Here is a 57,671-nt window from a genome sequence, read left to right as displayed (position 1 = left end):
CATTAGGAACAACACGAATTCCTTTTTCAGCATAGCCTCTTTTCAAAGGCATTTTGTCATGATATTCAAAAATTCCGGCTTCAAGAGTTTCCATTTTTTGAATAGGGAAGTACATTACGACAGCTTTCTTTACCCATTCGTTTACTTGCCATCCATCAGCAATTGGTTCAGCTACGCGTAATTTTCCACTGTCTAACAGTTCGATAACCTCACGAATTGCTGTTGTTGTTTTCTCTTCCTGAAGCAGTGCTCTATTTTCCCATGCCTGCTCTATAATTGTCTGCAAAGTGCTCATAAAATTTGATTTTCAGCAAAGATATGTTTTTTTAGTTTTCAACCCTGACAGAGTTTTAAACTCTGCCAGGGTTAAACGATTAACTTTTACGTAAATTTGTAAAACAGCTTATTTCATATGAAAGATAATTTTTCAAATCAGGCTTCAGGATATTCTAAGTTCAGGCCGTCCTATCCGCCGGAACTAATAGAACACATCGTTTCATTTACAGAATCGAGAGAAATGGCTTTGGATGTGGCAACAGGGAATGGACAGGTTGCCCAACTGCTATCCGAATATTTTGAAACGGTATATGCTACAGATATAAGTGAAAACCAATTGCTTCATGCCAAACGGCTGCTGAATGTGATTTACAAAAAACTTCCTGCGGAAAAAACCGATTTTCATGACAAACAATTTGACCTTATTACAGTGGCCCAGGCAATCCATTGGTTTGATTTCGACCAATTTTATGCCGAAGTATATCGCATACTAAAACCTGAGGGAATTATTGCAGTAATTGGTTATGGGCTTTTTCATACCAATCCCGAATCAGATAAGATACTTTCTGATTTTTATTATAATATTGTAGGCCCATTTTGGGATGCTGAACGAAAATATCTGGATGAAAATTACCAAACGATTCCTTTTCCATTTAAGGAATGGGAAACACTCCATTTCCAAAATAAATTTACCTGGACTTTTGAGCAGCTTGTAGGTTATCTGGAAACGTGGTCTGCAGTGGAACATTATAAAGCACATCATAATGAAAATCCAATCGATTTAATTCGTAAAGAATTGGAAATTTCCTGGATAATGGGAGATAAAACGGTTGTTTTTCCGATGCTTTTGAGATTAGGAAAATTAAAAATGTAATTTTGGCAATCTAATTTGATTTATGAAAATATTAGTTCCCTTGTTATTGGTGTTTTTGGCAATTTCTTGTAAGAAAGAAGAAAGTTCGTCTTATGGGTCTATGGAAGATATTAATAAAAAGATAACCCAAAATAAGCCTTTTTTTGATTTTGATGAAATTATACATTATCATATTCCAATTGACGAAAATGAATATTATGATTTGATTTTAGCAGATACAATTTCTGAAAAAGGTAAAATATTTGAATTTTTGCTAAGAGAGCCTTGTCCAGAAACTAAAGAAGAAAAAATAAAGTTCAAAGAAGCTATTAAATCAGTTGAGAAAGAAGAAAATACGATCAATTCTAAGTATTATGATGAGCTGAGAACACAGGTTTTTTCGGAAAAGAGGTGTGACCAATTTTCTATGGCCGCTTGTGAGCCTATTTACAGAGATATCTTTATATTTAAAAAGAATAAGGAAGAAACTGGAATGGCGAAGATTTGTTTTAAGTGTTGGTTATATAGTATTTCAAATAAAGAAGCCATTACAGACTGTTTTAATATGAATGGTGAGCTAACCAGGCTTAAAAAAATAATTTCAGAAAATAAGAAAAATTAAAATGCCAAGAATACTAGCCATAGACTACGGACTAAAACGAACCGGAATTGCCGTTACGGACGAAATGCAGATTATCGCTTCCGGACTGACAACAATTCCTTCAGAAACAGCTATTACTTTTCTTAAAGATTATTTTGCAAAAGAAAAAGTAGAAAGAGTTTTGATTGGAGAGCCCAAACAGATGGATTACACGCCATCTGAAAGTGCAAGACTAATTGAGGCTTTTGTGGAAAAATTTAAAAATAATTTTCCAGACCTCCCATTTGAGAGGGTCGATGAGCGATTTACTTCAAAAATGGCATTCCAGACCATGATTGATAGCGGGTTAAAAAAGAAACAACGTCAAAATAAAGCGCTGATTGATGAGATTTCGGCAACAATAATGCTTCAGGATTACTTATCCAGAAAAAATTTCTAAGTTTTATTTTTATTTTGTCAAAAAAACTTTTTGTAATTTAAAATTGATATAAATAACAAAGTTTTTAACTTCTTTCAAAGTATCTTTGCACGACAAAATTTTTTGTGATGGCAACTACAACTTTACACACTGAAACGGATGTGGTTCTAATTGGCGCCGGAATCATGAGTGCCACTTTAGGTCTTTTGCTTAAAGAGCTGAATCCCAGTATTAAAATTGAAATTTATGAAAGGCTCGATATGGCAGCAGCCGAAAGTTCTGACGCATGGAATAATGCCGGAACCGGACACTCTGCTTTTTGTGAGCTAAATTATACTCCGGAACTTCCAAATGGAGAAATTGACACTAAGAAAGCGGTAAAAATTGCCGAATCTTTTGAAGTTTCAAAACAATTTTGGGCATACCTGATTGAGAAAAAACTGATTTCCAAACCTGAAAATTTTATCAAGAGCATTCCACACATGAGTTTTGTTTGGGGCGAAGAAAATGTGGATTTCTTGAAAAAAAGATACGATGCACTTCAGCAATTTGGTCTTTTCAAAGGCATGGAGTATTCCGAAGACAAAGACAAAATACGCTCTTGGATGCCATTAGTGATGGAAGGCAGGAGCCCAAAATCTTTGATTGCTGCTACTTTTATGAAAATCGGAACGGATGTAAATTTTGGCGAACTTACACGAAACATCTTTAATTATCTTAAGACGTTGGATGGCGTAAGCATGAAATTCCACCATGAAGTGAAAAGCCTGAAAAAAGGAGAAGATGGAAGATGGCAGATAAAAGTCAAAGATTTAGAAACTGGAGACAAGTCTAAAAGTACTACACGATTTGTTTTTATTGGAGCAGGTGGCGGTTCTTTACCATTGCTTGAAAAAGCAGGTATTCCGGAAGGAGACGGCTTTGGCGGTTTTCCGGTTAGCGGACAATGGTTGAAATGCGTCAATGAAGAAATAATTGCAAAACATAATGCCAAAGTATACGGAAAGGCTTCTGTAGGCGCTCCGCCTATGTCTGTACCGCATATTGATTCACGAATGATTGATGGTAAAAAAGCCTTATTGTTTGGGCCTTATGCCGGATTTTCGACTAAATTCCTGAAAAACGGTTCCTATTTGGATTTGCCGCTTTCCATAAAATCAAATAACCTGATTCCGATGCTTTCGGCCGGATTTCACAACCTGCCTTTGACAAAATACCTGATTGATCAGGTGCGTCAATCCCCGGAAGATAGGCTTGAAGCGCTGAAAGAATATCTCCCGGATGCAAAGATGGAAGACTGGGTTTTAGAAACTGCCGGACAGCGAGTTCAAGTTATCAAAAAAGGCGAGAACGGAGGAGGAGTATTAGAATTTGGAACAGAAGTAGTAACAGCAGGAGACGGTTCGTTGGCTGTTTTATTAGGCGCATCGCCAGGAGCTTCAACAGCGGTTTCAATTATGCTGGATCTGATCCAAAGATGTTTTTCTGAACATGAAAAGTCAACAGCATGGCAGGAAAAATTAAAAGAAATGGTTCCTTCTTACGGAACTTCATTAAATGATAATAACACCTTACTTCAAGAAGTTAGGGAACATTCTGCGAAAGTCTTGAAATTAGACACGCTATAATAGAATAATAGGGAAAATTATAAAAGCCTGAAATCTTTGGATTTCGGGCTTTTTATTTGGTCTGATTCAGCAGTTTGGCCGCCTTTACAATACTTTCCGAAAGATTTGTCAGCCATACCAGCTGTTCAATAACCAGCTGGGCTTCCTGCATTTTGAGTTGGTATTCTTCATCTTCTGAAAGATGTGCTTCTTTCAATTCTTTAGCACGCATATTTTTTAATTCTGTGAAACGCATAGCCAGATCTTCATTTGGTTCGGCGTTGGCTAGAGTGCCTGAAAGTTCTAAATCAGCAAAAGTAATGGCATAATTCAGGTTTTTGGTTACAGTCTGAACCACCACATTAAAAGCCTCAGAAGCTTTGGTTGTTTTATGAGTTTGGATATACGTCCCTAAAGAAGCCAAAGAAGAAAGCAGTGTGTGGTTCAAAACGGCAAGTTTGTAAACCTGTTGTAATTGTTTCTGTTTGGATTTAGGTTCCTGACTCATACGCTGAAAAGAAGCCATCAGGTTTCCGACTTCAATAAAAGCATTTTTTCGTGCAATCCGGTATGATGTTGTTACTTCTCCTTTGTTGTTATAAAAGAGCGAAATCTCGTTAAGATAATCCCGATTGGCCTCTATGGATTTTTTGATATAAATCGGCTGGCTCATAAACTCCCATGATGGCCAAAAGAAATAATTAGCTAAAAAGGCAAGTCCGGCACCCACCACAGTATCCAAGATACGGTATTGGATTACATCATTAATATTAGGCGTGATAATTCCATAAACAAAAACGACATAAATGGTTACGAAAGTAGCACCTACTTTGTAATTTATAGAAGTAAAGGTAAACCCTAAAATCATTGATGAGATAGCAAGAGCACCAATAATGATATGGTTATGAACAACGAGTAATATAGCAAAAGCAATCAGTCCACCAGCTACAGTTCCTATAATTCTATGGAAAGAACGCTCTTTGGTTAATCCGTAACCAGGTCGCATGATAACTACTATCGTCAACAGAATCCAATATACATTTTGGAAAGGAAAAAGGCTTCCCAGCAAAAATGCAATCATAATTGTGGCTGTCAATCGCAATGAATGGCGGAATATGGTTGACGAAAAACTCAGGTTTTCTCTAAATGTGCTCCATGGATAATATTGAGGAGTCATTAATTTGTCCAGGTTTTTGTCTCTTCCTCTATAATCGTTGCTGTTGAAGTTAGGCATAAAGGCACGCTCAACAATTTTAATTTTTTCAATCTGCTTTTCTGCATAATGCAACATATTGGAAAGCATCCAAACGCCTTCAGACGCTTTTTCTTTTCCAAGTTCCTGTTCGTAGTCTGAAATTACATTCTCAAGCGCTTCAAGATCTTTCAGTAATGAATGTTTCGGAACGTATTTTTTGTGGTTTTCCAAACTCTTGAAAATAGCTTTCAATGTAGAAGCCAAATTATAAGCCAGGTTCTGATAAGTTGCCAGTACTTTTGGATGGTCGGCAAATTTTTGATGTAGCTTACTGTGGTCGAAAGAAGTCGACAACGCCAGTTCCAGAATTTCCAATAAGGAAATAAAAACCAGGGTCAGCTTTCTGGTCTGGTCTGAAGTACCATTGGAATGGGTTCGGTTCCGGATTAAAATTTCCCTAAGGTTTTCATGAATTGTATTCAGTTCTACCTGCAAATACAGCTGTTTTTCAATGATTTTCTCACGAGGAGAATCAATTTTCCATAAGTCTCCACGCAGTTTCATGTATTTTGAAGTCAGTCGCAAGCATTCTGCAACCTGTAGTTCAATATAACGGTGTGGTCGGATATAATTAAATGTCAGTGAGATAAGAAGATAAAACAGACCTCCAACAAGCATCAGTCCTGAATATTGGAGCATTTCCCAACCTTCGTGTATGTGACCAAAAGCCAGGCATATAGATAAGAGTGCGGAAAATGAAACCTGTGTTGCCCGTTGTCCATAAACCGAAATCATGGAAAAAAAGAAAATCATAGCAGCCATAGCCGGATACAATATCCAGGGCTGCGGATAGAGCAGATTAACGACCAGATTGTTTCCGGCTACAATCAGAGCAGCAACCAAAATACCATTTATACGGTGTTTTCTGTTACTTGGAATATCGCTCGGATAAGTCAAAAAAGCACCCAATGCGATGTTGAAACCAATCTGGAAATTGCCTGTGTAAGAGAACAAAAGAACCGGAATAGCAGATGCCAAAGTCACTTTCAGTGCATTGGAAAAATTGGTGCTGTCGGTAAAATTTCGGACTTTCTGAATCATCGTGAAGCGGTTACTAGCAAAGATAGGAATTGATAAACATTTTCGGAATTAAAAAAATAAAGATTTAACGCTTTCGATGTTATTAAAAGATTACTATCTGTGATCTTTTTTTACTATTTTTGCCCACTGATTTTGCAGAAGCTCTGCTAATTCTTTATAATTCAATACGAAAGAAATGATTTTACCAATTATAGGATACGGCGATCCGGTTTTAAGAAAAGTAGGTGAGGAAGTGCCGCAGGATTATCCGAACCTGAAGGAAACTATTGCGGATATGTATGAGACGATGTATAATGCCTATGGAGTAGGTCTTGCAGCGCCTCAAGTAGGACTTAGCATTCGTATGTTTATTATTGATACGGAACCGTTTAGTGACGATGAAGATCTGGAAGAAGAAGAACGCGAACAACTGAAAAACTTCAAGTGTACTTTTATCAACCCAAAAATGCTTAAAGAAGAAGGTGATGAATGGGGCTTTAATGAAGGTTGTTTAAGTATACCTGAGGTTCGTGAAGATGTTTATAGAAATGAAAGAATCACGATTGAATATTATGATGAAGATTTTAATAAGAAAACGGGAGAATTCGATGGATTAATTGCCAGAGTAATTCAACATGAATATGACCATATTGAAGGAATTTTATTCACAGATAAAATATCTTCATTGAAAAAACAGTTAATAAAGAAAAAACTTCAGAACATTATGGACGGAAAAACCCGCCCGGATTATAAGATGAAGTTTATTGCCAAAAAAGGCAGATAAGGAGAACACAAATTAATTTCAATTATAAAATATATTTAAAATGAATTTAGATAAAATATTAGCCATTTCTGGCAAGCCGGGACTTTACGCATTAAAACTTCAAACCCGTACTGGTTTTGTTGCCGAATCATTACTTGACGGAAAGAAAATTACTGTTGGTTTGAGAAGCAATGTCAGCCTACTTTCAGAAATTTCTATTTATACATATGATCAGGAAAAACCATTAGTTGAGGTAATGAGAGCTATTGCTGTAAAAGAAGACAACGGTCCTGCCTTATCGCATAAAGAAGATAACGCTAAATTGGCTGCTTATTTCTTGGAAATTTTACCAGATTACGATCAGGACAGAGTATATCCATCAGATATCAAAAAGGTTTTGAACTGGTACAATATGCTTCAGGCAAAAGGACTGGTTTCAAAAGAAGCTCCAGCTGCAAAAGTTAAAGAAGAAGTGACAGAAGAAAATTCAAACTAATTCTTCACAAAAAAATAAAAAACCCTCATTTAGTACTAAATGAGGGTTTTTTATTTTAACTCAATAAGAAGAGAAACAGTAGCGGAAACACAACGCCGGCTACGGCAAGTTTCCAGCCTCTTTTCTTAAAGGTAAATTTTCCATAAGGTATCATCAAGGCACCGGTAACGGCAATTACGATTAATGAAATACCAAAAATATCAGAATAATAAATCCACCATTCCGAAGTGTTTTTGTGCAACTTCATGGCATGGCTAATGATAGGTGTTTTTTTGAAAGCTACTACTTCTCCTTTTCCGGTTAGCATGTCAATTTCCACATCATGGTTTTCAAAAGAAATCTTGAACGTTCCTTTTTTTACGGAATGGCGTCTGATCTTGTCGTCAATTCCCAATTCTTTACCCAACGATTCTGCATATTTTTCACTAATCAATTCTTCAGCAGGAAGTTTTACAGTTACAGCTTTGGTTTCGACAGTATATTTTTCAGGATGCCAGCTGTCTCTGTGGTTCATCAATATTCCAGAAAAGGCAAAAGAGATAATCAATCCAATGTAGAAATAGCCTAAGTCACGGTGCAGGCCTCTTATTTTTTGTTGCTTCATGTTGTTTTTAAAATGATGCCACAAATATACTTTACTTTTTTCTAAGCAATAGGCAAAAAAAAGCCCCGCTTAGCGGGGCCTATGATTTTTTATTTCTGCTCATAATCGTAATTTACCATCCAGAGGATACCAAATTTGTCGATGAACATACCAAAGAATGCACCCCAAAAGGTTTTTTCTAAAGGCATGGTTACCTGTCCGCCATTAGAAAGGCCGTCGAAAAGCTTTTGTGCTTCGGCTTCACTGTCGGTATTGATGGAAACTGAAAAATTAGTTCCTTTTATAGCCGGCTGCTGTCCGAAAGCCTCGCTTGTATCGCTTCCCATAAGTATTGTTTCTTTGCTTATTGGCAACGAAACGTGCATAACCAAATCTTCTGTTCCTGCTGGTAGTGGCTGTTCAGAAGGCATGTCTTTGAATTTTCCGATATATGAAAATTCCCCGCCAAATACAGATTTGTAAAATAAGAAAGCTGCTTCGCAGTCTCCATTAAAAGTAAGATAAGGATTTACTTGTGCCATTTTTTTAGATTGTTTTATTGTTTTTGTTCTTCAACAAACTTACTGAACTTTTTTCATTGCAAATTGTTCCGATTTCGGTTTTCCGTCTTTCATTCCTGAAATTTCAGCAACAATGCTGTCTTTTGTAATCTGGTTGTACGTAATCTTGGTTGGGTAATCGTATTTCGGATTCTCAAAAATAAGCTGCTTGTCTGATGAGGATGTTAAGGCAAATTCTACAGGTTTTTCATCATTTTGTCCCTTTACTGATACTTCATAAACGAGCTGATTTTCTTTTTGCCCTAATTTTACGCTTTCAGAAAAAACGGTGTCTTTACCAATGACAAAATAAGTTTCCCCGTGAGAAGTAGAATCGTTTACTTTAGTCCATATTTCAGACAGATTGCCTTCTTTGGAATTGTTTTCCCAACGGCCTAAAAACCAATCGGCTTTTTTAATTTCGGCATACGTTTTTGGAGCTGCTTCAACAGGAGGAAGTTTGGAGTCATGTGCTTCTTTACAGGAAGTAACACCAATGGCTGCCAAAACGGCTAGTGCATAGATAGTTTTTTTCATAAGGATTGATTTAGTTTATAGAAAACAAATATGAGATAATAATGATTTATAAAAATTGTAAAAAAACGACTTAACTACTCCAGATTGAAATATTTTGCCATTTCAAGGTTTTCAGAAAAATATTTTTTCGGATTTAAGCCTGTAAAATATTTGAAATCTTTTATGAAATGTGCCTGGTCGTAGAAGCCAACATCATGTGCAACAGTAGTAAAACTTCTAAAATCTTTATTTTCAATAAGCTGCAACGCATTATTGAACCGTATGATTCTTGAAAATAATTTCAGACTTAATCCGACGTTTGAAAGGAATTTTCGCTCCAAATGGCGCTGTCCTATTTTTAGGTCGGATGTCAGTTTTTCTATAGAAATCATTCCGTCTGATTGGATGATTTCATCAACACAATGTTCTGTTACGGTATTGTCCGGAATATTTTTTAGCTTACCTTCAAGAAAGCTTTCGATAACTTCAACACGCTCTTCATTATTTTGGCAATGCTTCATTTTTTCTTCCAATGAATTGCTGTCTTTCCAAATAGTTGAAATTTCTACAAAAATACTAGTCAGGTCACTCACCGGAAAATCAATAAAAGGTTGCAATCCGGCAGGCTGAAAGCGAATGCTAAAAATGCCAACCTTGCCCATTCCTTGAACTTCAATAAACTTTTTTAACTGCCCGTGAATGAAGTTTTTTGGCTGTTCTTCGGCTCCGTTTTTAGTATAGGTAACAAATGAATCACCATGGTTGAAAATCAGCTCGATACAGCCATCGGGGAAAATGCGCTCCCTTGAATGCGGTTCTGAATCGTCCAGATTGTCTAAGCTCCAATAACAGCGAATGTATTTTGAGAGCTTTTCATTTGGTGAAAAAATGCGATAATCCATCCTAATTATTTATCATCGGGAATGTATTTTCATCCTTATTTCTTAAATCCAATCCGCCTTCATACACTGATTTCAGATTGACCATATAAAAACCCCATCCCGCATGGCAACCCAAACGAATATTCCTTTTCGAATTATCATCAGTCGGAATGTTTTTTTGTGTAAGCTCAACCAACACATAACCGTCTTCTTGTGTCAGTTTGATGTCTACAAGGCAGTTTCCGGCAAAAGTAAATTGAAGAAAATCAGTACCGTTAGCTTCCGTAATTTTTCCTGTTTCGGCATCGTCATATAAAAACCATTTCCAATCGTAAGAAAAATCTTTTTCTACAACCTGATCAGGATTGATTTTTTTGCCTTCTTTATTAAAAAAAGAAGCGTTGCTTAAAAACCATTTCTCAATTTCTGAAGAAGTGGTCCATGCGTTGTAAAGAGTTGAAAGACTAGTTTTTACTGCAATTTTTCTGGTGAATTTTGTCCAGTCGAAATTTTCCATAGCGAGATTTTTTATGGACTAAAGTAAGTAAAAAAACTCAACCCGAAGCCTCATGGAACATAAACAATTTTTTTGTAAATTTGCACTCCAATTAGATAAGGAAGAAAAGATGTTAGATAGATTGCAGATTGTAAAACAGCGTTTTGATGAGATTTCGGATTTGATCATCCAGCCAGATGTCATTGCCGACCAGAAGCGCTATATTCAATTGAACAAAGAATATAAAGACATGAAAGCGCTTGTAGAAAAGCGTGACGAGTATGTAAATATAATGGGCAATATCGATGAAGCAAATGAAATCATTGCTGACGGTAGCGACCCGGAAATGACTGAAATGGCAAAAATGCAGTTGGATGAAGCCAAGCAAAGATTGCCTGAATTAGAAGAAGAAATCAAGTTTTTGCTGATTCCTAAAGATCCGGAAGACGCGAAAAACGTAATGGTTGAGATCCGTGCCGGAACGGGTGGGGATGAAGCCAGTATTTTTGCAGGAGATTTGTTCAGAATGTATACAAAATATTGCGAGAGCAAAGGCTGGAGAACTTCAGTGGTAGACATGAACGAAGGAACTTCTGGAGGTTTCAAAGAAATTATTTTTGAAGTTACGGGCGATGATGTTTACGGAACTTTAAAATTTGAAGCTGGTGTACACCGTGTACAGCGTGTACCTCAGACTGAAACGCAAGGGCGTGTGCATACATCAGCGGCAACCGTAATGGTTTTGCCGGAAGCTGAAGAATTTGACGTACAGATTGACATGAATGACGTGCGTATCGACTTTTTCTGTTCATCAGGACCTGGAGGACAGTCGGTAAACACGACAAAATCTGCTGTCCGTTTGACGCACATCCCAACAGGATTGGTAGCACAATGTCAGGACGAAAAATCACAACATAAGAATAAGGATAAAGCATTTACCGTTTTGCGTTCCCGTTTGTATGAGCAGGAATTAGCTAAAAAACAGGAAGAAGATGCTCAAAAGCGTAGCTCTCAGGTAAGTTCTGGTGACCGTTCTGCAAAAATCCGTACCTATAACTATGCCCAAGGTCGTGTGACTGACCACAGAATTGGACTGACGTTATATGATTTAGGAAACATCATGAACGGAGACATCCATAAGATTGTTGACGAACTTCAATTAGTCAGCAATACTGAAAAACTAAAAGAAGCCAGCGAAGTATTCTAAAGATAAACAAGCCTCATTATTGGGGCTTTTTTTATAAGACTAACTACACAACACCATGACAACACAACAACTAACCGAACAAATCCACAAAAAACAATCTTTCCTTTGTATCGGATTGGATGTCGATTTGAATAAAATTCCATCGCATCTTCTCGATACAGAAGACCCGATTTTTGAATTCAACAAAGCCATAATTGATGCTACCCATGATCTTGCCGTGGCTTATAAACCCAATACGGCTTTTTATGAAGCCTATGGAATCAAAGGCTGGATTTCACTCGAAAAAACAATCCGTTATATCAACGAAAAGCATCCTGAAATTTTCACTATTGCGGATGCCAAACGTGGTGATATTGGAAATACTTCTTCCATGTATGCCAAGGCTTTTTTAGAAGACCTGGCTTTTGATTCGGTAACGGTTGCACCATACATGGGCAAAGATTCTGTTGAACCGTTTCTGGCTGTAAAAGATAAATTCACGATACTTTTGGCATTGACCTCCAATGAGGGCGCTTTCGATTTCCAGACAAAATCAGTTGATGGGAAAGAGCTTTACAAACAGGTTATTGAAACGTCAAAGGAGTGGAAAAATTCTGAAAATCTGATGTATGTTGTAGGAGCAACCAAAGCAGAATATTTTGCTGAAATACGAAAAATAATCCCAACGAGTTTCTTGCTGGTTCCGGGAGTGGGAGCCCAAGGTGGTAGTCTTTCGGAAGTTTGCAAATATGGAATGTCTGAAAATGTAGGATTGTTGGTCAATTCGTCAAGAGGAATTATTTATGCTTCACAACAGCAGGATTTTGCCGAAAAGGCAAGGGAAGAAGCAATCAAGATACAGCAGGAAATGAAAGAAATCTTAAAATAATTTTTATGGACAGGACTTTTATTCTTCGTTTTGCAGTTGCCATAATCCTTATCATGCATAGCGTGCCGGGAATGTTCAATAACGGGATTCATGAATTCGGAACCTTTTATCTGAATACGGTTGGATTTGCTCCGTATGGAGTTTTGCTAGCATGGCTGATTAAACTATCTCATGTAGTTGCTGCGGTATTGCTTTTGTTGAATAAATATGTCAGGATTGCATCAATCGTTACGATTTTCGTTTTGATTATGGGAATCATCATGGTTCATTATCCGGAAGGCTGGTTTGTTGTTGGTGGCGGAAGAAACGGCATGGAATTTAATTTCCTGCTTATTTTTGTGCTTTTGGCAATTCTATTTCCTGAGGGGATAAAGAGTAAACTATCAAAAAAATAACTATTGAAAACGTATATCGACCAATTAGGCAATTCGCATACTTTTGAATCTGCTCCCAAAAGAATTATTTCGCTGGTACCTTCGCAAACAGAATTGCTGTTTGATTTGGGACTGGAAGATTCTATTGTGGGAATTACCAAATTTTGTGTACATCCGTATCATCTCAAATCGACAAAAAAGATGATTGGAGGAACCAAAAAGGTACATTATGAAAAAATAAAGTTGCTGCAGCCGGATATTATTATTGCCAATAAAGAAGAAAATACACAGGAAATCGTTGAAGAGTTACAAAAAATCTGCCCGGTCTGGGTTACCAATATCCTTACTATTGATGACAGCTTGCAGATGATTTCAGACTTTGGACAATTGTTCAACAAGCGCACCGAAGCTCAAAAGTGGATTGATAAAATACAATTTGCCTTAGCCGATTTCAAAAATTTTATTAAAGATAAAGAAGAACGAAAAGCAGCTTATTTTATCTGGGCAAATCCATATATGGTGGCAGGCGGAGATAATTTTATCAATGAAATGTTGAAACTGAATAAGTTTATCAATATCTACGATAACAACCCAAAATATGAAGGCAGATATCCAGAAGTTGTGATTCAAAAAATGAAAATTCAGGGCGATCCTGATTTGGTTTTGCTGTCCTCAGAACCTTTTCCGTTTAAAGACGAGCATGCTTTTGAATTGGGACGTTTTACACATCATGCCAAGACCATTTTTGTTGATGGCGAGATGTTTTCATGGTACGGAAGCCGTATGGCAAAAGCCTTTGATTATTTTAAAAAGCTACATTCTAATCTATAAAAAAAGCTGTCCTTTGGGACAGCTTTTTGATTTAGTAACGCTATGTTTTATTGTCTTTGAAAGACGTAACGTTTTACTTTTGTAACTCCGTTAATGATTACGGTTTTCTCATAATAAAAACGATTATTGCTATCCGTAAAATGGATGATTAGGTTTTCTGAAGTTCCGTCAATAGTAAGGATGTAAGTAGTGTCCTGTGCTGTCCAGAAACCTATTTTCTGTTCAGATAGTAAGCATTCTCCCGTACCGTTGTCATCGTCATCATTGTCGTCACTGCCATTATCATCGCTATTGTCATCGGTAGCATGGTCATCATCGTCATCGTCGCTGTTGTCGTCACTATTATCGTCACCATTGTCATCACCGTTATCATCGTCATCATGTGAACCCATCCTTCTGGAAGAATTGGAATAGACCTCATGTGTGAACTGCTCCGCTCCGAAAATATAGGTTTCCTGAAGCGCACAACTGTTTAAGCTGACAGCGTTTCCATCAGTATATTCTTCAACCAGTTTCCAGGTTCCGACAATAGCGTTGCCCATATCTCTTGTATTGTCATCATCCTTATTACAATTGGAAAGGAGAAGTCCGGTGATAATCAATAAAATAATTGCTGTAATTTTTTTCATTGTTTTGATTTTTAGATTATTGTTATAATTGGTTTATTGGTTTACAAATTTGATTGCAATCGTAAAGATGTCGGCTTCCAGATTGTCGCTTCGCGTATAATGATTGTATCTGAAATCGACATTCTTCAGTCCGAATTTGAAAATGCTGAATGGCGAAAATACGGCTGCATAGCTCAGTCCAGCTCCAAACTGATGGCTGTCAAAAGAGGAAAGGTCGTAGTCTGAAGTATAAAACCTCTGGCTCGAAAAATGCTGCTCGAAAGGAGCAAAATAATCCATCGCCTTTTGGGTATAAAAACGGTACATCGGATAAGCAGTAAAACTTTGCGATATTTTTATGGGCAGCTCAACACTGGCCGTATGGGAATTCAAGCCCCAATCATCAGAATAAAAACGATAATAGGTTCTGAGCACCATCAGGTCATTGATATAATAATTCAATCTTGCGCCAATAGGCAATTTGAATCGGCTGCCCGGAAGTCTTTCCACATCATCTGCCAATCTGTAGACGCCCCTGTTTTTTGGAGTGTCATAAACAGGAATATAACGTTTCTGTCCAATATAATAATTGGCCTTGTCTGCAAAATAAATCCTATGATAAGGAGTAGACAATAAACCTTCCTGATAAAGCACATCCAGGAAAACAGAAACCTGTAGATTTTTTGTCAGTACTTGCGAATAGTTTAAAGACAGCGAATAAGAGTTTCTTTTTTCATTGTCAAATTCAGAAAAATAAAACGGAAGATAGTTGGTCGATTCAACGCCATACTGGTCATAGACGGTCACATCTTTAAAATAGCCTTTGTTTCGGAAACCTAAGCCATATTTGGCATATTCATGCAGTTCTGTCGGATAAATAGCTTTCCAACGATCCAGATAAGCGCTGGCTTTAATTGAGATTTCTGAATTTTTATCATCAGATAATTTTGCAATGCCTCCGCCAAATCCGAAAGATTGGTAATCATATTCCTTTGAAACAGAAAGATTCGTACTCCAAATTAAAGTCCTGTCGTCTGAGCTATGGCTGTAATTGGCAGATAACGCAGTCAGCACATCTTTTCTGGAAGCGCCTGTCGATTCAATCCACGGACTGCCATACGGAAGCGGACGCAAGGTGCCATTGCCATATTCATCATCGTCATTGTAACTATCCCGACTTTGTGTTTTTTTAGAATTGACGATACGTCGGGAAGCACCGGTATTTGTACCGTTATCCACATAACTTCCGTCTGTAAAAAACGGATTGATGTTGCTCGATGAAGCAGAAGTATAGGCAGAAAATCCAGCATCAATAGTAAGGACATCATCAGCATTCAGCGGAATTGTGAGTACTACATTAGCCGCAGCATCCGTGAGTTTTTCTGTACCAATACCGCCTGAAACCGCTGAATGGTTTCCATTTTGCTTATAGTAGCTGCTGATAAATTCAATTTCTGAAGTTTCAAGAACTCTTTTCTTATAATGTACTTCGGTCGAATCGTTTTCCTGTGCAAAACAGCTGATGCTTATTAAAAAAACGAAAATAGTTTGTTTTAGAGTAAACATTAATTACATCCACAGCCTCCCCCTGTTTTGCCGCCGTTTGCTCCGGAAGCACCTTCTCTATACACCTGAAAATTGGTTTCGTGACGTTCTGCCGTTCTTGCAGACAGTTTCATTTCAGTATCGTTAATATTTTGTTTCTCATATTCTTTCACCTTAACGCTCTTGCAGGATTGCAAAAACAGAAAGCAGAAGAAAATCAATAGTATATATCTCATTGTTGGTATTTTTTAATATCGATAGTATCTGAATAAGAAATATGGCCGTTCTCATCAACAATTACACAGCTCATTCCGGAAATCTGATTGATGAGGTTTAGTCCTGCTTCTTTGCCCATAACCATTATAGAAGTAGAAAAGCCGTTTGCCAGTTCGGCACTTGAAGCAAAAACCGTTACGCTCGAAATTCCTCTGGCCGGATATCCTGTACGCGGGTCAATGATATGGGAATATTTTTTTCCTTCCAGGACAACAAATTTTTCATAATCGCCCGAAGTAACCACTGCATTTCCGGATAATGGGAAAGTTGCAAAAACCTTATTCTGGTTCATCGGGTTGGTAATCCCGACAGTCCATTCTTTTCCATCGGGCTGTTTTCCCCATGTATTCATATCACCGGAAGCATTGATAATGCCAGCAGGAACACCTTTAGAAATCATCAGTTCTTTAGTCTTGTCGGCAGCATAGCCTTTTCCGATAGAACCAAAACCAATTTTCATTCCCGGCAGCTTTAAGAAAATAGTACTGTTCTTCTTGTCCAGTATAATGTTTTTATAACCTACTTTCTGTACGGATTTTTTAACGGCTTCTTCTGAAGGTACTGCGGTCATTGAACCATCGTATTTCCAGATTTTATCCATAGAAGCAAAGCTGATATCGAAAGCGCCATCGGTCATTTTTGAAAATTGCAAAGCCCTTTCCGTTAGCCCGTATAATTCCGCCGTCACTTTTACCGGTTTAATTCCGGCATTCCGATTGATTTCTGAAACCAATGTCTCTTCCCTCCATTCTGATATGACGTTTTCAATACGCTCGATTTCTATAATCGCACTATCAATATAGGTTTCCGCTTCTGTAACCGACTTGGCAGAAATCGTAATGTCAAACCGACTACCCATGAGCTTGACCGTTCTTTTTCGAACGACTTGAGCCTGCAGTGATAGGAAATTCAGGCATAAAAGTAAGAGGAACGCCTTTTTCATTATCGGGATATAAATGACTTGATTAGTGAAATGTATTCAGAAGCCTTTATGTTTTCATAACCTGTTTTTCCCAAGACTTTTCCGGTTTTATCCAATACAACAACAAGAGGAAAAAAACCTTCCTTGTTGTATTTTTCAGCCAGTGTTTTGTTCTGGTTTTTTTGTTCTTCTGACTGTTGGTTGTTTTTCTTTTTTGGAAAATCAGCCTTAACCAAAACCCAACCGGCATTGGCTTCTTTTTTGAATTCGTCTGATTGCCATACACTTTTTTCAAGTTTGATACACGGAGCGCACCAGTCTGAACCTGAAAAAACGAGCAATATTGGCTTGTTTTCTTTTGAAGCGATTGTTTTTGCTTCTGAAAGCGAAGTATTCCATTTTTGTGAAAATCCTGGAAGAGAAGTCGCAAGCAAAAGAAGGAGCAATAGTTTTTTCATTATTAGAAGGCGATTTTTTTGTTAACGATGGTATTGTCTGCTGTTTTAATCTGTACAATCAGGATTTGTTTTGCCAGATTCAGATCAAGCAAAGCGGTTTCCGAATTAGTTGCCATTTCAGCCAGTTTTCTGCCAGAAACGTCAAATACGGTCATGTTAGAGATAGCAACCTTTTTTGAAATAGCCTGCAATTGTCCGTTTTTAACCAATACCTGAATATCATTTTTGTCTATTGCTTTTTCTCCGATTGTAAGTAGTGGAGTAACTGTCAAAATCAGGTTTGGACGCTCCCAAACCGGCGACATTGACGAATCAGGCGTCCAGGAGTTATTACCTTCACAACCAATACTGCCATCTGTAAATCCGGCAGACATTTTGGAAGGCGTAGTCGTAAATCGGTATTGCGGTCTTCCGGATTCAATACAGGTAGAACCGATTACCAAAACCGATAGATTTCTTGAAAGATTTGAAAAAGCAAATGGAGTTTGCAATGTAATTTCCATAGCTCCGGAAGTCGAAGAATTTGGAAGATTGCCATCATAAACAAGCGTATAGTTGCTAAAATTCATACTTCCAATTGTATAGGCAACTGTACCTGCGGCGGCTGTCTCGGTTAACTTCATATAGACTTTTATGCTAGGTTCCGTTGTTGAAGAACCTGAGGCTTTCTGATAAGAAATTTTAGTAATAGTTCCGGTTGAACCAATTTCTGTTCCGGTATAGATACTTTCGTTGGCCGAAGAATTATACCATGAGGCAACTGGAGACGATGTACCTGATGAGGTGCCATTTCCAAGTGTGATTGTAATTTGTGCCTGCATGCCCGTCAAAGCGAACATACAAACACCAAAAAATAAAGATTTCATTATGGGGGAATTTGATAAGGTTAATTTTTTCTTCCGACAACGATGACTTTCCAAACGTTATAGTAGGAAGCAAAAACCAAAATGGCTGCCAAAAGTGGAATACCTGTTTCTACAAGCTCATGCGGACGGTTGTCAATCAGCAAGTGGAAAAGGAAGATGGTAATGATAACAGGAAGAAGGACAATACTTCCCAGCAATCTCGTTCTTGGAATAATGAGTAGTATTCCCGAAGCAATTTCTAAAAATCCTACTACTTTGGTAAATCCCGAAGTACATAGTGCTGTTATAAGATTTCTGTAGTTTAATGGAAGTGGACTGTCTGGTTCATAAACTTTACATTCCGAAAGGAAATGTTTGTTTAAGCCTTTGTATACAAAGAAAGCGCCAAGAATGATGGCAAGTCCTGCTACTGAATAATGTATTGCTTTTTTCATAAGGGTTGGTGTTAAATTAATTAAATGGTTAATGAATAATGTTTCCGTTTTTGTCGTAGAGCAAGATCCAGTCGTTATGCCAGAAATAATTCCATTTGGCCTTTCCCAGATCAATATCGGGATTGATTAATATTCTGGGCTCGCCATGATTAATAGCAACTTTTGAATCGGCATAAACGCTTACGTCTTTTCCCATTCGGGCATATCTCTCCCTGATTTTTTGGGCTGTCTGCCAAATCATGTCGGGTTTGGATTGCATGCCGCGTATTTGCTTTGGAGTAAGGATTTTTTTGAGCTTAAAAATTTTTGTTTTTTGAGTATTGTTATCCACTACTTTGAATTTTGTGGTTCCTTTTCTGGAGCGCAGCATCATTCTCCAGCTAAGCCTGTGACCTTCTTCGGTCCAAAGTACATCGCCTTTGATAGCATAATGCCGTAAGGGAAGTAAAATCTGAAGTAGGAGATAAGGCAGAAGTATCCATCGAACAAGCATTTTCCCTTCCTGTGATTGTGAAGGAGTTGGTATTTCAATAGGCTTTTTCCAAAAGAATAACTTGCGTATAGTTTCCGGCGGATAAAAGAAAACGATAAAACTTAAAGCCAGAAAAGGGAAAATACCAATTCCCAAATGCGCCTTGTTAAAAATATGGAAGATGACAGAAGCAATAAAAGCGAGATTTCGTGTTTTTTTCCAAAGCAGTAGTGGCACGACAAAAAAATCAAAAGCCAATCCGGCATAAGCAATAAAAAGATAGAACCATTCCTGGGCATAAAACTCTTTTAGAATATCTGGTGCATGTTTTGAAAGCATTCCTTTGGTGAAAGAACCATCAAGCCAACCGGAATACAATTTGGCAACCGATGCATAAAAATAAACAATCGCTATCTGGGCAATCATTATCCAGGTGCACCAGGCCGGCATAGTAAATCTTTTTATTTCCGGTTTTATTTTGGAATCAACAGAAGCATAAGCATTGGCAGGCAGCAAGCACATCAAAAAACAAAGTAGCACAATCAGATAGTGATGGTTGTTGTAGGTTGTTTTTTGCATGAAGTAAATTCCAGACCAAAGTATTGTAAACAGAACGATGCTAATCCGGTAACAAAAACCGATCATAACAAACAAAGCTGCGATTGCCATCAGCATAAAATAATAGTACATGCCGTTGCCGGGAAGTGGCTGAAGCCATTCCATACCGATATGTGAAAAAGTAAAAATTGGTTTTAATAAATTAATCCGAATCCATCCGGAAAGTAGATAATCGACCACTTGCCATAGTAAAAGAGCTCCAAAAAGTATTCGGAACATAACTAATTGACTATTATCGATTTGCTTATAAATAAATTGGCGTATCATTTACCAGATTGGATGGAATTTCTTAATAAATTTTTGGCAAATGTATCTAATATTTATTTAGACTGATTTAAAATAGTGTAATTTTTTTCAAAATTCCTACTAATGATTTCATAATCAGTTTCTTAAAATTACGTTAAAAAATATTTTATTTTTATTTAGACTGTATATAAATAATTTTTATAGCTTTGCCGAAATTTGATTCGATAATGAAAAAAGCACTACTCATTTTTTTCTTATTTCCATCGGCTATACTATTCGCTCAAAAAGCTGATTCGCTAAATATTGAAAAAATAAAATCCGAAATAAAACAAGAGCTCCGCGAAGAATTAAAAGCAGAAATCAAGAAAGATTTTGCAAAGGAAAACAAGACACTTTTTAACTGGAGCAACTTTACCCTAAGTGGTTATGGAGTTGTAAATTATTACAACTACACCAAATTTGACACCGACCCAAATATGAAAGACAAGTTCGATGCCGAACGTCTGAACCTGTATCTGGGATATAATTTCAATGATTGGATTAGTTTCAAATCTGAAATAGAATTTGAACATGGCGGAACAGGTTCAACTGTAGAACTCGATACCCAGGAAGAATTTGGAGAATATGAACAGGAAATAGAAGCCGGAGGTGAAGTAAAAATTGAGCAGATTCATATCAATTTTGCCATCCGTCCATATTTTAACATTAGGGCAGGTAGAATGAAAATCCATTTTGGATTGGCTCAGGATTTGGATCGTCCAATTTCTTATTTCACAACACACCGTCAGGAAATGGAAAACGAAATATTGCCATTGGGATGGTATGAAAACGGGATCCAGTTTCACGGAACTTTCTTGAAACGGTGGAAATATGAATTCTCAGTCACTAACGGACTTGATGCTTCCGGATTTAGCTCCAGAGGCTGGATAAAAGAAGGTTACCAGACTCGTTTTGAGATGGCAAATGGAAATTCATGGGCATTTACAGGACGTTTGGATTATAAATTCGGGAAAAATAAATATACCTATGTCGGGGCTTCTGCCTATATCAACGATGCAGCTGCCAACCGTCCTAAAAACGACATGAAAGAATCAGCTTATGTGATGATTTTTGAAGGACACGTCACTTATGATGAAGATTATCTCCGTTTCAATTCGGTTGTATTATGGGGAAATCTTGAAAATTCCAATATTGTTACTTCAAAAAATGCCTCACTTTCAAACAATCTTGGCGTAAAAAGAACGCCGGTTGGAAAAAATGCTTTCGGATTCTCTTTTGAAGGAGGTTATGAAGTTTTGCATTTCTTCAACCAGACCACAAAACAGAAAGTATATCCGTTTGTTCGCTACGACTATTACGACACCATGAACCAGGTGGAAGGAACTGTTGTCAAAAAGCCAAGATGGGAAAGAAGCGCGATCATGGGAGGATTTAACTGGTTTGTTCATCCGCAGATTGTATTAAAAGCACATTATCAGAACAGAAGACTGGGATCTGAAAACTTTAATCCGACAACTTTGGTGTACACAGGAAAAAAACAACAGGAAAATACTTTTTCGGCGGGAATAGGATTTTCATTCTAAAGAATTAATACTAACCAATATATTTTTAACATAATGAAAAAAAGAATTTTTAGTCTGAGTTTATTAGCAATGTCCGCTGTGTTTTTTGTGAATTGCAGTAGCAATGATGATTCGTCTGATGTTGATCCGAATGCGGGACTTTACAAAGAAGTGCTTACTGATCTTTCAAATGACGTTATTACAAAAACATATGAAGATTTGAACAACAAAGCAATCGCACTGAAAACAGCTGTAAATGCCTTGACTATCGGGAATGAGACGGCTCTTGCAGCTGTAAAAGATGCCTGGAAAGCGGCAAGATCTCCTTGGGAACAATCAGAAGGATTTTTGTACGGACCGGTTGATACGGGAGGAATTGACCCTGCAATGGATACCTGGCCGGTAGATGTTACCGCTATGAATGACATCCTAAACAGTTCAAACCCAATTACTACGGCTACTATTGAAGCTAACGTTGAAGCTCGTGGTTTTCACCTGATTGAATACCTGGTATGGGGAATCAACGGTAACAAGGCAGCTAGTGCTTTGACCGCGAGAGAATTGGAATATTTGAGAGCTGCAGCAGCTGATTTGCAAAACAACACGCAGATTTTGTATGACGGTTGGAAAGCATCAGGAGGAAATTTTGCAAGACATTTTATCAATGCCGGAACTACAGGCAACCAAGGATATACTTCACAAAAAGCAGCTTTAGAAGAAATCATCAACGGATTGATTACAATTGCTGATGAAGTTGCTACAGGAAAAATACAAACTCCTTTAGATGAAGGTGTTTCTCAGGAAGAATCACGTTTCAGCAACAATTCTAAAAGAGACTTTGCTGATAATATGAGAAGTATCAGAAATATCTATTGGGGAGATTATAATGGAAATTCCCGTGCCGGATTAACAAACATTGTTGCTCCAAAAAATAGTGCGTTGGATGCGAACATCAAAGCTAAAATTGATGCAGCTATTGCCGCTATTGAAGCAATTCCTGGAACATTTACAGATGCGGTAACCAACAATATTCCTGCTGTAAAAAATGCAAGAGATAAGGTAGCAGAATTGCAGCTATTGATCCAATCACAATTAAAGCCATTTATCGCTAATAATTAAGCCATTTACCAACCATAAATTAAACGCAAAAAGGGTATCCGGAATTCGGATATTCTTTTTGCATTTCTGTAAAAACCAAACAAAAAATGATTAGAAAAGGATTTTTATTGGCCAGTTTAGGACTTGTGTTGTTGTCTTGTGATAACAATGAAGATGGTTCCTATATTGATATTGATCTTTCCGAAAGAATGCATGCGGGAGGTGAAACTACTATTTTCTCTGCAACAAGTATAGCATTCCGAACGCCGGCTCCAAATTTGTCGGCCTCAGATTTGCAGATGCATCTTTTGGGAGATACCCAGTTTGAGGCTGTTTTTGTAACAGCACCAGCAGCCGTAAATTCAGGATTAGGCCCAATATTTAATAATTCTTCTTGTATTTCATGTCATCCAAACGATGGACGACCTAATTTTCCTGCAAATCTCGCCAACAGAAGCGGACTCTTGATGAGAGCCAGTATTTTTGGAGAAGATGAAAACGGCGGCCCCAATCCTGTACCGGGATTTGGATTGCAGATCCAGAACCAGGCTGTTTTTGGTTTTACTCCGGAAGCAAGGTATCAGGCAACATTTATAGAAAAAAGAGAAACTTTTGCAGACGGAACAGTTGTCGTTCTGCAAAAACCGGTAATTACTTTGGTCGATCCCTATACCAGTTTACCGTCCGGGCTTATGCTTTCACCTCGTATTGCTACTCCGGTTTTTGGACTGGGTCTACTCGAAGCCATACCGGAACAGAACATTCTGGCCAGACAAGATATAAATGATACGGATGGCGATGGAATTTCCGGCAAGGCGAATTATGTTTGGGACCCTGTTGAAAGACGTACAATTCTGGGCAGATTTGGATGGAAAGCAAATACAGGAACCTTATTAGTGCAATGTACAGCTGCTTATGTAGAAGACATGGGAATTACCAATTATATATTTTCGAGAGAAACCGGTCACGGTCAGTCTAACGGACACGATGGGCGCGATGACGATCCTGAAATACCAAAACCAATTGTAGATCAGGTTGTTTTGTATTGCCAGACACTAGCCGTGCCAGGCGCCAGAAATGTCAATAGCAAGAGCGTCAAAGAAGGAGCAAAACTGTTTGAAAGCCTGGAATGTTCCAAATGCCATACACCTAAACAGATGACAGGCCCGAGCCCGATTTCTGCTTTAGCTTTCCAGACAATCTATCCTTATACAGATATGCTTTTGCATGATATGGGAGAAGATTTAGCAGATGGAAGACCTGATTTTTTGGCTTCAGGCAGAGAATGGAAAACCCGTCCGTTGTGGGGCATAGGACTAACAGGATTGGTAAACGGACACACTACTTTCCTGCATGACGGAAGAGCCAAAAATCTTACGGAAGCCATTCTTTGGCATGGAGGTGAAGCTCAAAAAGCCAAAGAAAAATTCAAGCAATTGACTGAGGCGAAACGTAAAGCATTACTCGATTTTCTTAATTCTTTATAGTCATAAATAGCATCAAATAAAAAAGCCAGTGTTCCTTAAAACACTGGCATTTTTTTTCTAACTAACCCTAACCAAATGAGAAAACCATTAATCTCTTTGCAAATGTCCAACTTTTTTAGGAGCGTATGTGTTAAGGCAATGTTATTTATATGTTATTGATTACTAATTTTTTAAGAGCCTAATTTGCTGCTCTTAATCTTGCATGGCAAACACCTTTTTTAACAGTGGTGAAGTGCGTGCTCCGATGTCGGTACGGATTTTTTTCTCCTCAACAGAAATCATCTTAAAGACACCTTCCATAGCCTTGTCGGTTACATAATCATTAAGATCAGGATTCACTTTTGTTACTAAAGGAATGGTATTGTATTTTTTAATAATACCTTCCCATACCTTATCGGCACCTACATTACTAAGTGATGTTTTTACGACAGGATTAAATTTTGAGTAAAGCTCGGTAGAAGTGGAACCCTGGAGATATGTCGTTGCTGCATCTTCATTACCTAAAAGAATATTTTTTGCATCGGCAAACTTCATGTTTTTAATCGCATTCACGAAAATAGGAGTTGCTTCTTTTACAGCATCTTCAGCTGCACGATTCAATACTTTTATACCTTCGTCAGCCAAGCTTGACAATCCCATTGAACGTAATGTTTTGTCTACTTTTTGTAATTCTTCCGGAAAGAGAATTTTTACTGCTTCGTTTTTATAAAATCCGTCAACAGCTGTCAATTTGGTTACTTGTTCTGTAATACCTTTTTGTAGCGCTTCTTTAAGTCCGGCACTAATATCGGTAGCACCCAATAAGCTGCTTGTTTTTTTAGAAGTTGTTTTTGTTTGTGCTTTTTCTGTTTTCGATTGCACCTTTTCAGTTGCCTTTTTGATAAATCCATCCAATTGAGCAAAGCAGGTTGCCGGCACAAAAAACGCTAGAAGTAATAATCTTTTCATGAGAGTAAAGTTTTTTCGATTCAAAGATAATCAAACATCGTACCGTTTAATAGTATAGTTAAAAATTATAAAAATATAAAAACAATCGATTTTGTTTATCAAAAAGGATTGTTTAAATTTGAAGAAACAAACTGATAATAAAGGTACTAACAACAAATAATAAAAATTATGAAAGAACACAACAAACTGACAACAGCTTCAGGAAAGCCTTATGTTGAAAACGAAGATTCACAATCAGTAGGACCTAGGGGACCGCTTTTGCTTCAGGATTTTATTTTGCACGAAAAAATGGCACACTTTAATAGGGAACGTATTCCTGAAAGAGTAGTACACGCAAAAGGATCGGCAGCTTTCGGAACTTTTACGGTAACGCATGATATCACAAAATATACAAAAGCAAAAATTTTCTCGCATATAGGAAAAGAAACAAAAATGTTACTTCGTTTTTCTACTGTTGGAGGTGAAAAAGGTTCGGCAGATACGGAAAGAGACCCAAGAGGATTTGCTATGAAATTTTATACTGAAGACGGTAACTGGGATCTTGTAGGAAACAATACACCTGTGTTCTTTATTAAAGACCCGAAAAAATTTGGAGACTTTATACATACCCAGAAACGTGATCCGTATACCAATTTAAAATCGCCTACCATGATGTGGGATTTCTGGTCGCTGAATCCTGAAAGTTTGCATCAGGTTACTACATTAATGTCAGATAGAGGAACGCCATACGGTTACCGCCACATGCACGGATTTGGAAGCCATACGTTTTCTTTTATCAATAAAGATAATGAGCGATTCTATGTAAAATTCCATATGCTTACCAAACAAGGAATCAAGAATTTTACCGATGCTGAAGCTGCGGAAATGAAATCAAAAGACATGGATTTTGCGCAGAGAGATTTGGTTGAAAACATAGACAAAGGAAATTTTCCACGCTGGGACATGAAAATACAGATAATGACCGAAGCAGAATCAAGAACGTATCATATTAATCCATTCGACTTGACAAAAGTTTGGCCTCATGGTGATTATCCGCTGATTGACGTTGGTGTTATCGAGCTTAACAAAAATCCGGAAAACTATTTTCAGGATGTTGAACAGGCGGCTTTTGCTCCGGCACACGTAGTGGACGGAATTGGATATTCGCCTGATAAGATGTTACAAGGAAGATTGCTTTCTTATCCGGATGCCCATCGTTACAGATTGGGAGCCAATTACGAACAAATTCCGGTTAACAGATGTCCGTTTGCTACAAACAATTATCAGAGAGACGGACAGATGCGTATCGACGGAAACGGAGGCAGCGCGCCAAACTATTTCCCGAATAGTTTTGATAATATTGTTGTTGACCAATCGTATAAAGAACCTGCATGGGCATTAGAAAGCAATGTGGCAGGATGGTATGACAGAAATGCCGAAGGAGAAAATGATCATTATACACAACCGGGTAATCTTTTCCGCTTATTGGAACCGGAACAGCAGAAAAATCTAATCAGCAATGTTGTAGGCGCCATGTCCGGAATCGATGGGCCAAAAAGAATGGAAATCATTAACCGTCAGCTTTGCCACTGGTTCCGAGCTGATCCAAGATTGGGAATGGGAATTGCACAAGGACTTGGAGTAGAAGTTGATCCGGCTATGATGAAATAAGGATTCCGTAAACAAGATTTTATAGTAAAGTCAATATTTAGAGTTTTGACCCCCTAGGCCCTTTCGGTAGTATTTATACCGGAAGGGCTTTTTTAACTTCGCAAACACTTCAAAATTTTTAGGAATTTCGTAAATTGCCGACCTTAAAAAGACATATATTTCAAAATGGAACAAGCCAAACCTTATATTCCTAAAAATAAAGTAAGAATTGTAACTGCAGCAGCACTTTTCGACGGACACGATGCTGCCATTAACATTATGCGACGCATTATCCAGTCGACAGGAGTCGAGGTAATCCATTTAGGACACGATAGAAGCGTTGAAGAAGTAGTAAATACAGCTATCCAGGAAGATGCCAATGCTATTGCTATGACATCTTATCAGGGAGGACATAATGAATATTTCAAATACATGTACGACCTGCTTAACGAAAAAGGAGCAGGCCATATCCGAATCTTCGGTGGTGGTGGTGGAGTGATCTTGCCGGATGAAATAAAAGAATTGCAGGAGTACGGAATTACCAGAATCTATGCGCCAGATGACGGACGTGAATTAGGGCTGCAAGGAATGATTAATGACTTGGTTCAGAAATCCGACTATCCGATAGGCGACAAACTGAACGGAGAAGCCAAACATTTGGAAGATAAGAACCCGACGGCTATTGCCCGTCTTATCTCTTCAGCAGAAAATTTCCCGGAAATTGCAAAAGAAACTTTTGATACAATACACAAACAGAATGAAACCAGCAAAATTCCGGTACTGGGTATTACAGGAACGGGAGGAGCTGGAAAATCGTCTTTGGTTGATGAATTGGTTAGAAGATTTTTGATTGACTTCCCGGAAAAAACGATTGGTTTGATTTCGGTTGACCCTTCAAAACGTAAAACAGGTGGAGCGCTTTTAGGTGATAGGATTCGTATGAATGCTATCAATAATCCGCGTGTTTATATGCGTTCCCTGGCAACAAGACAATCGAATTTGGCGTTGTCTAAATATGTTGCAGAAGCCATTCAGGTACTTAAAGCGGCTAAATACGATATAATCATACTTGAAACTTCGGGAATCGGGCAGTCTGATACTGAAATCATGGATCATTCTGATGTTTCGCTATACGTAATGACTCCTGAATTTGGAGCAGCTACCCAGCTTGAAAAAATCGACATGCTTGATTTTGCTGACCTTGTTGCTATCAATAAATTTGATAAGAGAGGTTCGCTGGATGCATTGCGCGATGTAAAAAAACAATACCAGAGAAACCACAATCTTTGGGATGCCAATCCCGATGATCTTCCGGTATTTGGAACCATTGCTTCCCAATTTAACGACCCGGGCATGAACACGCTATACAAAGCGATCATGGACAAGATTGTTGAAAAGACAGAAGCAGATCTTAAATCTACTTTTGAGATTACACGTGAGATGAGCGAAAAAATCTTCGTCATCCCGCCACACAGAACCCGTTATTTATCTGAAATTGCAGAAAACAATAGAAAATACGATACGGTTGCTTTCACACAACAGCAAGTAGCCCAAAAATTATACGGTATTTTCAAGACTATTGAAACGGTTTCCGGAAAAACTCCTGAGCTTACTAAAACTGGAATCAATGACGATTCAGTATTGCCAAGCGCATTAGAAGAACACAACGAAACCAGAATCTTCCTAAACCTACTGCTTAATCAGTTTGATAAAGTAAAGATGGATTTAGACCCATACAACTGGGAAATTATCTTTACATGGGATGAAAAAGTAAACAAATACAAAAATCCGGTCTATACCTTTAAGGTACGTGACAAGGAAATAAAGATTGCAACACATACAGAATCGTTATCACATTCTCAGATACCAAAAGTAGCTTTGCCTAAATATGAAGCATGGGGCGATATCCTAAGATGGTGCTTGCAGGAAAATGTACCGGGAGAATTCCCGTTCACTTCCGGATTGTATCCGTTCAAACGTGAAGGTGAAGATCCGTCAAGGATGTTTGCTGGAGAAGGTGGACCTGAAAGAACCAACAAGCGCTTCCATTATGTAAGCGCAGGACTTCCGGCAAAAAGACTTTCTACTGCTTTTGATAGCGTAACGTTGTATGGAAATGACCCGCACTTAAGACCAGATATCTACGGAAAAATTGGTAATGCAGGAGTATCGATCTGCTGTTTGGATGATGCCAAAAAATTATACTCTGGTTTCAACCTGGCTCACCCGCTGACATCGGTAAGTATGACCATTAATGGGCCGGCTCCGATGTTGCTTGGTTTCTTTATGAATGCTGCTATCGACCAACAGTGTGAAATCTACATCAAAGAAAATAATCTGGAAGACGAAGTAGAAGCGATTATCACTGAAATCTACAAAAAGAAAAAAATAGAAAGACCACGCTATAACGGAACGCTTCCTGATGGGAATGATGGTTTGGGACTGATGCTTTTAGGAGTAACAGGCGATCAGGTATTGCCAAAAGACATCTATGACCAGATTAAAGTCAGAACCTTATCACAAGTGCGTGGAACCGTACAGGCCGATATCTTAAAAGAAGACCAGGCACAAAATACTTGTATCTTCTCGACAGAATTTGCACTAAGATTGATGGGTGACGTACAGGAATATTTTATTGCTAAAAACGTTCGTAACTTCTATTCCGTATCTATTTCAGGATACCATATTGCTGAAGCCGGAGCTAATCCAATCACACAGCTGGCGTTTACTCTTGCCAATGGATTTACTTATGTAGAATACTACTTAAGTCGTGGCATGGACATCAACGATTTTGGGCCGAACCTTTCCTTCTTTTTCTCGAATGGAATCGATCCGGAATATGCCGTAATCGGTCGTGTAGCCAGAAAGATTTGGGCTAAAGCTCTTAAAAATAAATATGGTGCGAACGAAAGAGCTCAGATGCTGAAATACCATATCCAGACATCCGGACGTTCATTGCACGCTCAGGAAATCGATTTCAACGATATCCGTACTACATTGCAGGCGTTGTATGCTATTTACGACAACTGTAACTCTTTGCATACAAATGCGTATGATGAAGCGATCACAACACCAACAGAAGAATCGGTACGTCGTGCAATGGCAATCCAGCTGATTATAAATAAAGAACTTGGATTGGCGAAAAACGAAAACCCAATACAAGGTTCTTTTATCATCGAAGAATTAACCGATTTGGTAGAAGAAGCCGTATTGCAGGAATTTGACAGGATTACTGAAAGAGGAGGCGTATTAGGAGCTATGGAAACCATGTACCAACGTTCTAAAATACAGGAAGAAAGTATGTATTATGAAACATTAAAACATACGGGTGAGTTTCCTATTATTGGAGTTAATACCTTTCTAAGCTCTAAAGGATCGCCTACTGTAATTCCTGCTGAGGTAATCCGTGCCAGCGAAGAAGAAAAGCAATTCCAGATCCATACTTTGGAAAACCTGCATAAAGCCTATGGAGAAAAAATGAAAGAACAGTTGGCTATTATTCAAGACGTAGCCATCAATAACCAGAACATCTTTGAACAGCTTATGGAAGCTACTAAAGTATGTTCTCTTGGAGAAATCACTGCTTCACTATTTGAGGTAGGCGGACAGTACAGAAGAAACATGTAAGAGCATACCGCATAATTGCAATAAAAAAAGACCTTCATCGAAGGTCTTTTTTTATTAACTAAAGACTATCCACTATCCACTATCCACTGTCCACTGTCCACTATCCACTTTTTTGACATTGGTAGATTAAAACTGTCATTCGTCTATTACTCCTTTTTTTGCCTTTACGAGATGCCTAGTTTCGTTTTATAATTTTTAAAATAAACCTAATATGAAACTAATCACAAAATTCAGTATTTTTTTACTAATGGTTTTAGGAACCACTATTACTTCCTGTTCAGATGACGGAAAAGATGGAAAAGATGGACTAAACGGAACGAATGGCGAACCCGGAACAGCTAATGTAATTTATAGCAATTGGCTTAACCGGCCAGATGGTGTAGAAGCTACTATTGATGGAACTACAGGGATGGTTTATAGTTACTCAGTACCACAGATTACAAATGAAATTTTGAATAGCGGTGCAATTCTGGTCTATCTTCAGTTTGGTTCGGGAGAGATTTTCCCTTTGGCATATACTTCAAGAGCAGGAGGTATTGTTAATACCGTAGAAGCGGTTCCGTCTGTAGGAAACTTGAAAATTTTAAGATACCGTCATGATGGAATGACACCAGCAATACAGCTTGGTTTTACTGTTAAAATCCGTTATATTATTATTCCGGGAGGCGCCCCCGTTCCTCTTGCAAGACAAATGAATTATAAAGAGAGAAGTTATGAAGATGTCTGCGAATCATTGGGAATTCCAAAATAAGAATAGCAGATAAGTAATTTAAACAAAAGGCCTTATATAAGGTCTTTTTGTTTTTCCTATACAGAGATCAATTAAAAAAGATAAGATTAATTTTGTCTTTTTAAAATATTAATCGTAATATTGCGATATAATAAAAGAATATGGGACTGACAAAAAAAGATTTTTTTACTGACGAACAAAACAGGCTTGCTGCAACATTAAAAGCATTGTCGCATCCGGCAAGGATAGCCATCTTGCAACATATCATCAATCAAGAGGCATGTATCTGTAATGATTTAGTAAATGAATTAGGATTGGCTCAGGCAACAATATCACAACATTTGAAAGAGCTAAAAAACATCGGGATCATAAAAGGGAATATTGAAGGAACAAGTGTCTGCTATTGTATTGATGAAAAAGTCTGGAAACAGATAAAAATTGAATTAAACCATTTTTTTACTGATATAAAAATTGAAAAGAGCTGTTAGCTTTTTTTTGCCTTAATATATCGCAATATTACGATTAATAATAAACTATAATCAATATGAAATTATCAGAAGTAAAACAGATTTTGCCAACATTAGAAAATGTTGAATTCCAATTAGAAAATGGCACTTTTGTCCCGGAACATTTCCACGTCACAGAAGTAGGGATAATCAAAAAGAGCTTTATTGACTGTGGAGGTTCCATACGGGATGAAAAGATTGTCAATTTTCAATTATGGAATGCGGATGATTTTGAACATCGCCTGAAACCTGGAAAATTGCTGAATATCATTAAACTTTCAGAAGAAAAATTAGGCATTGAAGATTCAGAAATAGAGGTAGAATACCAAAACGAAACGATTGGAAAATACGACCTGGAATTTAATGGAAAAACATTTGTCCTAAGAAACAAAGTAACGGCTTGTTTGGCTCAAGAGGCATGCGGAATTCCCTCTCAGAAACAAAAGTTGAATCTTTCAGAATTAAAAACAGGAAGTTCTGGCTGTTCGACCAATTCCGGCTGTTGCTAATGAAAGAGAAATTAATCCGATATAAAAAACCAATAATTATCACCACATCGGTTATTGTCTTGCAGGTTATTTTTGGCTTTGATCCGAAATTCTGCATCATTAACCTGATCTGGTTACTTGTTTAAAAACATGGAAATAAAAAAGATTTTAGTGCTTTGCACAGGTAATAGTTGCAGAAGCCAAATGGCAGAAGGCTATCTTAGGTTTTTTGCAGGAGATAGGGCGCGAATATATAGTGCGGGAGTTGAAACTCATGGAGTAAATCCGAAAGCTATTGCTATAATGAAAGAAGATGGTATTGACATCTCAAATCATACATCAAACCATTTGGAAGAATATCTGGATATAAGTTTTGATTTTGTCATAACCGTATGCGACAATGCAAAGGAAAATTGTCCATTTTTCCCTTCTAAAGCACTAAGATTTCATCAAAATTTTCCAGATCCTGCAAAAGCAACTGGTACCGAATTAGAAATTAAAAAACAGTTTGAAGATGTAAGAGCAATGATAAAAGAGTATAGCAAGAAATTTATAGCAGATCATTTACTATAAAGTATCTGAAATGTAAGAGAATAAAAATCAAGAAGTCTGAACACCAAAAATATAGCCGACCAATGCCGAAATCACCATCGCAACGGTTCCCCAGATACAGATTCGGGCTACTGATTTGATTTTGCTGGAACCGCCTGCTTTTGCAGCCAAAGTGCCCGACAATGCAAGAAAAATAATGGCAAAACCATATTGGAAAAACACCATGTAATCAAATGGAGCAAAAATAGCCACCAAAAGAGGTAATACGCCACCGGAAAGGAAAGCCAGTGCTGAAGCGAGTGCAGCCTGCATAGGTTTGGCGAGGGTTATTTCATTGATTCCAAGTTCATCCCGTGCATGGCTTTCAAGAGCATTGTGTGAAGTAAGCTGTAAGGCAACTTCCCTTGCAAGGTCGGGAGCAAGTCCGCGGGAAATATAAATTTGAGTGAGTTCTTCAAGTTCGGATTCGGGCATTTCTTTCAATTCCTTCATTTCCCGCTTTAGGTCGGATTTTTCTATATCGCTTTGGGAACTGACAGATACATATTCTCCTGCGGCCATAGAAAGTGCACCGGCTACCACTCCTGCGAGAGCAGCCAATATTATGGGTTCTCTTGTTTCAGATGCGGCAGCTATTCCAATGGCAAGACTTGTCGTGGAAAGAATTCCATCATTAGCTCCTAATACGGCCGCCCTAAGCCAGCCGCTCCGGGTTATATAATGTACTTCACTTTGCATATTTCTCTTTTAAGTATAAATATAGCAAGGTTTTCGTTAATTTTTACATCTCAGATTTAATTGTACAAACTTAGCCGACTTCAATTTCTTCAATTTTCTTACGTAATATACTCCACGGGTTAGCATTTTTTCCCAAGGATATAGAAAAGAATAATTCCTCATAATAATCAATTCCTGAAAGTAAATTCTTTTGGAATACTGCCCATTTTTTGAATTGGGTAGGTGTTGCTGTACTATGATGCATGGCTATTTCCTTTTTAAGATAATCAATATAAAGCTGGACTTCTTTTACAAACAAATTTGGACGATTAGCAAAATCCATTACAGAACCATATCCATAAATATGGCGTATCATATCATGCAATGAAACTTCCCGGTTAAAATACGCCATGTTTGGCCCGGGACAAATTACAACACCTTGGGCTTCACCTTTAACAGTGATGCCATGTTCAAGATAAGAAGCATTGGAGAGGGCAACACACAGACAGGCTTTTTCAGTAATATCAAATCTTGCCTGTTCATAAGCTGCTGCTGTAAGTTCCGGTTTTCTGTTTTCTAATAATTCCAGTTTCTGTTCCTGATATTTTAGTGAAGCCGTACAAAGCCCTTTTTTATCAAGCTCTTTGTTTAATGCCAGGTATTTTTTAGGACAAGAACTTCCAGGTCGGCCGGTGTTAATGCGATGCTGTTTTAGCTTTTCGTTACTGGTGCCCCATATCGTATTAAAAGGAATGCCCAAAGGAGAAATATGACTGAGATACAGGTCTTTCTCCTCAGCTTTTGCTAACAGTATCCGCGTTTCATCATCTACAGAAGTAGCCTCAGGAACCAGCAGAAAAGGAGAACCCCATCCTACAGAATCCATTCCGTAATGTTGCAAAAGAAAATCATGCTCTTCAGCTGTGCCAACGCCGCCTTGTACTGTGATTTTTAAAGGAAGCGGTTGGTGTGGTGCCGAAAGTTCTTTTTGTTCGAGTGCTTTTAGCAACAATTCATGCGAAGTTTCTGTGAGTTCTTTTCTTTTAGATCTGAATTCTTCCAATATCGGCCCTAAAAGAAATCCTTCGGTTGCAAAGGCATGTCCTCCACAGTTAAGCCCCGATTCGATGCGATATTCAGAAACCCATAATCCTTTTTTTGCCAGAAAATTGCCTTGTATCAATGCAGAACGGTAGTCGCTGACCTTTAACGTGATTTTCTTTTCGAGTTTTCCTTCAGTATCAGGAAAAAAGCAGCGAAAACTTTCGAGATAGCTGTAAAGCCTCGGATTCATACCTGCCGAAAATACTATTGAAGATTGGAGTCTGCTATTGGCAAATCCCCGTAATGCTGTGTGGGCATCATTAAACTCTGTAGATAGTGGCCCATTTTTGTCATGATTTTCTCTATCTACCTTTGTCATGATATTTACATCAATAGCTCCCGGAGCGAAATATTTTTCAAGGAAATTTTTAATGCTGTGTTTCAATTCCCAGCTGTTTTCCAAAAGCTCTTGTAAGCCTTTTTTTAAATCAGATTGGTTCGGAAGCATACCCAGAAAACGTTCCAAAGCCAGACGACTTTCAGAAAGTTCCTGTTTGAACGCCTCAAACTTTTCCTTTACAATATGATCCATTAAATCCAGATAACTTCTGATGCGTTCAGCTCTATAATCATGAAATTTTCGGGTGATTTCCTGATAGGGCAGGCAAAACTTTTTGCTGTAAAAAGCATTCATCTTTTCAATAAGCTCATCGTCTACGATAGAAACTACGGAAGAAATCCCATAATGAGCCACCCGGATAGGGCTGTCAATAGTAAATGAAAGTCCCATTACCGGAATATGAAAAGTATGTACAGAAGAATCAGGTGCCATAGTGCATAATAATTTAAGATAGCTGCAAATATGGATAAACAGATTGTCGCAAAAGATGATAAATGTCAGTTTTGGGAAAGCATACCAAAAGTGACAACAGTATAGGTACCATTTATTTTATTAATTTCGTATGATAATGTTGGTATGATTATTCTGGTTTAGAAAATGATACTTCAACTCTCTGGACTACATTAATAAATAAACTTCTAAAAAACAACATACAAAAATGGAAAGCAGTAAAGAAAACTTCCAACTAATAGGCATTCAGCTTGATAAAAAAACAACGAACAAAGACGGTCAGGCTGCTATAGACTGCGGCAGCTTATGGCAACAATTTGAAACGGAAAAGAGATACGGTCAGATAGAAAACAAGATTGGAAACGAAATCTATGCTGTATATTTTGATTATGATGGTGACCATACACAACCGTATTCTTATTTTATAGGCTGTAAAGTAGCAGAAGGAACGCTGGTTCCGGAAGGATTCAAAAGCCTGAAAATACCTGCACAAACCTATACTCAAAAAGTAGCCAAAGGTGTTATGCCGGCCTGTATAGGAGAGGCTTGGAGAGAAATCTGGAAAGAAGATGCCGAATTGAACAGGGCTTATCAATATGATTTTGAAGTCTATGACGAACGTTGTGCCGATTGGAACAATGCAGAAGTAGATATTTTTCTCTCAGTAAAGAAATAATCTCAGATAGTATTAAAAAATGGCCGGCCAGCTTGAATATAAGATAGTAAAACCCGATCCGTCAATTGCGAGCTATGTTGAGAGCTTTTGGAAATTAAAAACTCCTTCAGGAGAACCCAAAAATATCATCGTATTGCCAGATGGCAGAATTGATATTATTTTTTCATTTTCTGAAACCGAGCCATTCCGAGCCATTCTTTTAGGACTGGAAACAGAAGCATCACAAACCTTGATGGAATCGGGAAGGACTATGTTTGCGGTTAGCCTTCGGCTTTTGGCAGTTGAATATCTTTTAGAAAACAGTGTTTCGTCTTTGCTCAATGATGGACGTCTTTTGCCGGAAGGTTTTTGGGATATTACAGAAGATGATCTTTCTGATTTTGATTCTTTTTGTGATAATATAACCCGGAAAATTCAAAACCTAATTAAAACACCTCCAGACATTAGGAAACTTCGATTATTCGACCAGATATACGCTTCAAACGGCAGGCTTACTGTAAAAGAACTTTCTGAAACGTCGGGATGGAGCAGCCGACAGATCAATCGTTATTTTAGCCGGCAGTTTGGACTTCCATTAAAAACATATTGCAGCATACTGCGGTTTAGGGCTTCTTTTGAACATCTAAAAGAAGGCAAACTTTTTCCTGAACAGAATTTTGCAGATCAGGCACATTTCATCCGTGATGTAAAAAAGTTTTCGGGTGTACCTCCAAAAGAATTATCCCAAAACAAGAATGACCGATTTATACAATTTTCCACCATGAATAAGAAATAGTTTTGCCCTGATAAAACTAAATCTTTAAAATCATGGTAATTAAAAATAAAAAAATAGCAATTATTGGCGGTGGTCCCGGAGGATTGACACTTGCCAGGCTTTTGCAACAAAAAGAAGCTGATGTAACTGTATATGAAAGAGATGCGGGAAGATTTGTGAGAGTACAGGGAGCTACGCTTGACCTTCATGACGATTCCGGACTTAAAGCGCTTAAAGAGGCAGGATTGATAGAGGAATTTAAAAAATATTACAGACCAGGTGCTGACAAGACACGTATTACTGATAAAAACGGAAACATCCTTTACGATCAGCATGAAGGACATGAGGAAACTGTTGATTTTGGACATGAGCATTTCCGTCCTGAAATTGACCGTGGCCCTTTACGGGATTTGTTGCTTGATTCGCTGCAACCCGAGACAGTTGTATGGGATAGCCATATCACCTCATTAGAAAAAGAAAATGGAAAATGGCAGCTTGTTTTCCAAAATGGAAGAAAAGAAACAGCAGATTTGGTTGTTGGAGCGGATGGAGCCAATTCAAAAATACGACCTTATCTTACGCCCATTAAACTGTTCTATTCCGGAATAACGGTTGTAGAAGGTAGCCTTTATAACGCAGCAGAAAAGGCGCCCCGTATCTATGAATTAGTTAAAGGCGGAAAGGTTTTTGCTTTTGGCGACCAGAAATCACTTATCGTAAGTTCGAAAGGCGATGGCAGCCTGTCTTTTTATACAGGTTGTAGGACACAGGAATCGTGGATGCATGACAGCGGTATCGATTTCAAAGACAATAAGTCGGTTGCAGCCTGGTTCCGTACAGAATTTTCAGATTGGGACGATATCTGGCAGGAATTATTTGTAACAGAAGGTACTTCTTTTGTTCCGCGTCCTCAATACTGCATGCCACTTGACCAAATATGGGAAGCCCATGCGGATATGACTCTTTTAGGTGATGCAGCACACCTCATGCCTCCTTATGCCGGAGAAGGAGTAAATATGGCGATGCTCGATGCTCTTGAGCTCAGCAATTGCCTTACCGGAACAGATTTTTCTGATATTGAAGAAGCGATTGCTCATTATGAAAACCAAATGCGAACAAGAGCTTCCGAAACGGCAGGAATGACATTAGAACAAACCGAAATCTTACATTCTGAAAAGGCAATTTCCCATATGTTGGAATTGTTTACAGAATAAAAGAGAAACAATGATAGATCTGTATGAAATACCAAAATGATAATTTTTATATCCTTACAGGAGGCCCAGGTGTTGGCAAGACCTCTGTTTTGAATGAGCTGAAAAAAAACGGATATATCGTTATGCCTGAAACGGCACGGGCTATTATCAAAGAACAGATGGAAATAGGCGGAGAGGCGCTTCCTTGGAAAAATAAAGAATCTTATATGCGGCTCATGTTGGAAACTTCTGCCGAAAGTTATCGGGAAGCTATTTCTCAAAACAGCTCTCTTCCAATATTTTTTGATCGCGGTATTTTAGATGCAGTCTGTTATGCCCGAATGGTAGGGATGGAGGTATCAGATAAAATTCAGAAAATTGCTGAAAACTATCAGTACAATAGAAAAGTATTTATCTTTCCGCCCTGGCAAGATATATACGAAACGGATAACGAAAGGAAACAGGATTGGCAAGAAGCCGAAGCTACTTATGAAACCATGAAAAAGACCTATCAGGATTATGGGTACGAAATTATAGATGTGCCAAAAGATACTCTTGAAAACAGGAAAGACTTTATAATAAGAACCATAAAACAGGAAGAAATTAGATGAAAATTAAGTTAGAAGAGTACAATTTAAAATGGAAACATGACTTTAAACAGCTCCAAACAGAACTGGAGAATCTGATTGGATTTCTAAAACCAAAAATAGAACACATAGGCAGCACATCGGTCGAAGGATTATCTGCCAAGCCTATTATTGATATTTTAATAGGACTTCCTGACGAAAAAGATTTGGATAAGACAGTACTTCCATTGATAGGAAATGGATATATCTACTATGAAAAGTACAATCTGGATATGCCGTACCGAAGGTTTTTTGTGAAACATAAAGACGGAGCCAAACATTGTCCTGTTATCAATATTTTAAGAAGAGAAGAAGACATTCCATCAAGTACAGAAGAACATGATGAAAGGCGAGCCCATATCCACATAGTGCCTCTAAGTTCAGAACATTGGACAAGACACATTGCTTTCAGAGATTATCTCATCGCTCATCCCAAAATAAAAGAAGAGTACCAAAAACTCAAATCAAGCCTTATCCAGAGAGAATGGTCTGATGGCAATGACTATAATGGTGCTAAGGATACCTTTATAAAAACAGAAGAGAAAAAGGCTATAAACTGGTATGTTTTAAGGTAAGTTGTTGATAAGTAATATGTTAAATCAAATGTTATTTTTTATAACTTCGTTTTAATAGTCAGAAGAAAATGGAAAAAGTAACAATCGCCCAAAAACTTTCTTTATTCAACGATCATTGGAATCCAAGAATTGTTGGAGAATTGAACGGACAGCATGTTAAATTGGCAAAATTTCAAGGAGAATTTGTATGGCATAAACACGATAACGAAGACGAAATGTTTTTGGTTGTCAGCGGCCAATTCAATATGGAATTTCGTGACAGGACTGTTGTACTTAAAGAAAATGAATTTTTAATTGTACCTCGTGGAGTAGAGCATAGGCCGGTAGCTGAACATGAAGTATCTGTATTGCTTTTTGAGCCTGCATCGACTTTAAATACTGGTGATGCAGAAAAAAATGAACTGACAAGAGACACATTGGATACGATTTAGAAAGCAATGGAAAACCAGAGAGAAATCCAATTAATGGAAATTATGGATTGGGCAACATCAAATGACGAAATCAGAGCAGTGTTGCTAACCAGTTCGCTTGTAAATCCGTATGCTCCAGTTGACAAGTTCAGCGATCTGGATATTGAATTTGTAGTAAGTGACCTGCAACAATTCTTATCGGATGATACCTGGATTGAAAATTTTGGTAAAAAAATCGCTATGATTATCGAAAATGAAGATGCATTTGATGGCAAACATGCTATGCGTATGGTTTTTTATGAAGACTACACCAAAGTTGACTTTAAGCTCTATTCTGTGGCTAAGTTTCTCGAAGAAGTAAACAATGAAGAATTACAGGAAGACTGGGATGTAGGTTATAAAGTTTTACTGGACAAAGACGGTATTACAAAAAACATGAAACCGCCCACCTATAACGCGGTGATGATCAAAAAGCCTACGGAAAAGGAATTTGTAACCTTGTTTAATGACTTTTGGTGGGATATGACCTATGTGGCAAAATGCCTGTGGCGCGACGATCTTTTCTATGCCAAATTCATGCTTGAAGATAATATGAGAACACAGTACTTCCAAAAGATGATAGAATGGCATATTGGTCTGGAACACAATTGGAATGTTTCGACTAATAAAAAAGGCAGGTTGTTCAAAAAATACCTTTCATCAGAAATGTGGAAAAAGATAGAAGCTACATTTTCAGGAAGTGATAACGAAGACAATTGGAATGCCTTGTTTGCCTATGCCAATATCGGAACAGAAATGGGAGTTGCAATGGCACAAAAGCTAGATTATCCGTATCCGTTAGAACTTGAACAAAATATTCAAAAGTATCTGAAACACGTAAAATCAATGGAAAGATAAGGCTTAATCTCTCTTTTGAAAAATCTAAAATTGCTAATAGTTACGTTTTTCCTAATCTTAGTATGTCTTGTTTTTTCCAAAAAATATTTAAAACAAACACTGCAACGGCTCAATAATCCTTAATAATAAAAAAATAACAGTTTCTTAAAAAACAAAATAAAAAGATTTTTAGAGCGTTCTTTGTAGTATGCTATTAAAAACAAGCAGGCCCAATAATGAAATTTTTACAAGCACTATTTATTCTATTTACATTAAACGCAGCCGCACAGTCAGATTTAGGAATCGGTATCGTAACTATAAAATTTACAGGTAACACTGTTTTGAATTTATATACAGCTGCTTATGATAAAGAGCCAAAAGAGGTTATCGAGTTTTATCAGGACGAAGTAACAGGAAGTCCTGATATAAAAAATATTGAAACTGTTGAAAAATGGCTAAAGCCCGAAGGCTTTTTTCTGGACTACGACCAACTAATTTTCCGTTGCAAATCCGAAGAACGCTTTTGGATTGAAATAATAGTAAACAATGAAACGGGAGAATCCTACTGGATAAGAAAGACGAAATCAGTTGATTTGGATACATGGGATGGTTTTCTGAAAAATGCATTTATGGTTTCCCGAAATTCTTTTCCACAAGAGATCAAAACACAGCCTAGTGATGCAGCGAGAACAATTCCTTTTGAAGACGAAGATTGTTTTCAGGTAAAGTCTATGAAAGGCGACTGGATTCAGATTTTTACTGCACCTCATTGTGATGAAACGAGTAATCCTATAAAATCAGGATGGATTCGTTGGAAAGAAGGAAATGAAATATTGATTGATTATTTTTTGGCATTATAGTAGGAGGTACTAAGTTGCTAAGTTTTACGCTTTATATGTAAATCTGTGTAATCATTATAATCTGTGGCTAAAAGAAAATTCGAAATAAAAGTTAATCAGTCAAAGACTTGTTAAGGCACTAAGGTTCTGAGGTACTAAGTTTAGAAACCTTACATCGAAATATGCTATACCCTAACTTTGCGGCTCTGTGCCTTTGCGAGCAACTAAACAGAAAGACTTCCTAATAGAAGTCTTTTTTGTTAAAACATCCAAGAACCGAATGTTTCTACAGTTCAAATAACGTAATTTGCGGAAGAAGAAATCAGCACTATTTTATGATAAAGAAGCTAAAAGAAGAAATCCTGCTTAAGGACGCTTCAATAAAAAAAATACAGTTCGATAAATATTGGTTTTACGACCTGAAAGATGTTACCGACTATTTGAATGAAGACCTTTCGGAAGTAGAATACATTCACCTGCCTTTTATAGTTGATGAGGTAAAAGTCAATACCAAATGTGCCACACTGGAAGATATAGAACGTGCCAGGGCAGCTAAAAGAAAAGCAATTTAATTGATCCAAATATGAAAACAGTTTGCTGCTGGCTGGTTTTACTGAATCTTCTTTTTACGGTTGATATGGATATGGCAGCGCAAATTGTTGGCTGTACAGACCCATTATCTAAAAATTACAATCCGGAAGCAACAATAAACGACGGAAGCTGTCAATATAAAAGAGCAGCAATACAGCCAGAATTTTCAAAAAAGCTGGATCAAAAAGTACACGAGACATCAGGGCTTATTTTTTGGGAAGGAAAACTGTGGACACATAACGATGATAAAGACACGACTATCTATGGATTGGATACCATTTCAGGAAGTATACAGGAAACTTATATTTTAAAGAATGTCGTCAATAAAGATTGGGAAGAAATCTCTCAGGACAACAGCTATCTTTATATTGGCGATTTTGGAAATAATGTCGCCGGAAATAGGACAAACCTACATATTTTAAGAATCGATAAAAAATCATTGCCTTTAAATCCGGTCATCGACACGATTTCTTTCCGTTATTCTGACCAGATTAATTTTATTCCCTCAAAAGCCAACAAAACCGATTATGACGGTGAGGCAATGATCGTTTCAAAAGACAGCATTTACATTTTTACGAAACAATGGAAATCAAAAAAAACAGCTTTGTATTCGCTGCCAAAAACTCCCGGGAATTATGTCGCTCAACTAAAAACGGTGCATGACATTCGCGGATTAGTTACCGGAGCTGTTTTTCTTGAACCGGAAAATGCTATTGTTCTATGCGGCTATTCAAAACACCTTAAGCCTTTTTTATACCTGCTATATGATTTTCAGGGAACAGATTTTTTTACTGGAAATAAAAGAAAAATTAAATTGCGATTGCCTTTCCATCAGATTGAAGGAATTGCTACAACCGATGGACTTCATTATTATCTGACGAATGAAAATTTCTCAATTAAGCCATTTATCAATAAACCTCAAAAATTACATAGAGTAGATTTGAGTCGTTATTTGGGAATTTATATAAAGGCAAAAAGAAAAAAAACTTCAGATGAAAAATAATTTAGTATAAAATTATTTTTTAATAACTAATTTAATTTCAGTAAATTAGTAAGTGTTTGTCCAGGAGTAAGACACAAATAATAAGGAAAAAAGTATTAAAATTCTCTAAAAACTTTTTTTTGGCTTTATTTTTGGAATACATTTATAAACAAATAAAAAATAACATTATGAAAAGAATACTTTTACTTTTAGCCATTGTCGGAATGACGGCATTACAAGGTTGTAGCAATAGTGATGATCGTGTTGATAACGATACTGTCGCATTAGTTTTTGATATTAATAAAAGCTTTAATGCACAAGGAGAGATTATATTCCCTTTTAATACAGGTGAAGTTTTTTCAGGTGATGTAGTTTTAGTCTACTGGATGGAAAGTACTACAACTTCTGGAAATCCGATTTGGAGATTGATTCCGCAAAATATTTATTTCCCTAATAATGAATATCCAGGGATAACAGGGTATTTAACATACAACTATGACTTTACCACTACAGAAGCTACAATTTGGACAGAAACTGATGTTAATCTTGCTGCCATCCCAAATTATACTGTAGGTCAGTTTTTTAGAGTTGTGGTTGTTCCGGGAAGAAACCCAATATTTGCCAGATCATCTGAAAATACAGGTAAATCTGTAACTCAGGCAGTTGATTATAATAATTTTGAAGCTGTAGTAAAAGCATTTGGTATTAAAGAAGAGAATATCAAAACAAGAAAATAATTTAAAAAGAGACTTCGGTCTCTTTTTTTAATTGATTATCTGAAACTTTATACCAAAAACAAATTCCTTTTCCTTGCTTTGCGGCTCTGTGCCTTTGCGTGAAATAGATGCTCGCAAAGGCGCAGAGCCGCATAGTTTTTCTAATAATAGAAATAGTGAACGTTACCTCTCTCGTATAGATTTTTTAAATGGGCGTAATTATTTTAATCCGTGAGAATCTGCGACTAAAATAAAAAAACGCAATTGTGAAGTGGGCTTTGTCAAAATCAGCTTTCCCTTAGCTAGTATAAACTTTCCTTTTTATAAATAAAAATCCCGTTAATTATAGCGGGATTTTTGCGTGAATTAATAATTAACTCTTAAGAAGCAAAAGCTTGGTAGCCTTTAGTTTTTTGCGAAAATATATGGTATTTGGATTTCCAAAATAGCGTGCAATGGTCAGTCGGGCCATAAGATAACTTAAAGTGGATTCTGCTCCCTGGTTCAGGTTGACATTAGTTTCTTCAAGTCCATCAAAACAGCCGCCTGTACATGGATTGTAAATAATTTGTTTCAAGTGATTATTGCCTAAGAACCAATTGAAAGCAATTTCCATCTTGTTGAGGTATTCCTCATCTTTAAATATATCATGGAATTTTCGGAGTGCCAATATGGTATAAGCAACGTCAATGGGCTGCTCACCATAACTGTGTTTCTCTTGTCCTTTAAAATGCCAGGTTTTGTTTGAAATCACTTTGATATGGTCTTTTGAAAACGTATTCTCTAAAAGAAAATCAAATGAATCTTTAGCGATTTTTAGATATTCTTCTTTATCGGTTACGGCATAAGCGCAGAGCAAGGCTTCCGGAAGTACGCTATTGGCATAGGTTAGGTAACTTTCAAACCATTTCCAGTTTTCGGTGCTTTCGTGTTTGTACATCTGCATAAGCCTGTCGGCAAATATCTCGATATAAATCCTATGGTCAAGATCTTTGATTTTCCGGTTGAAATAATACAATCCTTTTATAATAAAAGCCATCGCCCTTGTAGAGTGCATTTTTTCTGTTTGCGGCATGGCCTTTCGGAATAAATCTTCAGCCTTTTTTGTGAAATTGGAAGGCAGGATAGGTGCCAAAGAAATCAGATAACCCAAAGCCCATATAGCACGCCCGGAACTGTCTTCCAGATTTACGCTGTTATTTTGAGGTGTAAAATTATGATCGATATCCACATAATTTTTAAATTTTCCATCATCGTCTAGACAATAGGAAATAAAATTCAGGTAGATGTTAATGTATTTTAAATCTTCAATGTCTCGTGTCAGCTTATAATCCTGGCAAAGAGCGATAAGTGCACGCGCATTATCATCCAGCGTATAGCCGGAATTAGGATCAGGACGATTGAGTTTTGAAAATTGCAGTATCCCAAACTCTGTTGTCATTTTTTTAATATGATCGAGATTCAGTTTCGGATTCCTATAATGCAGTTCTATTTTTCCTCCGGATACTTTTTGAAATAAGATTGCATGAGCCACAGCAGAATTTTCCCAGGCAGTATGCATAATGGTATGAAGTCCGTTTAATATGATATTTTTTCTAAGACCGATGTCATAAATTAATTGGTTGACAGCTTCGGCTAATTGTTTTGAGTTTCCAAAATCAAAGGTAAGCCCGGAACCATTATCAAGCATTTCTTTTGCATGAGGAATAGGAGTGGAAACGACAGCACATCCGCAACTCATAGCATAAGAAAAAGTACCGCTCACAGCCTGATTGGGATCTTTTGAAGTAAAAAGATAAATATCTGTCAATTGGAGATAATCTAACAGTTCATCTAGCGGGAGGTATTTATTTACAAACTGTACATGGTTTTCGAGCTTCAGTTCTTTTATTTTTTCTTTAAGCGAATCACGATAGACTTCACCTTCATTTAATACGACACCTGGATGTGTTTTTCCAATAATAAGGAAAAGGATATCAGGGCTTTTGTCAACAATATGTGGCAAGGCTTCTAATGTGGTCTCAATACTTTTTCCAGAGCTTAACAGTCCAAATGTCGAAAGTATTTTTCTGCCCTTTACACCATATTTGGCTTTTAGAGCATTTTTATCAGTATGCGGTACTAAGTGTGTTCCATGAGGAATCACTGAGATTTTTTCTGGAACTACGGTATAATCTTCTAAAAGAATGGCTTCAGAATTTTTAGTCATTACGATGATTGAATCCGCCCGGTCAAGAATATATTGTACCTTTTCCTTAAATGCTTCATCGGGTCTTGGCAATACCGTATGGAAAACGACGGCCAAAGGTTTTTTGATTTCGGTCAAAAACGAGTTAAAACTTTCATGGTCGCGAAAGAGCCCGAATTCATGCTGGATCACAACAACTTTGATGTTTGGGTCACTATTGATTGTTTCTGCCATTTCCTTAAAAGAAAAAGGATCGGAAGTATTTAGCGTGTATTTTACTTCTTCATCAGAATAGTGGTGTTTTTCATGATCGTTTTCTAAGGCACATACAGTCAGAGAAAATGAATTTACATATTGATTGTTCAGCGCTTTCATCAAATCTTGAGAATAAGTAGCAATGCCACATTCTCTTGGCGGATATGAAGTTATAAACAGGATTTCAGGCAATAGTTCCTCATCCGAAAATGCATTGGCTCGAGAGGGGAAGATAAGACTGTCTGAATTCAAATCAAGTGATGTTGGGCGGTGTGGTAGGTTTTTCATATGCTATTCAGTTTTGACAGTTTTACTGTTTTTGAGGTTCTGAAATATAGTAAGGTTTAGGAAGTAATCCGATTGGCCCATTCATTAGCTCTATCTTTAGCTCTATTGGCTAAATCTTCTCCGTCTTCTAAAGCATTGTTGAATTCTTTCTTTGCTTTACGCTGTAAATCATTTAGTTTGCTTTTGAAATTGTCTCTTGCCTCTCTTGCTTTTTCAGAGAATTTATCCTTTTTAGACTTCTTTTTTGCAACTATAAGTCCTACAATCGCTAGGGCAGCAACTCCGGCTGCTATGCCTATAACCAATTTTTTTGAGCTCATGATTAATTCTTTTTGAGTTACTATTATTTTTCTTTCTTCTAAAATTAGCTATAATGTATAAAAAGTGTAGTTGTATTATATAATGTTTAACATAATTAACAAATCATTGGTTTTTGTGTATTTATTTGTAGGATTTTTCATTTTTAATAAATATTATATAATTTTTAAATTAAGTTACATCATTCATCAGATGGGAATGTCAGAAATAAAACGATGTTTTTTTATTTTTTAATCACAAGTAGTTTTTTAGGGGATGAGTTCGGTGTATTTTAAAAATTTTAAATCTATACCCTAAAAAAAATAGGGTATAGATTATTTTTTTATTCAAAAATTATATCTTTGCATCAAATTAGTCAAACCTAAAATAATTCTTATGTCGACATTTCGTTTTCAAGCACTAGTACAGACAGCCGGAAGGAAGCCTGTCAAATTTGAAGAATTGGAGAGAAAATCTGCAATTTTTGGTAGCAATGTATTTAATGACAAGGCTATGCGCCAGTTTTTGACGCAGGATGCTTATCAGGGTGTTAAAGACGCAGTACAGCAGGGAAAGAAAATCGATAGAAAATTGGCAGACTATATTGCCCTTGGAATGAAAGAATGGGCATTGTCAAAAGGAGTAACACATTATACGCACTGGTTTCAGCCTTTGACAGGAACGACAGCAGAAAAGCACGATGCTTTTTTTGAAACGTCACCTGATGGTAGCGATCCGGTAGAAAAATTTGGCGGCGGACAGTTGGTTCAGCAAGAACCGGATGCTTCAAGCTTTCCTAACGGAGGAATCAGAAATACATTTGAAGCCAGAGGATATACCGCTTGGGATCCAACATCGCCTGCTTTTATTTTTGGAACAACTTTATGTATCCCTACCGTTTTTATCTCTTATACAGGTGAAGCGTTAGATTACAAAACTCCTTTATTAAGAGCATTGCACTCTATTGACGAAGCAGCTGCATCTGTTTGTCGCTATTTTGATAAAAATGTAAAAAAAGTAACCGCTACTTTAGGGTGGGAACAAGAATACTTCCTGATTGATTCGGCATTGGCCAATTCAAGACCGGACATATTAATGACGGGAAGAACATTATTAGGACACACTTCTGCAAAAGGGCAGCAGCTTGATGATCACTATTTCGGTTCCATCCCTACAAGAGTGCTTTCTTATATGAGAGAGTTGGAATACGAATGTATGCTTTTAGGAATTCCGGTAAAAACGCGTCACAATGAGGTGGCTCCAAATCAATTTGAATTGGCACCAATCTTTGAAGAGACAAATTTAGCGGTAGACCATAACTCTTTGTTGATGGATGTGATGCAGAAAGTAGCAGAACGCCATGATTTCAAAGTTCTGTTCCATGAAAAGCCATTTAAAGGAGTAAACGGTTCAGGAAAACATAATAACTGGTCGTTGGCAACAGACACCGGAGTGAATTTGCTCGGTCCTGGAAAAACGCCAATGAGCAACCTTCAATTTTTGACTTTCTTTATTAATACAATCAAGGCAGTACAGACTTATGAAGAATTAATGCGGGCTTCGATAGCAACAGCGAGTAATGACCACCGTTTAGGTGCGAATGAGGCTCCGCCGGCAATTATCTCAGTGTTTATCGGGCAGCAGCTAACCAAAGTTTTGGAAGAATTGGAAGGCGTATCAAACGGAAAATTATCTCCTGAAGAAAAAACCGACCTTAAATTAAATGTAGTAGGTAAAATTCCGGATGTATTATTGGACAATACAGATAGAAACAGAACTTCTCCGTTTGCATTTACAGGAAATAAATTCGAGTTCAGGGCTGTAGGTTCTACTGCAAACTGCGCTAACGCTATGACAACGCTAAACTCTATCGTAGCAAAACAATTAATTGATTTCAAAAAAGAAGTCGATGCGCTGATTGAAGGTAAAGACATGAAGAAAGACGATGCGATCTTCAATGTTTTGAGAGAATATATCAAAGAAACAAAAAACATCCTTTTTGAAGGCGACGGTTATAGCGATGCATGGCAGCAAGAAGCTGCAAAAAGAGGATTGAGTAACCATAAAACAACTCCTGAAGCCTTAAAAGCAAAAGTTTCTAAAAAAGCTATTGAATTATTCGGTGAATTAGGAGTAATGAATCATGTGGAGGTAGAGGCTCGCTATGAAATCGAAATGGAAGAATATACTAAGAAAATTCAGATTGAAGGAAGAGTTCTTGGAGATATTGCCAGAAATCACGTAGTGCCAACAGCAATCCGTTACCAAAACCTTTTGATTGAAAACGTAAGAGGTCTGAAAGACATCTTTGGAAAAGAATACGAGACAATCGCAAAAGAGCAGATTACATTAATCAAGGAAATTTCCGGTCATATCGAAGCAATCAATACCAAGGTAGAAGAAATGACTCAGGAACGTAAAAAAGCCAACAACCTTTCTGATACAGAAAAAATGGCTTTTGCATATTGCAACAAGGTGAAACCTTATTTTGAAGTTATCAGAAAGCACTGCGACAAGCTGGAGCTTTTAGTTGATGATGAAATCTGGACATTAACCAAATACAGAGAATTATTATTTACTAAATAATATACTACAAACAACAACAACACAACCCTAAAAAGTACCTGCCCAACAGCAGGTACTTTTTTTATATTTAAATAAATAAGATTGAATGAATTGAAAATCAGACGATATTTAATTCTAAGTAGAAGAAAAATTCTACATATTGTTTTTTTTGGAAAAATAGAAAAGTCAAAAAATGCACTCCAAATCTTACGAAAAAGTTAAGTGAATATGAATTTGATAATTAATTTTTATCTGTTAAATGAAAAATGGTGTATTTCGTCCGATTTTTTAAACAATTCATAGAAAAATAAGAATTAAAATGTAATTTTTACGGTTTCCCGTATTGCTTTTTAGAAAAAAGAAATAACTTTGAAAAGCATGATACCACAATTATATTCCAAAAATACTTCATTAAGATAAGCTGATAACAGCTTCCCTCTAAGACTTTTTTCGTCCCCAAATATTAAATTGTAATTATAACCAATTAAATATTTCTATTATGAAAAAAGTGATTTTGAGCATCTCAGTGATGCTGGTAAGTGCAGTTTCTTTTGCACAATTTAATGACAGCAATGTTTTGCAGTTGGGAGGTTCCAACAACTCGGCTGTTAATCAAAAAGGATCTTATCAAGATTCAGATGTAAGACAACAAGGAAACAGTAACGTTTCTAATGTTACGCAAGGAATTAATCCAAACCCTTCTTCTGCTTCCAACCATAACAAAGCAGATGTAAAACAAGTTGGAAACTCTAACAATGCTTTTGTTTCACAAAACAATCTTTACAATGAGGCTTATCAGGTTCAGACAGGAAACAGCAACCAGGCTACTATTTGGCAAGATCAGCTAAATCCTGTTGCAGGAAATGGACATGATTGGGCAAAACAGGTTCAGACAGGAAACAATAACAAGGCAACTATTGACCAGGGTACAAGTGGAAACGAAATGCCATCAGGCGCTCCATTTAGTGCTGAAGCTCTTGGATTTGTAAGTGCTGTTGCTGTTCCATTCATGCCTCACGGATACAATGATGCGTTACAAACTCAAAACGGAGATTTCAACATTGCCTACACTAGCCAGGGTGGTGAAATGAACGACTCTAAAATTACTCAAACAAGTACTGCTGTAGCTGCTTCTGGCGCCAATAAAGCTAGTCATTATCAATATGGCAAGGAAAATGACGCTCTGACTACTCAAAACGGGTTTGGCCATTTAGACAATACGCTTCAAATAGGAAACTATAACTATTCTAACGTAATGCAAAGCGGTAACAACCAAACTAGCATGAACGTTCAGAAAGGAAACTCTAACATCAACAACGTTACCCAATCTAACTAGTTGAACAATAAAAATGGGGCAGCCGGTTCAGGCAGCCCCATATTTTATAAAACAAAAAAATATGAAACCCTTATTTTTAAAGCTATTGCTCTTGGGATTTTTTTCTCAGGCCGCTTTGGCGCAGGAAGAAGAAAACCCGGGCTTCGATCAGTACAGTTCTTCTGTTTTTAATTCGAAGGAAGAAACCCTGTATGTGGTTTCAAGCATGAACCCGAAACAGTATGCCAATGCCTTGTTCCAAAAAGGAGACATTCTAGTTCAACAAATAGGAGATTACAATTTGTTCAATGCGAACTTAAAAGCCAATGAAGTCAATGTTTCTGTACTTCAAAACGGTAATGATAATGCCATTTCGCTGTCTAAACAGGCCAATACAATAACCCAAAATATTGTACAGTCTGGAAAAAACAACGGCATACAGGATTTTACATATTACACAAAATATGATGTGAATACGCATATGATCCAACAAGGCAATAACCAAAATATACAAAATTATGGAACCAATTCCCTTTCAAAAGATATGAAAGTCACTCAATCCGGAAATGGTTCTTCAGTAATTATATTAAATCAATAAGCCATGCAAAAATATCTTTCCTGTAGCTTTTTCATGCTGATGCTTTTTGCTCCCGCAGCCTATTCGCAACTAACGAATAGCCAGGTCAGGGCAAAAATACATTTGGAAGAAATTGAAGGAAACGTAAAGATTACCGGTACTGCGGAAAATTTAACCGATATCGTTCAAAGCCTATCGTATAAATTATCAGTAATAAGAAAAAATAAGATTAACAGCAATCAATCCAATAATGCCCAGGAAGGGCTTTTTACTTTAGTTCCAAATGAAACAAAAAAACTATCAACAACACAGGTCAATGTCAACAAGGATGATGAAATTATTGTCATGCTGCTTTTTTATGATAGCGACAAAAAACTGGTCGGGAAAGATAGGATAGTCATTGGTGAAGAAAAAAAAAAGGATGAAGGAGCAATTCCTGTTGATGGTTTTGAATTGTCAGGCATAGTGACCGACGATACAAAGACCAAAGCAGGCAAAGATTTTTATGACTTATACTTTTTTAAGTATAGCGATTTGAAAATCAACTCTAAAAAGATTGTTACCATAACTGAAGAATTGAGTTTTGCCAGAAATACAAAAATTACAATCAGCATAGATACTAATCCCTTTTATGAGTTTTTAGTGAACCCCGATGAAGAATTTTTAAGTCTCGTAGCCGAAGATGCTGTCAATGTTACTTCTGCTTATTTGAAAAATCTGGAAAAACAAAGCCGATATCTCACTCAGTATTAATCTTATTTCTTTAATTATGAAACCTCTAGTTACTGTAATTACCATTTTGCTGGCCTATGCCGCGAATGCCCAGGATCTGGTCTACAAGCCCAGGAATCCAAATTTTGGAGGAGATACTTTTAACTATCAGTGGCTTCTGAGTTCTGCCGAAGCCCAAAACAAACTAAAAGATAATACGGTCACGACCAAAACAAAAACGGAACTGGAAAGTTTTACCGAAAACCTGAATTCGCAATTATTGAATTTAGTTTCCAGATCTTTATTCACACAGCAATTCGGGAATAATGGAATCTCTGAAGGAAGCTATACTTTCGGTAGCCTGTCTGTTGAAATTTTTCCCTCAGAAAATGGACTCACCGTTAGCATTCTCGATACCAACACAGGAGAACAGACACAAGTTATCATCCCAAAATCATAATATGCAGATCAAATATTACTTAGCGATAGTCCTGATGTTGCTGTTGTCCGGATGTGGTGCATATTACAATCAACCCGTTAAGATTGAAAAAGCATCTATAGGAGAAATCACACCGGCAACAACACTTTTAAGAGAATTGCCAAAACCTAAAGAACCCGTAATAGTTGGGATTTATAAATTTAGGGATCAAACCGGACAATATAAGGCTTCAGATAACGGGAGTACATTCAGTACTGCCGTGACTCAGGGAGCAACCTCTATATTAATCAAAGCATTGGAAGACTCTAAATGGTTTATCCCAATTGAGCGCGAAAACATTGGAAATCTTTTGCAAGAAAGAAACCTGATCCGGTCTACACGACAGGAATATTCCAAAAATCCAAACTCAAACGAACAGCAGCTGACACCTTTGTTGTATGCTGGTGTATTGCTGGAAGGCGGCATTGTTTCTTATGATACCAACATCATAACGGGCGGTTTTGGGGCACGATATTTCGGAGTAGGCGGTTCTACAAAATACAGGCAGGATCGCGTGACGATTTATCTCAGGATGATTTCTACAGCAAGCGGAAAAATCCTGAAATCAGTTTACGTTTCTAAAACAATCTTGTCGCAGGCCATTGACCAGAGTTTTTTTAGGTATGTCAAGTTCAAAAGGTTACTCGAAGTCGAAACGGGATATTCTACGAATGAACCGGTACAGATGGCCGTAACGGAAGCTATTGAAAAAGCCGTGCAGACTTTGGTGTTGGAAGGAATTAAAGATAAAATTTGGGAAGCAGACGCAGACAAAGAAGAAGTGGATTCGCTGATTTCAAAATTTGAAATGGAAAAAGAAGTGGCTGATGCTACTGGAATCTATGGAAGATACAAAACAGAAAGAAGATCAAAATTTGCGATGGAAATAGCGGGAGGCGCAACACTAATCGATGGCGATTATGACAAATCATTGCTTCGTCCTATGGGACGCGGTGCCTTAAAATATTTTTTAACCCCGGGCTTTAATCTCAGCGCATCTACTAACGTTATCAACTTGGCTAACAAAAACCGTCTCGATGTAGGCTATCTGACTTTCGATTTGAATGCGGAACTTATTTTATTGCCTAAAGAACAATTAAGCCCGTATGTTTTTGGAGGAGCCGGATTTGGAGCGAACCGCCTTTTTGAAAATACACATGCAAAAGTGCAATACGGTGCCGGATTGGAATATCTCGCTTCAAAAACAATCGGGATAAAAATGTATGCCGAACACAATCTCAATTTTAGCGACAATATTGACTATTTGAAAAGAGGCGTGCGTGATGATTATTATTTCCGGTTTGGTTTAGGGTTGACGTATTATTTCCCGAAAAAAAATCAAAAGACTTATGAGAAATACATCATTGAAGAAGCCCAAAAACCGCAAAAGCAATAATTTTTAATCTTTAAAATCATGAAAAATATTCTTATAAAATCAGGATTTGTTCTTTTGCTTTTGCTGTTTTCTTGCAGTGAGGAAAAAGTCGATGGAGAAGATTTCGGAACCGTGACAGGAAGAGTGGTTATTGCCAATACGTTCGAACCTTTAACTAATGCCAAGGTTTTTTCAAACCCAACATCAAGTATTGTTTTCACAAATGAAGACGGAAGGTTTACAATTCCTAAAGTTGCAGTAGGCCAATATTCTTTCCAGGCACAAAAAGAGGGTTATCTGACCAAATTTGAAGCTGCCAATATTCTCAGCAACAGCACAACGGAAATCGTTTTTGAACTGTCCGTATCCACAAGTGGCAACAGGCCTCCCAATGCTCCGGTCTTAGTACTTCCCGCTGATAATGCAATTAATCAAAACAGGCAAGTAGTATTGACTTGGACGGCAACAGATCCAGAACAAGATACTTTAAAATATGAAGTAATATTGAGGAATGATGCTAATGATGAAATCGTTAGGTACTCAGATATTTTGACTCCAACATATACTTTGCAAAATCTGACCTTTGGTACAAAATATTTTTGGCAGGTTTCGGTTTCTGATGGAATAAATGCTCCTGTTTTGAGTACGGTACGGACATTTACAACAACTTCTTTTCCTGATGCCCGTTTTCTTTTTGTCAAAAAGCTCAGCGAAAATAATGTCATCTATGCAGGAGATAGTTCCGGCAATCAGATACAGCTCACAAGTTCAGAAACCAACAGCTGGCGGCCTAGAAAAAACAACCAATCCAATAAGATTGCTTTTATCCGTTCCAGCGGAGCGCAAAACCATATCTATACCATGAATCCTGATGGTTCGGGAGTGTTTAAAGTAACAAACACAGTTCCTATAGCAGGATTTAACCCGGAGTTTATCAATTTTTCATGGAATACTACCGGAAGCCAAATCATTTATCCAAGTTTTGACAAGCTGTATAAAATAAACAGCAATGGAAGTGGATTGACAGAGATTTTCCATACTCCAAACGGCAAATTTATTTCAGAATGTGATTGGAGCTATGATGGTTCGAAGATTGCACTGAAAGTCAATGATGCCAGCGGTTACAATGCTGAAATATATGTGATTACTGCCGAAGGCGCTATCGCTGACCCTGTTATTTCGGGAGTGAATGGGGCGGTAGGAAGTCTTAATTTTTCGGTAACCGGACAAAAATTGCTTTTTACAAGAGATGTGTCTGGTTTTGAAAATCCGGATTACAGGCAGTTAGATACACGAATTTTCCAACATACTTTCAGCACACTTACAACCACAGAAATCAATACTGAAAAGCCAGCAGGAACAGTAGATATTGATGCCAGATATTCGCCTAATGAAGCAGAAGTAATTTTTGTAAATACCTCAAATGATTTCATAAGTGTAAGAAATATACAGAAATATCAGATTGGCTTAGTAGCCTCCAGATCCACGCTGTTTACCAATGCTTCAATGCCGGATTGGGAGTAGGAATAGCAGTGTAAAGTGTTTTGTCTAAGAATATTGCATTTTATCGATTTTTGGCTCAAATAAATAAAGAATACACTGTTTTTAACTTAAATTAGTAATGAAATAAAGAGTTCGATAGAACTTTACCCCATAAGTTTTTACTTATACTTATTTATTTACCCCCATCGTAAATAAATATTTTAATTTGCTCTTAGAATTTGAGTTTTGAAATACAAGTCTGATTTTATCAGGTAAACCTAAATTCTAATTTTTCCCGCAAATTAATTCTAAAACTGGTGAGATAGTGAAAGCTATCTCACTTTTTATTTTAGTGTAATAAAATTCTGAATCGTCCGTTTATTATAAAAAATAGATAGACCGTGAAGCAAAAAACTACTATAACTTTCTTCTTGCTGTTTTCAATATTTCTCTATTCTCAGGAGCAGCAGTTTCAGGTTTATTTTGATTTTGATATTTCTGAAACAAATACTACTTCTACAGAAAAATTGCAGCAATGGATACAAAACAATCCCACCGCCGTAGTCGATAAAATTTATGGTTATTGTGACTCAGTCGGTAGTCTGGAATACAATGATGTACTTTCTCTAAAACGGGCTAATTATGTTTTAGAAAAGCTGAAAAACAATACTATAAAAATAGGCGAGACAATCGAAATAAAAGGTTTTGGAAAACGATTCAGCCAGCCCGGATCTGCATCGACCGACCGAAAAACGGTAGTGTATTATACTATTCCGCCAAAAAAAGAAGAGCCTGTTGTAGATGAAAGTCTTACGGGTCAGGCTAAAAATTTAAAAACAGGAGATAAGCTCACCCTGAAAAATCTTAATTTCTATAACCGCTCAGGAGTTATTGTGCCTTCATCTGAACCTATATTAAAAGAACTGCTAAGTATCATGGTGGAAAGACCTGATCTAAAAATAGAGATACAAGGACATATCTGCTGTCAGCTGGGAACAGATTTGGAAAATATTGCTACCATTCGGGCACGGGCGATTTATAACTTTCTACTTGAAAACGGAATCAGTAAAGATAGACTTCAATACAAAGGATTCGGAAGTTCAATGCCGATTCATCCCATACCTGAAAGAAATGAACAGGAACGCAATGAAAATAGGAGAGTAGAGATTATGGTTCTTGAAAGTAACTAGAAATGCATTGGCCGCTTGTACAGACTTTTCTATGTAATAAATAATTTGTTACTTCGTTTTTATTTATAAACCCAACCCATGAAAAATACGGTTCTCTATATCGTTTTTTTGTTCTTTTCATTAGTTACAAAGGCTCAGGAAGGATTCTCGGTCTATTTTGACAGTAATAAATACGAACTCAAAAAACAGGAAAACGAAAAACTACAGAGTTTTATCAATACCAATAAAGACGTTAAGATTGTAGCTATCAATGGGTATACGGATGAGGACGGAACTTCAGGATTTAACGATACGCTGGCACAAAAAAGAGTTAATTTTATCTATGAAGCAATAAAAGGAAAGCTGAAAATTAGGGATGATTTCAAGACCAGAAGTTTTGGAGAAAGACATAAACATTCCAAAATAAAAGCTGAAAACAGAAAGGTTATTATTTATTTCCTTCAAGCTAAAGATTTGCCACGCGAAAATGAAATCCTTGGAATAAAAGAGGAACCCGTCGTGAAAAAGCCAAAAGAAATGCCTAAATATCCGCAAAAGATAACGATCCAAAACCCTAACGGCACTTCTTCTGAGCTGGTTTTTGATGTTGCCTTTATGGAAAAGCTGACCATAGCAAAACCCGGAGAAAAATTAAAACTGGACAACCTCAATTTCCAGTTGAACACATTTGCGATTACAAATGATTCAAGACCTAAAATATATGAGCTGTTGGAAGTCATGAAACGAAATCCGCAGATGAAAATACAAATCCAGGGACATATTTGCTGTATGCAAAACGATAAGCAAGACCTATCAACAAAAAGAGCGAAAGCTATTGCCCGATTTTTAGAAATAAACGAAATCGATAAGGATAGGGTGTCTTATAAAGGGTTTGGCGTTACGGAGCCGCTTTTCGCCATTCCGGAAAAAAATGAGGAAGAAAGAGCCGCAAACAGACGTGTTGAAATTGAAATCTTAGAGAATTAGTCGTTGCTTTGTAAAAGCAGAAGGCCTAAAAATCTATGGCTGTCTGCCAATCGAAACTCAAAAAAACTGATTATCTTTGCGCCACAACAACACAACCTATTTTTATGAGTTCTGATACCAGCAAACGCTATAATTTGCGAGGAGTTTCGGCTTCAAAAGAAGACGTGCATAACGCAATCAAAAACATAGACAAAGGATTATTTCCAAAAGCCTTCTGCAAAATTGTTCCGGATTACCTTACGAATGACGAAGAATACTGCCTCATCATGCATGCTGACGGAGCAGGAACAAAATCGTCTTTGGCGTATTTGTATTGGAAAGAAACAGGCGATTTGTCTGTTTGGAAAGGCATTTCTCAAGATGCCCTGATTATGAATATTGATGATTTGTTGTGCGTGGGCGCAACAGACAATATACTGCTTTCTTCAACTATTGGAAGAAACAAAAACCTGATTCCG

Annotated in this window: 60 protein-coding genes (2 of these 60 running past the window's edge); 40 read left to right on the top strand and 20 right to left on the bottom strand. The window is 37.3% G+C overall.

Translation table 11 applies throughout. The features are described from left to right. A protein-coding gene (locus tag ABH942_RS02225; protein WP_370029367.1) for a 2,3,4,5-tetrahydropyridine-2,6-dicarboxylate N-succinyltransferase crosses the window boundary here: on the bottom strand, nt 1–295 show its 5' end (the start). Its footprint begins 521 nt before the window's first position; 295 of the gene's 816 nt are visible here — the first part of the coding sequence; its start codon is at nt 293–295; the stop codon falls past the left edge of the window. 117 nt (nt 296–412) lie between these two features. Between ABH942_RS02225 and ABH942_RS02220 the strand changes: the two genes are divergently transcribed. From ABH942_RS02220 to ABH942_RS02205, 4 genes are all read left to right on the top strand, one after another. Then, the gene (locus ABH942_RS02220; RefSeq protein ID WP_370029366.1) at nt 413–1,150 is read left to right on the top strand and encodes a methyltransferase domain-containing protein; all 738 of its coding nucleotides are present in this window, start codon (nt 413–415) and stop codon (nt 1,148–1,150) included. 22 nt (nt 1,151–1,172) lie between these two features. Then, the gene (locus tag ABH942_RS02215; protein WP_370029365.1) at nt 1,173–1,751 is read left to right on the top strand and encodes a hypothetical protein; all 579 of its coding nucleotides are present in this window, start codon (nt 1,173–1,175) and stop codon (nt 1,749–1,751) included. 1 nt (nt 1,752) lies between these two features. Beyond that, the gene (ruvX, locus tag ABH942_RS02210; protein WP_370029364.1) at nt 1,753–2,169 is read left to right on the top strand and encodes a Holliday junction resolvase RuvX; all 417 of its coding nucleotides are present in this window, start codon (nt 1,753–1,755) and stop codon (nt 2,167–2,169) included. A 107-nt stretch (nt 2,170–2,276) separates the two neighbouring features. After that, a complete protein-coding gene (locus ABH942_RS02205; protein ID WP_370029363.1) occupies nt 2,277–3,776 on the top strand; it encodes a malate:quinone oxidoreductase in 1,500 nt (499 codons plus the stop codon). 52 nt (nt 3,777–3,828) lie between these two features. On the opposite strand, the gene ABH942_RS02200 is transcribed toward ABH942_RS02205, so the two are convergent. Further along, the gene (locus ABH942_RS02200) at nt 3,829–6,051 is read right to left on the bottom strand and encodes an FUSC family membrane protein (protein ID WP_370029362.1); all 2,223 of its coding nucleotides are present in this window, start codon (nt 6,049–6,051) and stop codon (nt 3,829–3,831) included. Nucleotides 6,052–6,226: 175 nt separating this feature from the next. Between ABH942_RS02200 and def the strand changes: the two genes are divergently transcribed. Both def and ABH942_RS02190 read left to right on the top strand, forming a co-directional pair. Further along, a complete protein-coding gene (gene def / locus ABH942_RS02195) occupies nt 6,227–6,814 on the top strand; it encodes a peptide deformylase (protein ID WP_370029361.1) in 588 nt (195 codons plus the stop codon). A gap of 40 nt (nt 6,815–6,854) precedes the next feature. Further along, nucleotides 6,855–7,289, top strand: coding sequence for a DUF5606 domain-containing protein (locus ABH942_RS02190; protein ID WP_370029360.1), 435 nt, complete (start codon nt 6,855–6,857; stop codon nt 7,287–7,289). 55 nt (nt 7,290–7,344) lie between these two features. Here ABH942_RS02190 and ABH942_RS02185 read toward each other — a convergent pair whose 3' ends face one another. From ABH942_RS02185 to ABH942_RS02165, 5 genes are all read right to left on the bottom strand, one after another. Continuing rightward, the gene (locus tag ABH942_RS02185; protein WP_370029359.1) at nt 7,345–7,893 is read right to left on the bottom strand and encodes a PepSY-associated TM helix domain-containing protein; all 549 of its coding nucleotides are present in this window, start codon (nt 7,891–7,893) and stop codon (nt 7,345–7,347) included. Between the two features lie 89 nt (nt 7,894–7,982). Then, entirely contained in the window at nt 7,983–8,414 is a 432-nt protein-coding gene (locus ABH942_RS02180; protein ID WP_370029358.1) for a VOC family protein, read from the bottom strand. Nucleotides 8,415–8,453: 39 nt separating this feature from the next. Further along, a complete protein-coding gene (locus tag ABH942_RS02175; RefSeq protein WP_370029357.1) occupies nt 8,454–8,969 on the bottom strand; it encodes a DUF6265 family protein in 516 nt (171 codons plus the stop codon). 74 nt (nt 8,970–9,043) lie between these two features. After that, nucleotides 9,044–9,850, bottom strand: coding sequence for a DUF6597 domain-containing transcriptional factor (locus tag ABH942_RS02170; RefSeq protein WP_370029356.1), 807 nt, complete (start codon nt 9,848–9,850; stop codon nt 9,044–9,046). 1 nt (nt 9,851) lies between these two features. Continuing rightward, nucleotides 9,852–10,346 (bottom strand): SRPBCC domain-containing protein, encoded by a 495-nt coding sequence (locus ABH942_RS02165; protein ID WP_370029355.1) that lies wholly within the window; start codon nt 10,344–10,346, stop codon nt 9,852–9,854. 109 nt (nt 10,347–10,455) lie between these two features. Here ABH942_RS02165 and prfA point away from each other — a divergent pair, with 109 nt between their 5' ends. Genes prfA through ABH942_RS02145 form a run of 4 tightly spaced genes read left to right on the top strand, consistent with a single transcriptional unit; the run spans nt 10,456 to nt 13,605 of the window. Next, nucleotides 10,456–11,532, top strand: a complete 1,077-nt coding sequence (prfA, locus tag ABH942_RS02160; RefSeq protein WP_370029434.1) for a peptide chain release factor 1 — start codon at nt 10,456–10,458, stop codon at nt 11,530–11,532. A 55-nt stretch (nt 11,533–11,587) separates the two neighbouring features. Beyond that, complete coding sequence (pyrF, locus tag ABH942_RS02155; RefSeq protein WP_370029354.1) at nt 11,588–12,400, top strand: orotidine-5'-phosphate decarboxylase; 813 nt, start codon at nt 11,588–11,590, stop codon at nt 12,398–12,400. Between the two features lie 5 nt (nt 12,401–12,405). Further along, a complete protein-coding gene (locus ABH942_RS02150) occupies nt 12,406–12,795 on the top strand; it encodes a DoxX family protein (RefSeq protein ID WP_370029353.1) in 390 nt (129 codons plus the stop codon). 3 nt (nt 12,796–12,798) lie between these two features. Next, on the top strand, nt 12,799–13,605 hold the full coding sequence (locus ABH942_RS02145; protein WP_370029352.1) for an ABC transporter substrate-binding protein: 807 nt from the start codon (nt 12,799–12,801) through the stop codon (nt 13,603–13,605). A 47-nt stretch (nt 13,606–13,652) separates the two neighbouring features. Here ABH942_RS02145 and ABH942_RS02140 read toward each other — a convergent pair whose 3' ends face one another. Genes ABH942_RS02140 through ABH942_RS02105 form a run of 8 tightly spaced genes read right to left on the bottom strand, consistent with a single transcriptional unit; the run spans nt 13,653 to nt 20,023 of the window. Further along, nucleotides 13,653–14,234 (bottom strand): hypothetical protein, encoded by a 582-nt coding sequence (locus ABH942_RS02140; RefSeq protein ID WP_370029351.1) that lies wholly within the window; start codon nt 14,232–14,234, stop codon nt 13,653–13,655. 33 nt (nt 14,235–14,267) lie between these two features. After that, nucleotides 14,268–15,779 (bottom strand): DUF3570 domain-containing protein, encoded by a 1,512-nt coding sequence (locus ABH942_RS02135; protein ID WP_370029350.1) that lies wholly within the window; start codon nt 15,777–15,779, stop codon nt 14,268–14,270. Next, on the bottom strand, nt 15,779–15,994 hold the full coding sequence (locus ABH942_RS02130; RefSeq protein WP_370029349.1) for a DUF4266 domain-containing protein: 216 nt from the start codon (nt 15,992–15,994) through the stop codon (nt 15,779–15,781). Before ABH942_RS02130 ends, ABH942_RS02135 begins: the two co-directional genes overlap by 1 nt. Further along, on the bottom strand, nt 15,991–16,977 hold the full coding sequence (locus ABH942_RS02125; protein ID WP_370029348.1) for an FAD:protein FMN transferase: 987 nt from the start codon (nt 16,975–16,977) through the stop codon (nt 15,991–15,993). The genes ABH942_RS02130 and ABH942_RS02125 overlap by 4 nt, the downstream gene beginning before the upstream one ends. After that, a complete protein-coding gene (locus ABH942_RS02120; RefSeq protein WP_370029347.1) occupies nt 16,977–17,414 on the bottom strand; it encodes a thioredoxin family protein in 438 nt (145 codons plus the stop codon). The genes ABH942_RS02125 and ABH942_RS02120 overlap by 1 nt, the downstream gene beginning before the upstream one ends. Before the next feature lie 2 nt (nt 17,415–17,416). Further along, nucleotides 17,417–18,280, bottom strand: a complete 864-nt coding sequence (locus tag ABH942_RS02115) for a T9SS sorting signal type C domain-containing protein (RefSeq protein ID WP_370029346.1) — start codon at nt 18,278–18,280, stop codon at nt 17,417–17,419. A gap of 20 nt (nt 18,281–18,300) precedes the next feature. Then, nucleotides 18,301–18,714 carry a DoxX family protein gene (locus tag ABH942_RS02110; protein ID WP_370029345.1) on the bottom strand — a complete coding sequence of 138 codons (414 nt, stop codon included), beginning with the start codon at nt 18,712–18,714 and terminating at the stop codon, nt 18,301–18,303. Between the two features lie 28 nt (nt 18,715–18,742). Beyond that, complete coding sequence (locus ABH942_RS02105; protein WP_370029344.1) at nt 18,743–20,023, bottom strand: HTTM domain-containing protein; 1,281 nt, start codon at nt 20,021–20,023, stop codon at nt 18,743–18,745. Nucleotides 20,024–20,277: 254 nt separating this feature from the next. Between ABH942_RS02105 and ABH942_RS02100 the strand changes: the two genes are divergently transcribed. The 3 genes from ABH942_RS02100 (at nt 20,278) to ABH942_RS02090 (ending at nt 24,197) form a co-directional block, all read left to right on the top strand. Continuing rightward, nucleotides 20,278–21,633 (top strand): autotransporter outer membrane beta-barrel domain-containing protein, encoded by a 1,356-nt coding sequence (locus ABH942_RS02100; protein ID WP_370029343.1) that lies wholly within the window; start codon nt 20,278–20,280, stop codon nt 21,631–21,633. Between the two features lie 33 nt (nt 21,634–21,666). Beyond that, nucleotides 21,667–22,731 carry an imelysin family protein gene (locus tag ABH942_RS02095; protein WP_370029342.1) on the top strand — a complete coding sequence of 355 codons (1,065 nt, stop codon included), beginning with the start codon at nt 21,667–21,669 and terminating at the stop codon, nt 22,729–22,731. A gap of 86 nt (nt 22,732–22,817) precedes the next feature. Then, nucleotides 22,818–24,197, top strand: a complete 1,380-nt coding sequence (locus ABH942_RS02090; protein ID WP_370029341.1) for a di-heme oxidoredictase family protein — start codon at nt 22,818–22,820, stop codon at nt 24,195–24,197. Between the two features lie 192 nt (nt 24,198–24,389). Here the strand turns inward: ABH942_RS02090 and ABH942_RS02085 are convergent, their stop codons facing one another. After that, nucleotides 24,390–25,145 (bottom strand): DUF4197 domain-containing protein, encoded by a 756-nt coding sequence (locus ABH942_RS02085; RefSeq protein ID WP_370029340.1) that lies wholly within the window; start codon nt 25,143–25,145, stop codon nt 24,390–24,392. A gap of 168 nt (nt 25,146–25,313) precedes the next feature. Between ABH942_RS02085 and ABH942_RS02080 the strand changes: the two genes are divergently transcribed. The 6 genes from ABH942_RS02080 (at nt 25,314) to ABH942_RS02055 (ending at nt 32,698) form a co-directional block, all read left to right on the top strand. Further along, a complete protein-coding gene (locus tag ABH942_RS02080) occupies nt 25,314–26,795 on the top strand; it encodes a catalase (protein WP_370029339.1) in 1,482 nt (493 codons plus the stop codon). Nucleotides 26,796–26,960: 165 nt separating this feature from the next. Further along, nucleotides 26,961–30,401 carry a methylmalonyl-CoA mutase family protein gene (locus tag ABH942_RS02075; protein ID WP_370029338.1) on the top strand — a complete coding sequence of 1,147 codons (3,441 nt, stop codon included), beginning with the start codon at nt 26,961–26,963 and terminating at the stop codon, nt 30,399–30,401. Between the two features lie 211 nt (nt 30,402–30,612). After that, complete coding sequence (locus tag ABH942_RS02070) at nt 30,613–31,152, top strand: hypothetical protein (RefSeq protein WP_370029337.1); 540 nt, start codon at nt 30,613–30,615, stop codon at nt 31,150–31,152. A 140-nt stretch (nt 31,153–31,292) separates the two neighbouring features. Next, on the top strand, nt 31,293–31,619 hold the full coding sequence (locus tag ABH942_RS02065) for an ArsR/SmtB family transcription factor (RefSeq protein WP_370029336.1): 327 nt from the start codon (nt 31,293–31,295) through the stop codon (nt 31,617–31,619). A gap of 56 nt (nt 31,620–31,675) precedes the next feature. Next, nucleotides 31,676–32,146, top strand: a complete 471-nt coding sequence (locus tag ABH942_RS02060) for a DUF6428 family protein (protein WP_370029335.1) — start codon at nt 31,676–31,678, stop codon at nt 32,144–32,146. Between the two features lie 129 nt (nt 32,147–32,275). Next, nucleotides 32,276–32,698, top strand: a complete 423-nt coding sequence (locus ABH942_RS02055; protein WP_370029334.1) for an arsenate reductase ArsC — start codon at nt 32,276–32,278, stop codon at nt 32,696–32,698. A gap of 27 nt (nt 32,699–32,725) precedes the next feature. On the opposite strand, the gene ABH942_RS02050 is transcribed toward ABH942_RS02055, so the two are convergent. Further along, the gene (locus ABH942_RS02050) at nt 32,726–33,415 is read right to left on the bottom strand and encodes a VIT family protein (RefSeq protein WP_370029333.1); all 690 of its coding nucleotides are present in this window, start codon (nt 33,413–33,415) and stop codon (nt 32,726–32,728) included. 70 nt (nt 33,416–33,485) lie between these two features. After that, on the bottom strand, nt 33,486–35,270 hold the full coding sequence (locus tag ABH942_RS02045; RefSeq protein WP_370029332.1) for a hypothetical protein: 1,785 nt from the start codon (nt 35,268–35,270) through the stop codon (nt 33,486–33,488). Nucleotides 35,271–35,496: 226 nt separating this feature from the next. Here ABH942_RS02045 and ABH942_RS02040 point away from each other — a divergent pair, with 226 nt between their 5' ends. The 11 genes from ABH942_RS02040 (at nt 35,497) to ABH942_RS01990 (ending at nt 43,547) form a co-directional block, all read left to right on the top strand. Further along, a complete protein-coding gene (locus ABH942_RS02040; protein ID WP_370029331.1) occupies nt 35,497–35,964 on the top strand; it encodes a GyrI-like domain-containing protein in 468 nt (155 codons plus the stop codon). 19 nt (nt 35,965–35,983) lie between these two features. Then, complete coding sequence (locus ABH942_RS02035) at nt 35,984–36,739, top strand: DUF6597 domain-containing transcriptional factor (protein ID WP_370029330.1); 756 nt, start codon at nt 35,984–35,986, stop codon at nt 36,737–36,739. Nucleotides 36,740–36,771: 32 nt separating this feature from the next. After that, nucleotides 36,772–37,932 carry an FAD-dependent oxidoreductase gene (locus ABH942_RS02030; RefSeq protein WP_370029329.1) on the top strand — a complete coding sequence of 387 codons (1,161 nt, stop codon included), beginning with the start codon at nt 36,772–36,774 and terminating at the stop codon, nt 37,930–37,932. Between the two features lie 23 nt (nt 37,933–37,955). Next, entirely contained in the window at nt 37,956–38,522 is a 567-nt protein-coding gene (locus ABH942_RS02025) for an AAA family ATPase (protein WP_370029328.1), read from the top strand. Further along, on the top strand, nt 38,519–39,112 hold the full coding sequence (locus ABH942_RS02020) for a GrpB family protein (RefSeq protein WP_370029327.1): 594 nt from the start codon (nt 38,519–38,521) through the stop codon (nt 39,110–39,112). The genes ABH942_RS02025 and ABH942_RS02020 overlap by 4 nt, the downstream gene beginning before the upstream one ends. Before the next feature lie 68 nt (nt 39,113–39,180). After that, the gene (locus ABH942_RS02015) at nt 39,181–39,543 is read left to right on the top strand and encodes a cupin domain-containing protein (protein ID WP_370029326.1); all 363 of its coding nucleotides are present in this window, start codon (nt 39,181–39,183) and stop codon (nt 39,541–39,543) included. A 6-nt stretch (nt 39,544–39,549) separates the two neighbouring features. Continuing rightward, nucleotides 39,550–40,419: an AadS family aminoglycoside 6-adenylyltransferase gene (locus tag ABH942_RS02010; protein WP_370029325.1), complete on the top strand. Its 870-nt coding sequence runs from the start codon at nt 39,550–39,552 to the stop codon at nt 40,417–40,419. A 215-nt stretch (nt 40,420–40,634) separates the two neighbouring features. After that, a complete protein-coding gene (locus ABH942_RS02005) occupies nt 40,635–41,258 on the top strand; it encodes a hypothetical protein (RefSeq protein ID WP_370029324.1) in 624 nt (207 codons plus the stop codon). A gap of 314 nt (nt 41,259–41,572) precedes the next feature. After that, nucleotides 41,573–41,809: a hypothetical protein gene (locus ABH942_RS02000; RefSeq protein ID WP_370029323.1), complete on the top strand. Its 237-nt coding sequence runs from the start codon at nt 41,573–41,575 to the stop codon at nt 41,807–41,809. An 11-nt stretch (nt 41,810–41,820) separates the two neighbouring features. Further along, entirely contained in the window at nt 41,821–42,831 is a 1,011-nt protein-coding gene (locus ABH942_RS01995; RefSeq protein WP_370029322.1) for a T9SS C-terminal target domain-containing protein, read from the top strand. 167 nt (nt 42,832–42,998) lie between these two features. Then, nucleotides 42,999–43,547 carry a hypothetical protein gene (locus ABH942_RS01990; protein WP_370029321.1) on the top strand — a complete coding sequence of 183 codons (549 nt, stop codon included), beginning with the start codon at nt 42,999–43,001 and terminating at the stop codon, nt 43,545–43,547. 352 nt (nt 43,548–43,899) lie between these two features. Here the strand turns inward: ABH942_RS01990 and ABH942_RS01985 are convergent, their stop codons facing one another. Together ABH942_RS01985 and ABH942_RS01980 are read right to left on the bottom strand one after the other, a co-directional pair. Further along, a complete protein-coding gene (locus ABH942_RS01985; protein ID WP_370029320.1) occupies nt 43,900–46,257 on the bottom strand; it encodes a glycosyltransferase in 2,358 nt (785 codons plus the stop codon). Between the two features lie 56 nt (nt 46,258–46,313). Continuing rightward, the gene (locus tag ABH942_RS01980; protein ID WP_370029319.1) at nt 46,314–46,577 is read right to left on the bottom strand and encodes a hypothetical protein; all 264 of its coding nucleotides are present in this window, start codon (nt 46,575–46,577) and stop codon (nt 46,314–46,316) included. Nucleotides 46,578–46,950: 373 nt separating this feature from the next. Here ABH942_RS01980 and ABH942_RS01975 point away from each other — a divergent pair, with 373 nt between their 5' ends. From ABH942_RS01975 to ABH942_RS01930, 10 genes are all read left to right on the top strand, one after another. Next, on the top strand, nt 46,951–49,140 hold the full coding sequence (locus ABH942_RS01975) for a glutamine synthetase III (protein WP_370029318.1): 2,190 nt from the start codon (nt 46,951–46,953) through the stop codon (nt 49,138–49,140). A gap of 478 nt (nt 49,141–49,618) precedes the next feature. Continuing rightward, entirely contained in the window at nt 49,619–50,455 is an 837-nt protein-coding gene (locus ABH942_RS01970; protein WP_370029317.1) for a hypothetical protein, read from the top strand. A 61-nt stretch (nt 50,456–50,516) separates the two neighbouring features. Next, a complete protein-coding gene (locus tag ABH942_RS01965; protein WP_370029316.1) occupies nt 50,517–51,032 on the top strand; it encodes a hypothetical protein in 516 nt (171 codons plus the stop codon). A 3-nt stretch (nt 51,033–51,035) separates the two neighbouring features. After that, entirely contained in the window at nt 51,036–51,764 is a 729-nt protein-coding gene (gene csgH, locus ABH942_RS01960) for a curli-like amyloid fiber formation chaperone CsgH (protein ID WP_370029315.1), read from the top strand. A 16-nt stretch (nt 51,765–51,780) separates the two neighbouring features. Next, nucleotides 51,781–52,182, top strand: coding sequence for a curli production assembly/transport component CsgF (locus tag ABH942_RS01955; protein WP_370029314.1), 402 nt, complete (start codon nt 51,781–51,783; stop codon nt 52,180–52,182). 1 nt (nt 52,183) lies between these two features. Next, nucleotides 52,184–53,596 carry a CsgG/HfaB family protein gene (locus ABH942_RS01950; RefSeq protein WP_370029313.1) on the top strand — a complete coding sequence of 471 codons (1,413 nt, stop codon included), beginning with the start codon at nt 52,184–52,186 and terminating at the stop codon, nt 53,594–53,596. Between the two features lie 18 nt (nt 53,597–53,614). After that, a complete protein-coding gene (locus ABH942_RS01945) occupies nt 53,615–55,099 on the top strand; it encodes a carboxypeptidase-like regulatory domain-containing protein (protein ID WP_370029312.1) in 1,485 nt (494 codons plus the stop codon). 359 nt (nt 55,100–55,458) lie between these two features. Next, nucleotides 55,459–56,247 (top strand): OmpA family protein, encoded by a 789-nt coding sequence (locus ABH942_RS01940; protein ID WP_370029311.1) that lies wholly within the window; start codon nt 55,459–55,461, stop codon nt 56,245–56,247. A gap of 78 nt (nt 56,248–56,325) precedes the next feature. Next, nucleotides 56,326–57,213, top strand: a complete 888-nt coding sequence (locus ABH942_RS01935) for an OmpA family protein (RefSeq protein ID WP_370029310.1) — start codon at nt 56,326–56,328, stop codon at nt 57,211–57,213. 104 nt (nt 57,214–57,317) lie between these two features. Then, nucleotides 57,318–57,671, top strand: the start of a protein-coding gene (locus ABH942_RS01930; RefSeq protein WP_370029309.1) for an AIR synthase related protein. 825 nt of this gene lie beyond the right edge of the window; the window shows 354 of its 1,179 coding nt (coding positions 1–354); its start codon is at nt 57,318–57,320; its stop codon lies off the right edge, out of view.

It is taken from the genome of Flavobacterium sp. 28YEA47A, from assembly GCF_041262125.1.
GTDB lineage: Bacteria > Bacteroidota > Bacteroidia > Flavobacteriales > Flavobacteriaceae > Flavobacterium.
The sequence above is the reverse complement of the archived record's forward strand: the minus strand, read 5'-3'. Positions and strand labels throughout refer to the sequence as shown.

Bases quoted from the DNA above. Each gene is read 5' to 3' on its own strand.
- ABH942_RS02060 (WP_370029335.1), top strand. From the start codon at position 31,676: ATGAAATTATCAGAAGTAAAACAGATTTTGCCAACATTAGAAAATGTT.
- ABH942_RS02065 (WP_370029336.1), top strand. From the start codon at position 31,293: ATGGGACTGACAAAAAAAGATTTTTTTACTGACGAACAAAACAGGCTT.
- ABH942_RS02085 (WP_370029340.1), bottom strand. From the start codon at position 25,145: ATGAAAAGATTATTACTTCTAGCGTTTTTTGTGCCGGCAACCTGCTTT.
- ABH942_RS01975 (WP_370029318.1), top strand. From the start codon at position 46,951: ATGTCGACATTTCGTTTTCAAGCACTAGTACAGACAGCCGGAAGGAAG.
- ABH942_RS01980 (WP_370029319.1), bottom strand. From the start codon at position 46,577: ATGAGCTCAAAAAAATTGGTTATAGGCATAGCAGCCGGAGTTGCTGCC.
- ABH942_RS02005 (WP_370029324.1), top strand. From the start codon at position 40,635: ATGAAATTTTTACAAGCACTATTTATTCTATTTACATTAAACGCAGCC.
- ABH942_RS02200 (WP_370029362.1), bottom strand. From the start codon at position 6,051: ATGATTCAGAAAGTCCGAAATTTTACCGACAGCACCAATTTTTCCAAT.
- ABH942_RS02040 (WP_370029331.1), top strand. From the start codon at position 35,497: ATGGAAAGCAGTAAAGAAAACTTCCAACTAATAGGCATTCAGCTTGAT.
- ABH942_RS02035 (WP_370029330.1), top strand. From the start codon at position 35,984: ATGGCCGGCCAGCTTGAATATAAGATAGTAAAACCCGATCCGTCAATT.
- ABH942_RS02010 (WP_370029325.1), top strand. From the start codon at position 39,550: ATGGAAAACCAGAGAGAAATCCAATTAATGGAAATTATGGATTGGGCA.
- ABH942_RS02030 (WP_370029329.1), top strand. From the start codon at position 36,772: ATGGTAATTAAAAATAAAAAAATAGCAATTATTGGCGGTGGTCCCGGA.
- ABH942_RS02175 (WP_370029357.1), bottom strand. From the start codon at position 8,969: ATGAAAAAAACTATCTATGCACTAGCCGTTTTGGCAGCCATTGGTGTT.
- ABH942_RS02165 (WP_370029355.1), bottom strand. From the start codon at position 10,346: ATGGAAAATTTCGACTGGACAAAATTCACCAGAAAAATTGCAGTAAAA.
- ABH942_RS02205 (WP_370029363.1), top strand. From the start codon at position 2,277: ATGGCAACTACAACTTTACACACTGAAACGGATGTGGTTCTAATTGGC.
- ABH942_RS02170 (WP_370029356.1), bottom strand. From the start codon at position 9,850: ATGGATTATCGCATTTTTTCACCAAATGAAAAGCTCTCAAAATACATT.
- ABH942_RS02140 (WP_370029351.1), bottom strand. From the start codon at position 14,234: ATGAAAAAAATTACAGCAATTATTTTATTGATTATCACCGGACTTCTC.
- ABH942_RS02095 (WP_370029342.1), top strand. From the start codon at position 21,667: ATGAAAAAAAGAATTTTTAGTCTGAGTTTATTAGCAATGTCCGCTGTG.
- ABH942_RS02215 (WP_370029365.1), top strand. From the start codon at position 1,173: ATGAAAATATTAGTTCCCTTGTTATTGGTGTTTTTGGCAATTTCTTGT.
- ABH942_RS02045 (WP_370029332.1), bottom strand. From the start codon at position 35,270: ATGGCACCTGATTCTTCTGTACATACTTTTCATATTCCGGTAATGGGA.
- def (WP_370029361.1), top strand. From the start codon at position 6,227: ATGATTTTACCAATTATAGGATACGGCGATCCGGTTTTAAGAAAAGTA.
- ABH942_RS02190 (WP_370029360.1), top strand. From the start codon at position 6,855: ATGAATTTAGATAAAATATTAGCCATTTCTGGCAAGCCGGGACTTTAC.
- prfA (WP_370029434.1), top strand. From the start codon at position 10,456: ATGTTAGATAGATTGCAGATTGTAAAACAGCGTTTTGATGAGATTTCG.
- ABH942_RS02180 (WP_370029358.1), bottom strand. From the start codon at position 8,414: ATGGCACAAGTAAATCCTTATCTTACTTTTAATGGAGACTGCGAAGCA.
- ABH942_RS01945 (WP_370029312.1), top strand. From the start codon at position 53,615: ATGAAAAATATTCTTATAAAATCAGGATTTGTTCTTTTGCTTTTGCTG.
- ABH942_RS02100 (WP_370029343.1), top strand. From the start codon at position 20,278: ATGAAAAAAGCACTACTCATTTTTTTCTTATTTCCATCGGCTATACTA.
- ABH942_RS01935 (WP_370029310.1), top strand. From the start codon at position 56,326: ATGAAAAATACGGTTCTCTATATCGTTTTTTTGTTCTTTTCATTAGTT.
- ABH942_RS02115 (WP_370029346.1), bottom strand. From the start codon at position 18,280: ATGAAATCTTTATTTTTTGGTGTTTGTATGTTCGCTTTGACGGGCATG.
- ABH942_RS02070 (WP_370029337.1), top strand. From the start codon at position 30,613: ATGAAACTAATCACAAAATTCAGTATTTTTTTACTAATGGTTTTAGGA.
- ABH942_RS02055 (WP_370029334.1), top strand. From the start codon at position 32,276: ATGGAAATAAAAAAGATTTTAGTGCTTTGCACAGGTAATAGTTGCAGA.
- ABH942_RS02135 (WP_370029350.1), bottom strand. From the start codon at position 15,779: ATGTTTACTCTAAAACAAACTATTTTCGTTTTTTTAATAAGCATCAGC.
- ABH942_RS02075 (WP_370029338.1), top strand. From the start codon at position 26,961: ATGGAACAAGCCAAACCTTATATTCCTAAAAATAAAGTAAGAATTGTA.
- ruvX (WP_370029364.1), top strand. From the start codon at position 1,753: ATGCCAAGAATACTAGCCATAGACTACGGACTAAAACGAACCGGAATT.
- ABH942_RS02015 (WP_370029326.1), top strand. From the start codon at position 39,181: ATGGAAAAAGTAACAATCGCCCAAAAACTTTCTTTATTCAACGATCAT.
- ABH942_RS02000 (WP_370029323.1), top strand. From the start codon at position 41,573: ATGATAAAGAAGCTAAAAGAAGAAATCCTGCTTAAGGACGCTTCAATA.
- ABH942_RS01970 (WP_370029317.1), top strand. From the start codon at position 49,619: ATGAAAAAAGTGATTTTGAGCATCTCAGTGATGCTGGTAAGTGCAGTT.
- ABH942_RS02050 (WP_370029333.1), bottom strand. From the start codon at position 33,415: ATGCAAAGTGAAGTACATTATATAACCCGGAGCGGCTGGCTTAGGGCG.
- ABH942_RS02080 (WP_370029339.1), top strand. From the start codon at position 25,314: ATGAAAGAACACAACAAACTGACAACAGCTTCAGGAAAGCCTTATGTT.
- ABH942_RS01950 (WP_370029313.1), top strand. From the start codon at position 52,184: ATGCAGATCAAATATTACTTAGCGATAGTCCTGATGTTGCTGTTGTCC.
- ABH942_RS02120 (WP_370029347.1), bottom strand. From the start codon at position 17,414: ATGAAAAAACTATTGCTCCTTCTTTTGCTTGCGACTTCTCTTCCAGGA.
- ABH942_RS02125 (WP_370029348.1), bottom strand. From the start codon at position 16,977: ATGAAAAAGGCGTTCCTCTTACTTTTATGCCTGAATTTCCTATCACTG.
- pyrF (WP_370029354.1), top strand. From the start codon at position 11,588: ATGACAACACAACAACTAACCGAACAAATCCACAAAAAACAATCTTTC.
- ABH942_RS01965 (WP_370029316.1), top strand. From the start codon at position 50,517: ATGAAACCCTTATTTTTAAAGCTATTGCTCTTGGGATTTTTTTCTCAG.
- ABH942_RS01985 (WP_370029320.1), bottom strand. From the start codon at position 46,257: ATGAAAAACCTACCACACCGCCCAACATCACTTGATTTGAATTCAGAC.
- ABH942_RS02110 (WP_370029345.1), bottom strand. From the start codon at position 18,714: ATGAAAAAAGCAATACATTATTCAGTAGCAGGACTTGCCATCATTCTT.
- ABH942_RS01990 (WP_370029321.1), top strand. From the start codon at position 42,999: ATGAAAAGAATACTTTTACTTTTAGCCATTGTCGGAATGACGGCATTA.
- ABH942_RS02090 (WP_370029341.1), top strand. From the start codon at position 22,818: ATGATTAGAAAAGGATTTTTATTGGCCAGTTTAGGACTTGTGTTGTTG.
- ABH942_RS02130 (WP_370029349.1), bottom strand. From the start codon at position 15,994: ATGAGATATATACTATTGATTTTCTTCTGCTTTCTGTTTTTGCAATCC.
- ABH942_RS02025 (WP_370029328.1), top strand. From the start codon at position 37,956: ATGAAATACCAAAATGATAATTTTTATATCCTTACAGGAGGCCCAGGT.
- ABH942_RS02105 (WP_370029344.1), bottom strand. From the start codon at position 20,023: ATGTTCCGAATACTTTTTGGAGCTCTTTTACTATGGCAAGTGGTCGAT.
- ABH942_RS01995 (WP_370029322.1), top strand. From the start codon at position 41,821: ATGAAAACAGTTTGCTGCTGGCTGGTTTTACTGAATCTTCTTTTTACG.
- ABH942_RS01955 (WP_370029314.1), top strand. From the start codon at position 51,781: ATGAAACCTCTAGTTACTGTAATTACCATTTTGCTGGCCTATGCCGCG.
- ABH942_RS02020 (WP_370029327.1), top strand. From the start codon at position 38,519: ATGAAAATTAAGTTAGAAGAGTACAATTTAAAATGGAAACATGACTTT.
- ABH942_RS02150 (WP_370029353.1), top strand. From the start codon at position 12,406: ATGGACAGGACTTTTATTCTTCGTTTTGCAGTTGCCATAATCCTTATC.
- csgH (WP_370029315.1), top strand. From the start codon at position 51,036: ATGCAAAAATATCTTTCCTGTAGCTTTTTCATGCTGATGCTTTTTGCT.
- ABH942_RS02185 (WP_370029359.1), bottom strand. From the start codon at position 7,893: ATGAAGCAACAAAAAATAAGAGGCCTGCACCGTGACTTAGGCTATTTC.
- ABH942_RS02220 (WP_370029366.1), top strand. From the start codon at position 413: ATGAAAGATAATTTTTCAAATCAGGCTTCAGGATATTCTAAGTTCAGG.